This is a genomic window from Myroides fluvii, from assembly GCF_009792295.1.
Classification (GTDB): Bacteria; Bacteroidota; Bacteroidia; order Flavobacteriales; family Flavobacteriaceae; genus Flavobacterium; species Flavobacterium fluvii_A.
The window spans coordinates 57093-114763 of sequence record NZ_CP039934.1 but is presented as its reverse complement, the minus strand read 5'-3'; the positions used below and the strand labels follow the sequence as shown (position 1 = coordinate 114763).

At 37.8% G+C, this 57671-nt stretch carries 55 protein-coding genes and 4 tRNA genes (2 of these 59 cut by a window edge); 29 read left to right on the top strand and 30 right to left on the bottom strand.

The annotated features are described in order from the left end of the window. Window positions 1–750 carry the 5' portion of a glycosyltransferase gene (locus FBR08_RS00595; RefSeq protein WP_233266171.1) on the bottom strand. The gene continues 342 nt to the left of window position 1, outside the view, so only the first 750 of its 1092 coding nucleotides appear in the window; its start codon is at window positions 748–750; the stop codon falls past the left edge of the window. Between the two features lie 41 nt (window positions 751–791). On the opposite strand from FBR08_RS00595, the gene FBR08_RS00590 reads away from it, so the two are divergent. Beyond that, entirely contained in the window at window positions 792–1943 is a 1152-nt protein-coding gene (locus tag FBR08_RS00590; RefSeq protein ID WP_158960558.1) for a glycosyltransferase, read from the top strand. Continuing rightward, complete coding sequence (locus FBR08_RS00585) at window positions 1925–3016, top strand: glycosyltransferase (RefSeq protein WP_158960555.1); 1092 nt, start codon at window positions 1925–1927, stop codon at window positions 3014–3016. The genes FBR08_RS00590 and FBR08_RS00585 overlap by 19 nt, the downstream gene beginning before the upstream one ends. Here FBR08_RS00585 and FBR08_RS00580 read toward each other — a convergent pair. The 3 genes from FBR08_RS00580 to fahA form a co-directional block, all read right to left on the bottom strand. Further along, window positions 2970–3854, bottom strand: a complete 885-nt coding sequence (locus FBR08_RS00580) for a glycosyltransferase (protein ID WP_158960552.1) — start codon at window positions 3852–3854, stop codon at window positions 2970–2972. The two genes, FBR08_RS00585 and FBR08_RS00580, sit on opposite strands and share 47 nt — an antisense overlap. A 6-nt stretch (window positions 3855–3860) precedes the next feature. Next, the gene (locus tag FBR08_RS00575) at window positions 3861–4544 is read right to left on the bottom strand and encodes a cell division ATP-binding protein FtsE (protein ID WP_158960549.1); all 684 of its coding nucleotides are present in this window, start codon (window positions 4542–4544) and stop codon (window positions 3861–3863) included. Window positions 4545–4837: 293 nt separating this feature from the next. Then, window positions 4838–6124, bottom strand: a complete 1287-nt coding sequence (fahA, locus tag FBR08_RS00570) for a fumarylacetoacetase (protein WP_158960546.1) — start codon at window positions 6122–6124, stop codon at window positions 4838–4840. Window positions 6125–6236: 112 nt separating this feature from the next. On the opposite strand from fahA, the gene glyA reads away from it, so the two are divergent. Further along, window positions 6237–7511 carry a serine hydroxymethyltransferase gene (gene glyA, locus FBR08_RS00565; RefSeq protein ID WP_158960543.1) on the top strand — a complete coding sequence of 425 codons (1275 nt, stop codon included), beginning with the start codon at window positions 6237–6239 and terminating at the stop codon, window positions 7509–7511. Between the two features lie 95 nt (window positions 7512–7606). Here the strand turns inward: glyA and FBR08_RS00560 are convergent, their stop codons facing one another. From FBR08_RS00560 to FBR08_RS00520, 9 genes are all read right to left on the bottom strand, one after another. Next, a complete protein-coding gene (locus tag FBR08_RS00560; protein ID WP_158960540.1) occupies window positions 7607–7795 on the bottom strand; it encodes a hypothetical protein in 189 nt (62 codons plus the stop codon). Window positions 7796–7798: 3 nt separating this feature from the next. Beyond that, on the bottom strand, window positions 7799–8539 hold the full coding sequence (locus tag FBR08_RS00555; RefSeq protein ID WP_158960537.1) for an acyl-[acyl-carrier-protein] thioesterase: 741 nt from the start codon (window positions 8537–8539) through the stop codon (window positions 7799–7801). Window positions 8540–8545: 6 nt separating this feature from the next. Beyond that, on the bottom strand, window positions 8546–9466 hold the full coding sequence (miaA, locus tag FBR08_RS00550) for a tRNA (adenosine(37)-N6)-dimethylallyltransferase MiaA (protein WP_158960534.1): 921 nt from the start codon (window positions 9464–9466) through the stop codon (window positions 8546–8548). Further along, window positions 9450–10304 carry an ion transporter gene (locus FBR08_RS00545; RefSeq protein ID WP_158960531.1) on the bottom strand — a complete coding sequence of 285 codons (855 nt, stop codon included), beginning with the start codon at window positions 10302–10304 and terminating at the stop codon, window positions 9450–9452. The genes miaA and FBR08_RS00545 overlap by 17 nt, the downstream gene beginning before the upstream one ends. 11 nt (window positions 10305–10315) lie before the next feature. Then, window positions 10316–11665, bottom strand: a complete 1350-nt coding sequence (locus FBR08_RS00540) for an exonuclease domain-containing protein (protein WP_158960528.1) — start codon at window positions 11663–11665, stop codon at window positions 10316–10318. Window positions 11666–11672: 7 nt separating this feature from the next. Then, window positions 11673–12356: a YggS family pyridoxal phosphate-dependent enzyme gene (locus FBR08_RS00535; protein ID WP_158964111.1), complete on the bottom strand. Its 684-nt coding sequence runs from the start codon at window positions 12354–12356 to the stop codon at window positions 11673–11675. A gap of 12 nt (window positions 12357–12368) precedes the next feature. Next, the gene (locus FBR08_RS00530) at window positions 12369–13586 is read right to left on the bottom strand and encodes a DUF1015 domain-containing protein (protein ID WP_158960525.1); all 1218 of its coding nucleotides are present in this window, start codon (window positions 13584–13586) and stop codon (window positions 12369–12371) included. A gap of 86 nt (window positions 13587–13672) precedes the next feature. Next, window positions 13673–14560, bottom strand: a complete 888-nt coding sequence (locus FBR08_RS00525; RefSeq protein WP_158960522.1) for a 3-hydroxyacyl-CoA dehydrogenase family protein — start codon at window positions 14558–14560, stop codon at window positions 13673–13675. A gap of 33 nt (window positions 14561–14593) precedes the next feature. Further along, window positions 14594–15559: a Gfo/Idh/MocA family protein gene (locus tag FBR08_RS00520; RefSeq protein ID WP_158960519.1), complete on the bottom strand. Its 966-nt coding sequence runs from the start codon at window positions 15557–15559 to the stop codon at window positions 14594–14596. Between the two features lie 146 nt (window positions 15560–15705). Between FBR08_RS00520 and FBR08_RS00515 the strand changes: the two genes are divergently transcribed. Further along, window positions 15706–16347, top strand: coding sequence for a protein-L-isoaspartate(D-aspartate) O-methyltransferase (locus FBR08_RS00515; RefSeq protein WP_158964109.1), 642 nt, complete (start codon window positions 15706–15708; stop codon window positions 16345–16347). A 76-nt stretch (window positions 16348–16423) separates the two neighbouring features. On the opposite strand, the gene FBR08_RS00510 is transcribed toward FBR08_RS00515, so the two are convergent. Continuing rightward, window positions 16424–16858 (bottom strand): hypothetical protein, encoded by a 435-nt coding sequence (locus FBR08_RS00510; RefSeq protein WP_158960516.1) that lies wholly within the window; start codon window positions 16856–16858, stop codon window positions 16424–16426. A gap of 125 nt (window positions 16859–16983) precedes the next feature. Here FBR08_RS00510 and FBR08_RS00505 point away from each other — a divergent pair, with 125 nt between their 5' ends. After that, entirely contained in the window at window positions 16984–17175 is a 192-nt protein-coding gene (locus FBR08_RS00505; protein WP_199268615.1) for a hypothetical protein, read from the top strand. 330 nt (window positions 17176–17505) lie between these two features. Here FBR08_RS00505 and FBR08_RS00500 read toward each other — a convergent pair whose 3' ends face one another. The 4 genes from FBR08_RS00500 to FBR08_RS00485 form a co-directional block, all read right to left on the bottom strand. Beyond that, window positions 17506–18771, bottom strand: coding sequence for an outer membrane protein assembly factor BamB family protein (locus tag FBR08_RS00500; RefSeq protein ID WP_158960513.1), 1266 nt, complete (start codon window positions 18769–18771; stop codon window positions 17506–17508). 76 nt (window positions 18772–18847) lie between these two features. Beyond that, entirely contained in the window at window positions 18848–19300 is a 453-nt protein-coding gene (gene smpB, locus FBR08_RS00495; RefSeq protein WP_158960510.1) for an SsrA-binding protein SmpB, read from the bottom strand. 138 nt (window positions 19301–19438) lie between these two features. Then, entirely contained in the window at window positions 19439–20014 is a 576-nt protein-coding gene (locus FBR08_RS00490) for a porin family protein (RefSeq protein WP_158960507.1), read from the bottom strand. Window positions 20015–20146: 132 nt separating this feature from the next. Beyond that, a complete protein-coding gene (locus tag FBR08_RS00485; protein WP_158960504.1) occupies window positions 20147–20947 on the bottom strand; it encodes an AraC family transcriptional regulator in 801 nt (266 codons plus the stop codon). 69 nt (window positions 20948–21016) lie between these two features. On the opposite strand from FBR08_RS00485, the gene FBR08_RS00480 reads away from it, so the two are divergent. The 3 genes from FBR08_RS00480 (at window position 21017) to hmpA (ending at window position 24546) form a co-directional block, all read left to right on the top strand. Beyond that, window positions 21017–22165 carry an Atu1372/SO_1960 family protein gene (locus tag FBR08_RS00480; RefSeq protein ID WP_158960501.1) on the top strand — a complete coding sequence of 383 codons (1149 nt, stop codon included), beginning with the start codon at window positions 21017–21019 and terminating at the stop codon, window positions 22163–22165. 593 nt (window positions 22166–22758) lie between these two features. After that, window positions 22759–23196 (top strand): RrF2 family transcriptional regulator, encoded by a 438-nt coding sequence (locus tag FBR08_RS00475; RefSeq protein WP_158960498.1) that lies wholly within the window; start codon window positions 22759–22761, stop codon window positions 23194–23196. Window positions 23197–23346: 150 nt separating this feature from the next. Next, window positions 23347–24546, top strand: coding sequence for an NO-inducible flavohemoprotein (gene hmpA, locus FBR08_RS00470; RefSeq protein WP_158960495.1), 1200 nt, complete (start codon window positions 23347–23349; stop codon window positions 24544–24546). A 49-nt stretch (window positions 24547–24595) separates the two neighbouring features. Here hmpA and FBR08_RS00465 read toward each other — a convergent pair whose 3' ends face one another. After that, window positions 24596–25018 (bottom strand): PH domain-containing protein, encoded by a 423-nt coding sequence (locus FBR08_RS00465; protein WP_158960492.1) that lies wholly within the window; start codon window positions 25016–25018, stop codon window positions 24596–24598. 206 nt (window positions 25019–25224) lie between these two features. On the opposite strand from FBR08_RS00465, the gene FBR08_RS00460 reads away from it, so the two are divergent. The 4 genes from FBR08_RS00460 (at window position 25225) to FBR08_RS00445 (ending at window position 29159) form a co-directional block, all read left to right on the top strand. Beyond that, entirely contained in the window at window positions 25225–26505 is a 1281-nt protein-coding gene (locus FBR08_RS00460; RefSeq protein WP_158960489.1) for a serine hydroxymethyltransferase, read from the top strand. Between the two features lie 271 nt (window positions 26506–26776). Then, window positions 26777–27925 carry a DegT/DnrJ/EryC1/StrS family aminotransferase gene (locus FBR08_RS00455; protein WP_158960486.1) on the top strand — a complete coding sequence of 383 codons (1149 nt, stop codon included), beginning with the start codon at window positions 26777–26779 and terminating at the stop codon, window positions 27923–27925. 19 nt (window positions 27926–27944) lie between these two features. Continuing rightward, on the top strand, window positions 27945–28811 hold the full coding sequence (gene pdxY, locus FBR08_RS00450) for a pyridoxal kinase (RefSeq protein ID WP_233266170.1): 867 nt from the start codon (window positions 27945–27947) through the stop codon (window positions 28809–28811). A 278-nt stretch (window positions 28812–29089) separates the two neighbouring features. Further along, window positions 29090–29159 (top strand) — tRNA-OTHER (locus tag FBR08_RS00445). Window positions 29160–29223: 64 nt separating this feature from the next. On the opposite strand, the gene FBR08_RS00440 is transcribed toward FBR08_RS00445, so the two are convergent. From FBR08_RS00440 to FBR08_RS00430, 3 genes are all read right to left on the bottom strand, one after another. After that, window positions 29224–29304: transfer RNA gene (locus tag FBR08_RS00440), tRNA-Tyr, on the bottom strand. 42 nt (window positions 29305–29346) lie between these two features. Beyond that, window positions 29347–29427: transfer RNA gene (locus FBR08_RS00435), tRNA-Tyr, on the bottom strand. 50 nt (window positions 29428–29477) lie between these two features. Continuing rightward, window positions 29478–29558: transfer RNA gene (locus tag FBR08_RS00430), tRNA-Tyr, on the bottom strand. A gap of 356 nt (window positions 29559–29914) precedes the next feature. Between FBR08_RS00430 and FBR08_RS16810 the strand changes: the two genes are divergently transcribed. Beyond that, entirely contained in the window at window positions 29915–30166 is a 252-nt protein-coding gene (locus FBR08_RS16810) for a GrpB family protein (protein WP_233266169.1), read from the top strand. 139 nt (window positions 30167–30305) lie between these two features. Beyond that, on the top strand, window positions 30306–31148 hold the full coding sequence (locus FBR08_RS00420) for a GNAT family N-acetyltransferase (RefSeq protein WP_158960483.1): 843 nt from the start codon (window positions 30306–30308) through the stop codon (window positions 31146–31148). A gap of 26 nt (window positions 31149–31174) precedes the next feature. On the opposite strand, the gene FBR08_RS00415 is transcribed toward FBR08_RS00420, so the two are convergent. Both FBR08_RS00415 and FBR08_RS00410 read right to left on the bottom strand, forming a co-directional pair. Beyond that, a complete protein-coding gene (locus tag FBR08_RS00415; RefSeq protein WP_158960480.1) occupies window positions 31175–31732 on the bottom strand; it encodes a GNAT family N-acetyltransferase in 558 nt (185 codons plus the stop codon). 632 nt (window positions 31733–32364) lie between these two features. Next, window positions 32365–33156: a carbon-nitrogen hydrolase family protein gene (locus tag FBR08_RS00410; protein WP_158960476.1), complete on the bottom strand. Its 792-nt coding sequence runs from the start codon at window positions 33154–33156 to the stop codon at window positions 32365–32367. Window positions 33157–33476: 320 nt separating this feature from the next. Here FBR08_RS00410 and FBR08_RS00405 point away from each other — a divergent pair, with 320 nt between their 5' ends. Beyond that, window positions 33477–34133, top strand: a complete 657-nt coding sequence (locus FBR08_RS00405) for a DNA-binding response regulator (RefSeq protein ID WP_158960474.1) — start codon at window positions 33477–33479, stop codon at window positions 34131–34133. Between the two features lie 251 nt (window positions 34134–34384). Here the strand turns inward: FBR08_RS00405 and FBR08_RS00400 are convergent, their stop codons facing one another. Further along, the gene (locus tag FBR08_RS00400) at window positions 34385–36277 is read right to left on the bottom strand and encodes a tetratricopeptide repeat-containing sensor histidine kinase (RefSeq protein WP_233266168.1); all 1893 of its coding nucleotides are present in this window, start codon (window positions 36275–36277) and stop codon (window positions 34385–34387) included. A gap of 187 nt (window positions 36278–36464) precedes the next feature. Then, a complete protein-coding gene (locus tag FBR08_RS00395) occupies window positions 36465–36776 on the bottom strand; it encodes a hypothetical protein (protein WP_158960468.1) in 312 nt (103 codons plus the stop codon). Between the two features lie 192 nt (window positions 36777–36968). Between FBR08_RS00395 and FBR08_RS00390 the strand changes: the two genes are divergently transcribed. The 3 genes from FBR08_RS00390 to FBR08_RS00380 all read left to right on the top strand — a co-directional run bounded on the left by FBR08_RS00390 (window position 36969) and on the right by FBR08_RS00380 (window position 38615). Continuing rightward, on the top strand, window positions 36969–37613 hold the full coding sequence (locus FBR08_RS00390; RefSeq protein WP_158960465.1) for a response regulator: 645 nt from the start codon (window positions 36969–36971) through the stop codon (window positions 37611–37613). Between the two features lie 80 nt (window positions 37614–37693). Continuing rightward, window positions 37694–38023 carry a DMT family transporter gene (locus FBR08_RS00385; RefSeq protein ID WP_158960462.1) on the top strand — a complete coding sequence of 110 codons (330 nt, stop codon included), beginning with the start codon at window positions 37694–37696 and terminating at the stop codon, window positions 38021–38023. A 97-nt stretch (window positions 38024–38120) separates the two neighbouring features. Continuing rightward, window positions 38121–38615: an META domain-containing protein gene (locus FBR08_RS00380; RefSeq protein WP_233266167.1), complete on the top strand. Its 495-nt coding sequence runs from the start codon at window positions 38121–38123 to the stop codon at window positions 38613–38615. A gap of 72 nt (window positions 38616–38687) precedes the next feature. Here the strand turns inward: FBR08_RS00380 and FBR08_RS00375 are convergent, their stop codons facing one another. Further along, on the bottom strand, window positions 38688–40148 hold the full coding sequence (locus FBR08_RS00375) for a TonB-dependent receptor (RefSeq protein WP_158960457.1): 1461 nt from the start codon (window positions 40146–40148) through the stop codon (window positions 38688–38690). An 83-nt stretch (window positions 40149–40231) separates the two neighbouring features. On the opposite strand from FBR08_RS00375, the gene FBR08_RS00370 reads away from it, so the two are divergent. The 3 genes from FBR08_RS00370 to FBR08_RS00360 are packed head-to-tail and all read left to right on the top strand — an operon-like array spanning window position 40232 to window position 42043. Then, window positions 40232–40999: an MBL fold metallo-hydrolase gene (locus tag FBR08_RS00370; RefSeq protein WP_158960453.1), complete on the top strand. Its 768-nt coding sequence runs from the start codon at window positions 40232–40234 to the stop codon at window positions 40997–40999. A gap of 2 nt (window positions 41000–41001) precedes the next feature. Further along, complete coding sequence (locus FBR08_RS00365) at window positions 41002–41496, top strand: hydrolase (protein WP_158960450.1); 495 nt, start codon at window positions 41002–41004, stop codon at window positions 41494–41496. Between the two features lie 10 nt (window positions 41497–41506). After that, window positions 41507–42043 (top strand): hypothetical protein, encoded by a 537-nt coding sequence (locus FBR08_RS00360; protein ID WP_158960447.1) that lies wholly within the window; start codon window positions 41507–41509, stop codon window positions 42041–42043. A gap of 213 nt (window positions 42044–42256) precedes the next feature. Here the strand turns inward: FBR08_RS00360 and FBR08_RS00355 are convergent, their stop codons facing one another. Beyond that, window positions 42257–43042, bottom strand: coding sequence for an enhanced serine sensitivity protein SseB (locus tag FBR08_RS00355; RefSeq protein WP_233266166.1), 786 nt, complete (start codon window positions 43040–43042; stop codon window positions 42257–42259). 162 nt (window positions 43043–43204) lie between these two features. Between FBR08_RS00355 and FBR08_RS00350 the strand changes: the two genes are divergently transcribed. After that, a complete protein-coding gene (locus tag FBR08_RS00350) occupies window positions 43205–44071 on the top strand; it encodes a hydroxymethylglutaryl-CoA lyase (protein ID WP_158960444.1) in 867 nt (288 codons plus the stop codon). Window positions 44072–44129: 58 nt separating this feature from the next. Continuing rightward, window positions 44130–45602 (top strand): IMP dehydrogenase, encoded by a 1473-nt coding sequence (gene guaB / locus FBR08_RS00345; protein ID WP_158960441.1) that lies wholly within the window; start codon window positions 44130–44132, stop codon window positions 45600–45602. Window positions 45603–45758: 156 nt separating this feature from the next. Here the strand turns inward: guaB and FBR08_RS00340 are convergent, their stop codons facing one another. Next, window positions 45759–46340: a hypothetical protein gene (locus tag FBR08_RS00340; protein WP_233266165.1), complete on the bottom strand. Its 582-nt coding sequence runs from the start codon at window positions 46338–46340 to the stop codon at window positions 45759–45761. Window positions 46341–46450: 110 nt separating this feature from the next. On the opposite strand from FBR08_RS00340, the gene FBR08_RS00335 reads away from it, so the two are divergent. From FBR08_RS00335 to FBR08_RS00325, 3 genes are all read left to right on the top strand, one after another. Then, complete coding sequence (locus FBR08_RS00335; protein ID WP_158960439.1) at window positions 46451–47299, top strand: alpha/beta hydrolase family protein; 849 nt, start codon at window positions 46451–46453, stop codon at window positions 47297–47299. 163 nt (window positions 47300–47462) lie between these two features. Further along, entirely contained in the window at window positions 47463–48266 is an 804-nt protein-coding gene (locus FBR08_RS00330) for a DNA alkylation repair protein (RefSeq protein WP_158960436.1), read from the top strand. Window positions 48267–48405: 139 nt separating this feature from the next. Then, a complete protein-coding gene (locus FBR08_RS00325) occupies window positions 48406–49533 on the top strand; it encodes an FAD-dependent monooxygenase (protein WP_158960433.1) in 1128 nt (375 codons plus the stop codon). 34 nt (window positions 49534–49567) lie between these two features. On the opposite strand, the gene FBR08_RS00320 is transcribed toward FBR08_RS00325, so the two are convergent. Then, entirely contained in the window at window positions 49568–50020 is a 453-nt protein-coding gene (locus FBR08_RS00320) for a hypothetical protein (protein WP_158960431.1), read from the bottom strand. Window positions 50021–50885: 865 nt separating this feature from the next. On the opposite strand from FBR08_RS00320, the gene FBR08_RS00315 reads away from it, so the two are divergent. The 3 genes from FBR08_RS00315 to FBR08_RS00305 form a co-directional block, all read left to right on the top strand. Further along, the gene (locus FBR08_RS00315; RefSeq protein ID WP_158960428.1) at window positions 50886–51761 is read left to right on the top strand and encodes a helix-turn-helix domain-containing protein; all 876 of its coding nucleotides are present in this window, start codon (window positions 50886–50888) and stop codon (window positions 51759–51761) included. A 420-nt stretch (window positions 51762–52181) separates the two neighbouring features. Then, window positions 52182–52838: a response regulator transcription factor gene (locus FBR08_RS00310; RefSeq protein WP_158960425.1), complete on the top strand. Its 657-nt coding sequence runs from the start codon at window positions 52182–52184 to the stop codon at window positions 52836–52838. A gap of 456 nt (window positions 52839–53294) precedes the next feature. Beyond that, window positions 53295–57671, top strand: partial view of an MBG domain-containing protein gene (locus FBR08_RS00305; protein WP_158960422.1) — the 5' portion only. It continues 3660 nt past the right edge of the window; only the first 4377 of its 8037 coding nucleotides appear in the window; it begins with the start codon at window positions 53295–53297; its stop codon lies beyond the right edge, outside the window.

Below are 57671 nucleotides of genomic sequence, written 5' to 3'. Positions count from 1 at the left end.
GGAAACCCTCTCTTTTAAATTAAGTGCTTCTACTCGTTGTTCTAAACCAATTTTTTGAGCACCATCTCCTAGAATAACCAAGTGAATGTCTTGTTTAGGCAATCGACTTTGCGCATAGCTTTCAATCAGGCGATCGAATTGTTTGATATCCGTATCCATTCTACCACAGGCTACAACATAGCGTTTCCCTTGAAAAGGATTGGCTTCATGCATTTGCTGGTGAATGTCTTCCACAGCAATGGGATTGTATAAGGTTTGCACTTGAGGATAGTGATAGGTCGCTTTAACCTGTTCTGCAATGGCTTGACTGACGCAGATAATCGAATGGGCTTTGCGATAGATGCGCTTGCCCCAAAAGGAACTAGAGGTAAAGTACCAGGGTAAATGAGCACTGTGTACTGTAGGAATATAGGTCGTGTCAAAAATGAAGTGCTGCAACAATACTTCAGTAAAAGGCTTGCTTCTCGTTCTAAAGTCGAGAATATAATCAAAGGAATTACCTTGGATATACTGCTGAAATAATCGGAAGCGTTTCAATTTATTCCCAAGCGAAAAATGAGCGGATTTTACCACACCAAGGTTGTATAGAACACCCCCATAGGGATAAGTAATACTATCTAAGTTGATGATGTTGTGTACGTCAAAGTCCAGCTGTTCAAAGTATAAAGATAGCGTACTGTGGATGCGTTCTGCACCTCCGTGAGCAAGGGTGTCCCCCAATAGTGCTATTTTTATTTTCTTTTGAGACATAAAAAGATAAACGTACATTTGAGCAAATCACGGCTAAGATAATGAGAATACTTTTAATAGGAGATTATAGTGGATTACATTCTGCCTTAAAAAAGGGACTGATTCAACAAGAAAAGGTTGAAGAGGTTGTCTTGCTTGGTGATGGGGATAAATTCAAGGATTTTCAGGTTGATTTATCTATTCGTCCCTCTTGGACAACTGGTCGATGGACAACAGTGATTCGCAAAGCCATCCACAAAGTTTTTGGATGGGATATAGCCGAGTTAGAAATTGGATGGCGAGCGCAACAGCATCTAAAAAAAATGAAAGACTTTGATGCGGTACAACTGATTAACGACCGGCCTATTCAAACCTTACCCATTTGGGAAAGGCGAATTTTAAAACGCGTTTTTGCACAAAATAAAAAAGTATTTCTCCTCTCTTGTGGAATAGACGTTTTTGGATTACAGTACTTGATGACTCATCCAGAAGAATTGTCTTTGCTTCAACCTTTACTTCAAAATCCCAACTTGAAGCCCTATTATGCCTACGTAGATGTTTATCAGAAAAGAGGAGTAATGCGAACGCAAAAAATGATTGTTACACATTGTTCAGGGATTATTGCTAGTGACATGGATTACGTGAATCCCAATCAATCTCATGCTAAGTATAAGGGATTGATTCCGCATCCTGTTGTGTTAGAGGAAAACCACGCACAGGAGTTTGCTCCCTTCGATCGGGTGTGTATTTTTTTGGGAATCAATCGCGGTAATTACCACCAAAAGGGAATGGGCTATTTTGAAGAAGCCCTACAGCAAATTCAAGCCAAGTATGGCAATCAAATTAATTTGATTGTAGCCGAACAAATGCCGTACGATACTTATAAAAAGGCACGAGCAGAGGCCCATATCGTCTTGGATCAGGTTTTGTCTAAAGATCAAGGATACAATGCTTTAGAGGCTATGGCAAGGGGGCAGGTAGTCTTTACAGGTGCTTCTGAGGAGTTTTTGGAGTACTATAATCTTCAGGAAGATGAAGTGTGTATTTCGGCAAAACCAGATATCGCTTATTTAGTTGCTAAATTGAGTTGGTTGATTGACCATCCATCCAAGATAAATGAAATAGGACAACGCGCAGGTGTATTTGTGCAAGATGTTCACGATTGTAGAAAAATTGCGAATCAGTATATAAAAAGATGGGAAATAAGAGAATAAAGCTATTGTATATCACCACCTCTAGTACAGGAGGGGGAGGTGTAGCGCGTATCCTCAGCCAAAAAACGGATGCCTTTGTTCAAATGGGATTTCAAGTGCAAATTATCAGTACGAATGACACCCAAAAACAACCCTTTTATTCCTTTCATCCTCAGATTCAATGGCAATTTTATACGGCACCTATTCGCACGATTAGTCAGGTAAAACGCTATTATTCTTTTGTGCAACAGCAGGGAATCGAGGTATTTAACCCCGATGTTATTTTTGTTTTGGACAACGGCATAAAAGGGTATTTTGCCTCTTATTTTTTGAAGACAGAAATCCCAATCTACTTTGAAGTACACGGTTCGCGTAATTTTTTATTATCTCCAATTTTATCCAAATGGAAGCGCCATCTTGTGAATCATCTAACAAGATGGTTGAGTAAACGCTTTACAGGGTTGATTGTACTCAATGAAAGTTCAAAGAAAGATTGGGCACATGCGAATATAAAGGTAATACCCAATTGGATAGCACTCAATCAAAACATTCAGCCTACAAATAAATTAAGTAAACAGGCAATTGCTATTGGTCGATTGGTACCTGAAAAAAATTATGAGACACTGTTGGCTATTTGGAAGCAAGTCGCAGTCGTACACCCTGATTGGTATTTGGTGATTTGCGGAACAGGAACACCTTCTTATGTTGCTCAGCTACAGTCAATAGCAGTAGACTCCGTGATTTGGAAAGGAGAAGTGGAAGATGTCAATCGCGAAATACAAGCCAGTGCTTTTATGCTACACACTTCCAATATGGAGGGTATGCCAATGGCTTTTTTAGAAGCAATGGCCCATGAAGTTCCCGTTGTTGCCTTTGATGTAGATTACGGCCCATCAGATTTAATTGACGACGGAGTGAATGGCTATTTGATTCCCCCAGCAAACCCACAGCAAATGGTAGAGCGTTGTTTAAGCCTGATGACACAACCTGAATTATGCAAACAATTAGGTGCTCAAGCCAGAAAAGATATGCAAGAATACGATAAATCTAAGGTGTTACAGCAGTGGATTTACTTTTTCGAATCGCTACCTTAGCTTTGTGAAATTCAAGTAATTTGAAAAGTTTAAACACAGGCATAGACGGATTTTTACCCAGGAGATTGCGTTGAATAGGGCGCTTCAAAAGCCAATTAATACCATATAAAAGAGGAGATATACGAGCTTTTTCTAGTTGGCTATACACTCGACTCAATTGTACTTCTGCTGTTTTGATCTTGCCTTGTTCAACTAATTGGGCTAAGCCCCAACAAGCTTGTGTACTGCGATTCAAATAGGTTTGATTGCTTTCGGTGCTGTGGTGAATCACGGGATTATTCAGGCGGGTAACGTCAATTCCTCTCTTTTGTAAAGCGAAGAAAAATAGGGTATCCTCATAACCATATTCGGTAATTTCCTCATCGAACTGAAGTTGCAATTCCCGCTGATTAAAAAAGAGATTACAGCACGAATGCAGGTGTTTGTGTTGTTCTATTTCAGAACCATAAACGAAGCGCAAGGAACGCTTAGTTGAAGCAGTAGAAAGAGGGTAAGTAAACCCACCCTGAAAAAAATAGCCCTTGTTTCGTTGCTCGAGGTACTGCTGAATAAAGGTAGTAGAGACAGGCATAACATCCGCATCTAGGAGTAAGACCCACGGGTATTGTGCCGTTTTCAGCAAGCGATTACGAGTATAAGCAACGTGTTGATTTACAGGATTTGAAAACCAACGTAAATAAGGAAAAGCTTCGAGTTGCTCTGGATGATATACCTGAGTGGAGGCATCGTCACAAACCAATAATTCAAAAGGAATGTTCAAAGAAAATGCTTCTCGATGTAATTGCTCTACTAAAGGTAGAATATTGTAATTATAAACAGGTATAACAATAGATAACATGCGTGATTATGAGGTGCGGTGAATCACTTCAAACAGTGAACCATCGTCGCATTTTAAGGTCTTTGCTGGATATTTCAACAGTAGAGCATAATCATGCGTGACCATGATAATCGTACGGCCATTTTTATTGATTTCTAGCAATAGCTCCATTACTTCTGAGCTGGTTTGAGGGTCTAAGTTTCCTGTAGGCTCATCCGCTAAAATCAAATCAGGATCATTTAATAGAGCACGGGCGATAGCAATACGCTGTTGTTCTCCACCCGAAAGTTGGTGTGGCATTTTCTTCAAATGAGACAACATACCCACGCGCTCCAATACTTCTTGAATGCGTCTGTCAATGGCTTCTTGTTCTCCCCATCCAGTGGCTCTTAAAGCAAATTGTAAATTGCCGTACACATCGCGGTCAGGTAGTAATTTAAAATCCTGAAACACAATGCCTAACGAACGACGTAAGTAAGGAATATCCTTTTCTTTTAACTGTTTTAAATCATAGTCAACAATGGTACCTTCCCCCTCAGTTAAAGCTAAATCCGCATAGAGCATTTTCATGAAACTACTTTTTCCTGCTCCTGTTTTACCAATAATATAAAGGAATTCACCTTTGTTCACCTCTAAGTTTACATTAGATAAAACTTGGTGTTTGTTTTGGTAAATATTTACCCCCGTTAAAGATAAAATTACTTGTGACATAGCTCTTGTACGAATTAGAAAGTAAAAGTACAAAAAAGACCTGATTTATGGAAGCAGATTGACGGGTTTTACAAAAGAGTTTTTTTATAAGTGAGATTGCTTTTTTGTTTGTTGTTTGTTGTGGGAAGGCGATGAGGAGAGGAGATTTGCTTTTTCGCTTTTTCGTAAGTTGCTTTTTCGATAGATTATCGATTAAAGAATATGTATTCTTAAATCAGAAAATTTAACCGTTAACTGTCAACCGTCAACGGTTAACTAAAAAAGGATTTCTCGCTAGAGAAATCCTTTTTTACTTATTTCATTGTTGCTGTATCCGGTAGTAGCATACTTCTTACTTCTCCGAAGCCGATGCGAATGTCGTCGTTTTGACAATATCCTTTCATGGTAATCGTATCGTAATCTTCGATGAAGGTACGTGTAGTGCCCTCTTCTAAGGTTAATGGATTTGTCCCCGCCCACGTTAGTTCTAATAAAGAACCAAAGCTATTTGGGGTTGGACCCGAGATTGTTCCCGATCCCATTAAATCTCCCGCGTTTATTTTACAACCATTGATGGTGTGATGGGCCAATTGTTGACTCATTGTCCAGTATAAATACTTGAAGTTGGATTCGCAAATCAAGGTATCTTTTCCGTTTTCTGGTTGTAGGTATACTTCTAAGTTGATATCAAAGGTTTTATCTCCTGTTTGTTGTAAATACGGTAGAGGTGTAGGGTCTTGTTTAGGACTAGCCACTCTAAAAGGCTCTAGTGCATCTAGGGTAATCACCCAAGGAGAGATAGACGTAGCGAAGTTTTTAGATAGGAAGGGACCTAGTGGAACATATTCCCATGTTTGAATATCGCGAGCACTCCAGTCGTTTAATAAAACCATACCAAAGATGTGATCTTCTGCTTCATCAACGGGAATACTCTCACCAAATAGGTTGGCATCCGTTGTAATAAAGGCAGTCTCTAATTCAAAGTCAATGCGCTTTGAAGGTCCAAATACGGGTTGAGATTCTCCTTTTGGCAAGGTTTGCCCCATGGGGCGCTTGACGTTGATGCCAGATGGAATAACCGTCGAACTTCTACCGTGATAGCCGACCGGAATGTGAAGCCAATTGGGCAATAAAGCATTGGCCGGATCTCGGAACATTTTACCCACGTTAGTAGCGTGTTCTTTACTCGAGTAAAAATCGGTATAATCACCAATATAGACCGGTAATTGCATTTCTACTTCCTCTATTTTAAAGATAACCGCTTCTCGGTGTTTAGCGTTGTTTTGTAAGGTTGGATCTGCTTTGTCGAAAATATCAGCGATTCTATTTCGAACTGCACGCCATGTTTTCTTTCCGCTAGAGATAAAATCATTGAGATTATCCTGTAAAAAGACATCATCCGTCAATTCGATTCCCTTTAAATACCCTAACATTTGTAAAGCACTTAAATCGATGGCATAATCGCCAATACGAGTTCCAATTGTTACAATATCATCTTTCGTAATAAAAACCCCAAAAGGAATATTTTGGATAGGGAAGTCCGATTGTGTTTGAACTTCTAACCAGGATTCTCTTTTCGGATCATTTGCCGTAATCATCATATTTATTGCTTAATTAATTGAATGAATAGTTTAATCAAATATATAATTATAGGGCAAATTAACAAACGAATTTTGTACATTTGAGGTCAATTTAACGAAATATACAATTCAGATGAGAAGAGATACAGAAATTTTCGACTTAATCGTAGAAGAAGGGGATAGACAAGTACACGGTCTTGAGCTAATTGCCTCTGAAAACTTTGTAAGTGAACAAACGATGGAAGCAGCCGGATCTTGTTTAACGAATAAATACGCAGAAGGTTATCCAAACAAGCGCTACTATGGAGGATGTGAAGTAGTAGACGTAGTAGAGCAAATTGCTATTGACCGCGCAAAAGCTCTTTTTGGTGCTGAATACGTGAATGTTCAACCTCACTCTGGATCACAAGCGAATACAGCTGTTTTGTCTGCTTGTTTAAAACCAGGTGATAAAATCTTAGGATTTGATTTATCGCATGGTGGACACTTAACCCATGGATCACCAGTGAACTTCTCTGGAAAATTGTACAATCCAGTATTTTACGGAGTAGAGCAAGAAACAGGATTATTAAATTACGATAAAATCGCAGAAATAGCGAAAAAAGAAATGCCACAGTTAATTATTGCTGGTGCTTCTGCTTATTCTCGTGATATGGACTTCAAACGCTTTAGAGAAATTGCGGATAGCGTAGGAGCTTTATTGATGGCTGACATTGCTCACCCAGCGGGATTAATCGCTAAAGGATTGATGAATGACCCAGTGCCTCATTGTCATATCATTACGACAACGACACACAAAACATTGCGTGGACCACGTGGAGGAATGATCATGATTGGAAAAGATTTCCCTAACCCTTTCGGTTTAACAACACCAAAAGGAGAAGTACGCATGATGTCTGCTTTGTTGGATAGCGCTGTATTCCCTGGAAACCAAGGGGGACCATTGATGCACATCATCGCTGCTAAAGCAGTAGCTTTTGGTGAAGCATTAACGGATGAGTTCTTTACTTATATGTTACAAGTACAGAAAAATGCAAAAGCAATGGCAGATGCATTCGTGAAAAGAGGATATAACATCATCTCGGGAGGAACAGATAACCACATGATGCTGATCGACTTGAGAAACAAAAATATTTCAGGAAAAGACGCAGAACAAGCGTTAGTAAAAGCTGAAATTACAGTAAATAAAAACATGGTGCCATTTGATGACAAATCGCCATTCGTAACTTCAGGTATTCGCATTGGAACACCCGCAATTACTACTAGAGGATTGAAAGAAGCAGATATGGAAACAATCGTTGCTTTAATCGATAGAGTAATTATGGATCACACCAACGAAGACGTAATCGAAGAAGTAGCAGATCAAGTAAACGAAATGATGGCGGAACGCCCGATGTTTGTTTGGTAAACAGTAATCAGTTAACAGTAATCAGTTAACAGTTAACGGAAGATTTTCTGAATAAGATAATTACATCAAGGATAAAAAAAAGGATAAACTAAAGTTTATCCTTTTTTTGTTATCGGTTGTTTGTTGTTTGTTGTTTGTTGTTTGTTGATTGTTGTTTGTTGATTGTTGTTTGTTGTTGGTTGATTGTTGTTGGTTGATTGTTGTTGGTTGATTGTTGTTGGTTGATTGTTGTTTGTTGATTGTTGTTGGTTGATTGTTGACGTTCGTTGATCTTTACAATACACAATCTATTCCACTTCCATCAAGCAGTAGAAATGAACCACATTCTCTACACAAATTTGGTAGTGTAGTTGTTGATTTTCTTGTAAGAATTGAACCTCACAGGTGTCATTGATACGGGTTTCTTTTAAGAAATGCATGTCAATTACTTGTATTTTATCCACAGCTTGTTGGCAGGCAAAGGCAGCATCAATACACCATTCAAGGTATTTGATATTCGTTACGTGTTTCACCATATCCAAATCCGAGAGCTTCACGCGGAGTTGGTCAATTGTATGATAGGCACCTTTGTGTAGTTTCGCAAACGCTGCTTGAGTTACTTTTTTATCTGTGTATTTAATAAAGTGTTCGTGTGGTAGTGCAATGAGCTCAGGTCTACGGCGTTCTGTATTGATGATTACCCATAGAGAAGAAGCAATTGCAATGAGTTGCTCCCCAAGGTAAACTTCGAAATTTCGGATAGAGCGTACACCATCCAAGCGTTCAATCCAAGTGCTAATGGTAATCTTATCCTGCCATTTTGGAAGTTCTGCTTTTTTTTCGATTCGAAATTTACTGAGTACCCACGCTTGGTTGTGTTCTTTTAAATCCCAAAAACTAATTCCGCCAAGTACCGAGTGATCTGCCGAAACGCTTTGAATGAGTTTACATAAATCCACCCATTTCAGATGTCCAGAAGGAGAGCATGCAAAGAAGTCAATTTCATAGGACTGTTGGTGAATAGAGGTGAATTGGTCAGAAATGGGCATAATTGATTAGTTTAGTTGCTGGGTAATATCGGTAATAATGCGTTCTGGATCGGTTTGATACCCATACCAAGTAGCATTTGGTGTTCGTTTGAACCAAGTAATTTGTCTCTTGGCAAAACGACGCGTATTCTTTTTAATTTCTTCTACAGCTTCTTCGAGTGTTCCATTGCCATTTAAATAATGGAAGAGCTCGCGATAGCCTACTGTTTGTAAGGCATTTAATGTTTGATGGGGAATCAAGGCCTTCACTTCTTCTACTAGGCCCGCTTCCAGCATAAGGTCTACGCGTTTGTTGATGCGCTCGTACATAATCTCACGGGGTGCTTCTAATCCAATAACGATAGGAACAAAGTTGCGCTTGACCTTTTTCTTTGCTAAAAAACTAGAATAGGGTTGTCCTGTGCCGATCGATACCTCCAACGCGCGAGTGACACGTTGAGGGTTGTCTAGCGCCACTTTTTTATAGTGTACCGGGTCTAGTTCTCTTAATTTCTCTTGAAGGTAAGGCAAGCCTTTTTCTTCTAACGCTTGGTTGAGTTCTTCGCGTATGCGAGGATCAATATCCGGAAACTCATCCAATCCTTCTAAGATGGCATTGACGTATAAACCGGATCCACCAACCATCACTTGAACCTTATTTTGTTGAAATAAGCGGTCTAAATGCGCCATGGCATCGCGTTCAAAATCCCCAACCGAATAGGAATCCTCAATACTGATATGTTGAATAAAGTGATGTGGCACTGCTGCTAGTTCCTCTTTGGAAGGCACTGCAGTACCCAGCGTCATTTCTTTAAAGAACTGACGGCTATCACAGGATAGAATTTCACATTGAAAATGTTGAGCTAATTGAATAGCTAGAGCCGTTTTTCCGATGGCGGTTGGGCCAATAACGACGAGTAAATAATGGGTATTATCGGGTAAAGACATCTCCTAATTTTTGGCCGCAATTATAACAATAATTTGCGTCATCATCATAAATTGTTGTTGTACAAGAAGAACACGTTCTTCTTCGTCTAGCGTCAATGCTCTTATTGCGCTTTAAACTGGTAAATTCAGCGGTTACAATTCCAGTCGGAACGGCAATAATACCGTATCCCATAATCATAATAAACGAAGCAATCATCTGTCCGATAGTCGTCTGGGGTGCAATATCTCCATATCCCACTGTGGTTAGGGTTACAATACACCAATAGATACTTCTCGGAATACTCGTAAAACCATTGTCTTTTCCTTCAATTACATACATTAAAGCGCCTAATAAAATAGAAACCACGACAATAAAGTAGATAAAAACAATGATTTTTGTTCGACTGGCTTTGATGGCGAGTTTTAAGTTTGACTCTTGTCCAATATAAGGGACGAGATTTAAAATACCAAATAAGCGCAGTAAACGCAGGGCTCGAACGACAGATAAAACACCTAAATCCGAAACGAAGAACGACAAATACATCGGCATAATCGAGATTAAATCGACAATACCATAAAAGCTAAAAATATACTTTAGCGGTTGTTTGTTGCAGATAATCCGCAAGATGTATTCAATCGTAAAGAAAATAGTAATCACCCATTCTAATACTTTCAATAGGGTGTGATGCTTCATGTCGTAGCTTTCAATCGACTCCAACATAACCAAAATCACACTCAATAGAATCACGGCTAGTAAAACTAAATCGAATAGTTTACCCGCAAAAGTATTAGAACCATAGATGATGATATAAATCTTCTGTTTCAGAATATCCCACTTATTTTTTAGTCTGCGTCTCAACGTATATACTTTTAATAATGGATTAATTTATAACCAGCTTTCTTATTCAAATAATTGAGTATAATATTTCTGTTGTTGCGGTGAAAAGTAATAGGCGTAAGGTTTGCTGCAATTCTAGCAGGGTCGTTGATTTGATAATTCAAATCGTAAAAACAATAGCCTAATAATTTACCGCTTTCTATGACAACGGCACTTCTTTCGTTGATAGTACGTCCTTTATCGAGAATCAATACATTGCCTTCATCTAGGTCGTAATTTTGTAATAGATTAAGTAATAGTGTATTATATTCTTTGAAAGCAATATCAAATGTAGTACAAAAAGTTTCTTCTGTAACTTTTTTTGATTTTTTTTCATGGAGTACTTCTACATAAAAAGGAGGTTCAAAATCCGCTGTAATTTTATCTACGAATTTTCTTCCCTCTGCCAAAGAGGTAAAAGCCATGTGATTTTTCTTGCGGCCATCGGTTTTTTCTAAACTAAAATAAAAATACCCTTGTAGGTTTGTTTTAATATAGAGGGAGTAGGGGAAGATTCCCTTTTTGGTCACCCTGTTGTATTTAGGCTTATTTAAAAGAACCTCTTCTGCTTCTTTTAAAATAGCAATTAATTCAGTTCCCGTTTTCTCAAAAGTAACCGTATAGGTTTCCTTTTGTACCTTTTTGAATAGCACCGAATTATTGGTAAAGTGCTGCATGATTTTCTTCTTGATGTTGCGACTTTTACCAATGTAAATAATCACGCCTTCTTCGTTGTGAATATAATAAATACCCACAGAAGTAGGGAGGTTATCTGTAATGTCAAAAAACTTGGGATTAAGTCCTGTTTTAATATCAGACTTAATCATACTTGTTAGAATTGTTTTTTCGGTGTCTTTGGATAAGAGTAATTGAAAGAGTTTTAGGGTTGCGAGTGCATCACCATAAGCACGGTGTCGATCAGCCAAGGGAATGCCCAAGTTACGCACTAATTTTCCCAAGCTATACGACGGCATTTCAGGTAATAGTTTTTGAGCGAGCTCAACCGTACACAGGGTGTCTTTTTTAAAATCATAGCCCAAACGACTAAACTCATTGCGCAATACGCGATAATCAAAAGCAGCGTTATGAGCAACAAGTACACAATCTTCTGTCATTTCGATAATGCGTTTAGCTAATTCGTGAAATTTAGGTGCTAGGCGTAGCATAGCGCTATTGATCCCCGTTAGTTTGACAACGAAGGGTTGTATTTCTTTTTCGGGATTTACTAAGCTAATGAGTTGGTCAACGATTTGATGACCATCAAATTTATAAATGGCAATCTCGGTTATCCCTTCTTCATTAAACTGACCACCTGTGGTCTCTATATCTAAAACTGCGTACAATACTATACTATTTGTTTAATTCGTAATTGCGTTCTCCAAAAATTGTACTTCCTATTCTAATCATTGTACTTCCGCATCCAATGGCAATTTGATAGTCATTACTCATTCCCATGGATAAGGTATCACAAGCTACATTAGGCAAGTGATTATAGGTTTGTACCTTTTCAAAAATAAGTTGTAAGGTAGAAAATTCTTGTTTAATTTGATCTTGATTTTCTGTGAATGTAGCCATTCCCATTAAACCTTGGATCTTAATGTTGTTTAGGGCTTTGAATTCCGCACTGTCCAAAAGCTCGAATAGTTCTTCTTCACTTAGGCCAAACTTTGTTTCTTCATCGGCAATAAACAGTTGTAATAAACAAGGAATAACGCGGTTATTGCGCTTGGCTTGTTTATCAATTTCCGTCAACAAGCGCAAGCTGTCAACCGCGTGAATTAGAGCGACGAACGGCGCCATATCCTTCACTTTGTTGCGTTGTACATGTCCAATCATATGCCAGGCTATATCTTTCGGTAGCGCGTCATATTTGTGCGTCATTTCTTGTATTTTATTCTCACCGAAAACTCTTTGTCCTGCTTCATATGCTTCTAAAATAGCCGTATTGGGCTTGGTTTTAGAAACAGCTACTAGCTGAACCTGTTCCGGTAAATCAGCTTTAATTCGTTTTAGATTCTCAGCAATCCTTGACATCATATTCTGTATTTAAATTTCGTAGGTTAATAGGCCATTCATAAATTTAGGTTCTATGTAGGTGCTCTTTGGCGGCATAATCAAATCATGGTCCGCTACTAATTTAATCTCCTGTACATTGGTTGGATATAACATAAAACCAACCTCATATTCTCCATCATCCACTAATTCTTTAATGGCTACGATGGATTCATTCCCAGGAACGTAATCAATTCGAGCATCATTTCTCAAATCATCTAACCCTAAGATAGGGTTTAAAACAGCATCGTATAAGATTTGTGCATCCAGTTGCATTAAAATATCGTCTGTTTTTATTTTATCCTTGAGTTTAAGGGAGTAAAAATCCCCATCCAAGTACATGCCAAATTCCATCTTTTTGGAGGGTTTCCACAATTGTTGTTGCTTGTTTTTTACGTTGAATTTCTCACTTAATAAAGCTAAAAACTCCTCTTTTGTATGGTTGTTTAAATCGTGGATAATGCGATTAAACTCGTAAATTTTAATGTTGTTCTCTGCAATTAAAAAGGTCATAACCGTATTGCTGTGTGAATGCGGTTCAAATCCATTTTCTCTTTTGAGTAGAGCGGCTGACGCAAAGCGATGGTGTCCGTCTGCAATGTACATTTCTGGAATGTTGTCAAATTCTTGACAAATCCAATCAATACAGGCTTGATCATCGACTTTCCAAATGGTATGTCGCTCTTTGGTCACTGTTGTAAAATCGTAAATTGGTCGATTTTCTTTGTATTGGGCAATCCAAGTATTAATGTTTTCTCTATCGGGGTACATCATCAATACCGGTTCTGTATTAAATCGACTGTGATAGAGGTATTCTTTGAAGAGATTAACGCGATATTCTAGCGTGTCTTCGTGTCTTTTGATAATGTTATTTTCATAGTCTTCGATACAAGTTCCTGCAACAATACCTGTAAATTTCCAGCTTTTAGTTTCTATTTGATAGAGGTACAAAACGGGTTTATCTTCCTTTGTTAAGATTCCTTCCCTTTTAAAATCGTTAAATTTAGCAGCTACCATTTTAAAGCGCTTGTCACTGGTAACCTTTTGAGGGTTGACATAAGCGGGGTTTAAAACGTGTAGAAATGAAAAGGGATTGTAATCTAAAAGATAGGCTAATTCCACGGCATTGTAATCTTCGAAAGATCGACAAGTGACCAGATTAGCTTTATCTCGTGTAGGGCGTATGCCCTGAAAAGGAATTATTTTTGCCATTCTTTGCTATAGGGTATCAAAAATAAGACAATCGACAATGGATATCGATTGTCTTGGTATGATTGTTTGTTTTGTTTTTCTTTGAATTAAGCAAACATTTTTGCTACTTTCTCTGCTTTTTTGCTTGCTGAATAATCGTAAAATCCTTCGCCTGATTTTACGCCTAATTTACCAGCCATTACCATATTTACCAATAAGGGACATGGGGCATATTTAGGATTTTTGAAACCGTCATACATCACGTTTAAGATAGACAAACAAACATCTAAACCGATGAAGTCAGCCAATTGTAAAGGACCCATTGGATGAGCCATTCCCAATTTCATTACCGTGTCAATTTCTTCAACACCAGCAACACCATTGTATAGCGTTTCAATTGCTTCATTAATCATGGGCATTAAGATGCGGTTTGCTACGAAACCAGGATAATCGTTTACTTCTGTAGGAACTTTATCCAATTTTAATGACAATTCCATGATGGCTTTCGTTACTTCATCTGTTGTATTGTATCCTCTGATGATTTCCACTAATTTCATGATGGGCACTGGGTTCATAAAGTGCATGCCAATTACGCGTTCTGGATTTTTTACTACGGAAGCAATTTGCGTAATAGAAATTGAAGATGTGTTTGAGGCTAAAATAACGTCCTCGCTACAAACAGCACTTAATTCTCTGAAGATGTTTAATTTTAAATTTACATTTTCAGTAGCTGCTTCGATAACTAAGTCAGCGTTTACAACACCGTCCTTAATTTCGGTATACGTAATAATATTTTCGATGGTTGCTTTTTTGTCCGCTTCTGTAATAGAACCTTTCGCAACCATTCGGTCTAAATTTTTGCTAATCGTATTCATCCCTCTTTCAATCGCTTGTTCAGAGATATCGATTAAAAGTACTTTAAAGCCTTTTTGAGCGAAAGTATGAGCAATTCCATTCCCCATTGTTCCTGCGCCAATTACAGCAATATTTTTCATAAGATAGTTTATATTAACGAGTTAATGTTTGTTTTAGTTTTTAAATGCATCAATGATTTGGTAGGCCAAGCGCAAGGCTTTTGTACCATCTTCTAACGTTACGATTGGTCTTGTGTTGTTTACAATGGCATCGTGAAACGTTTCCAGTTCATCTAAGATAGCATTATTTGGTAAAACTGTTGGATTGTCATAGTAAATTTGTTTGTTCAATCCTTCGGCATTTTGTAAAATAAGATCAAAATCTCCAGGTGTTTCAGGAGCGTCTTTCATTTTTACCACCTCACAAGTTTTTTCTAAATAGTCCACAGAGATATAGGCATCGCGTTGGAAAAAGCGTGATTTGCGCATGTTTTTCATCGAGATTCTACTTGCTGTAACGTTGGCAACACATCCGTTTTCAAATTCAATACGCGCGTTGGCGATGTCTGGTGATTCGCTTAAGACAGATACCCCACTAGCACTAACGTGCTTCACAGGGGAATGTACCACACTTAGGATGGCGTCTAAATCGTGAATCATTAAATCCAAAACAACAGGAACATCGGTACCTCTAGGATTGAATTCCGCCAAACGATGGGTTTCAATAAACATCGGGTTTTCAATTTTTGAACGAACCGCAACGAAGGCTGGATTAAAACGCTCCACATGTCCCACTTGCCCCAATACGTTGTATTGCTTAGCTAAGTCGATAATCGCTTCTGCTTCTTCAACGGTAGTAGTAATGGGTTTTTCTAAAAAAACGTGTTTTCCCGCTTCAATGGCTTTTTTTGCACAGTCAAAATGGGAGAGTGTAGGAGTCACAATATCGATGACATCAACTGCTTGAATCAATTCGTCAATGCTATCAAATTTGGTGTAACCAAACTCTTGTGCTACTTTGTTTGCATTTTCTGCAAAAGGGTCATAAAAACCTACTAATTCGTATTTTTCTGATTGGTTCAGCAAACGCAAGTGAATTTTTCCTAAATGCCCAGCTCCCAATACGCCAATTTTAAGCATAAAAAATTATTTTGAACAAAAATAAAACTTATTTATGGAATGGGTAAAATTTCGGCTTTAAATCTTTTACATTACTTCTTTGTCTCCAGGTTAAAAGGTGTTTTTTATGAAAATATTGGTTACTTTTGTCTAAATTATTAATTATAGTGAAGGATTCTACGAAGCATCAGGGATTGCGCAATCAGTTGGTTGAAGCATTGAAGGAAAAAGGCATTGAAAATCAGGCCGTACTTCAAGCAATTAGACGTATTCCTAGACATTTATTTATAGATTCGAGTTTCGAAAATTTTGCCTATCAAAATACGGCTTTCCCCATTGGAGCGGGACAAACGATATCACATCCGTATACGGTTGCTTTTCAATCGCAATTACTGCAAGTAAAACCGGAAGACAAAATATTGGAAATTGGAACGGGTAGTGGATACCAAACGGCTGTTTTGGTTGCCATGGGAGCGCGTGTTTACAGCATTGAACGCCAGTTGGAATTGTATAAGAAAACGTCTTTACTATTGCCGAAATTAGGTATTCGAGCCAAGCTCTTGACCTTTGGAGATGGCTATAAAGGGTTGCCTAATTACGCCCCATTTGATTCGATTATTGTAACTGCAGGTGCGCCTTTTATTCCCCAGGCATTGATGGGACAACTAAAGATAGGAGGACGGCTGATTATTCCCGTTGGAGAAGAACAACAAACCATGATAGAGCTTATTCGCTTAAATGAAACTCAATTCGAAAAACACGAACACGGCGATTTTCGATTTGTACCGATGTTAGAAAATAAAAATTAAAATATAAACCAGTAAAAAAGCATCCCGAGGGATGCTTTTTGTTTGGAAAAAAGGGACTTGTTTAGTTGTTGTTTATTTAAATTGAAAGCGTATTATAATTCTTTTCCTTTAATTGAAACATATACTTGTGTGCATTTGGCGTACCAATGAAATAGCGCGGTAAATCTTTTAGTTGTACACCGTAAACCTGAAGAGCAAATTCACATACGACTAATTTTATCCCAACTTTGTTTGCTGCGTCTAAGGTTGAGCGCAATTCTTTGTCATTCAATTCTTGTACCATTTGTCCCATGATGACAATTTCAAAAGCAACCGCTGGATTGTCTTTCTTCATTTCTGAAGCCGTCATAATAGAAGCGCGTAAATTCTTAGTTGATTGAACTAAAATGGCATATTTATCTCCCGTTGTTGTTTGTAAAACAGATTCGTTTACAGCATGCGTAAGGTTTGTCGCATTGACCAAGGTTGTGGTTCCTACTAGCACGGCAAATGCCCATAGCATTTTTTTCATAATGATCGATTTAAGTATTAATGTAAAGCAAAACTAGGTGTTGTAAGTTAAACCTACAGTAACAATTGTTACCGAGTACAAAAATAATTAACCCTATTTTTGAGGGTAATCTAAAGTAAATGAACATGAACCTGAAAAAAATCACGACGTATTTTAAACCCTGGACACCGATGCGCTATATTCGATTGGGACTCGCTCTTTTGTTGCTTTTTCAAACAATCGATTCACGCGTTTGGGTATTGGGAATCCCCGCAGCCTATCTGTTGATTCAAGCCGTTTTTAATTTTGGGTGTAAGAATGATTCTTGTGTTAGGTGAGGCTGTTTGTTAGGTGAAGTTGTGAGGTTTGCTCTTTGTGAAGTTGTAAATGCTCTACAACGTACAAATCGTAACGTAGTGAAAATCGTAACGTAGTGAAAATCGTAACGTAGTGAAGATTCATCGAACACTAAAACAAATATAAAATAGGTGAGATATATTCATCGAATACGAAAATAAAATCGAAGCGTAGATTCATCGAATACCAATATAAAATATTAACCTAATGAGATAAACCTCACAAAAAAACCAACCCCTACAAAGGATTGGTTTTGCTTATCATGAGTGTTTTCTGCAACAAACAACCATCAACCATCAACCATCAACAAACTATCGTACCAACAGAATATAATTTTCACTCGGATCGGATTGGATAGATCCTCGGATATACACTAATTCTTCTTTACTCGTTTTGAGGTTGAGTTTAATTAACCCCACTTCACAATAGAAGAAAGCGGTGTTTTCATCTTGTATTTGAATATTGGAAATCGGATCATGCTGCAAGTCGATTTCCTTTTCTATTTTTCCATTTTTGGGATTGACAACAAAGAAGGTGCTCTTATTGTTGTAGGCATATAGCTTGTTGTTGAACTCTTCCAATTGTTTAAGTTCAAAGCGAGATTCACTGTGTTCTTTTCGTGGCACTTCCGTTTGCCAGATTGTTTCTCCCGTTTCGGGGTTCAATGCATAGAAATTATGCGAAGTAGCGATATATAATTGCTTGTTTGTATAAATCATCTTATGTCCAACGGATCCTTCGGATAGTTCTTTTTCCCATAGGATATCTAGTTTTTCAGGGTCTAAGGCAAAGAGATCTCTAGATAAATCAGCGATAAAAACACGCTTTCCATCCGTTACTGCTCTAGAATACATGCCCGTTTTAAACCCGCGGATGTATAAAGCCTGTCCTGTTTCTGCATCAAAACTGTAGACATAAGGCGCATTCGGAACAAATAGTTTACCACTGCTATACAAAACAGGCATGTGGTTGTAGGGATATTCCAATTGATAGTTCCAAATGTGGCGTCCTGTTTTCTTATTTAAGGCATAGATATTTTTGTTTTCGTGTTGGGTAACCAAGTATAGTTTATCGTCGTGAATTACAGGAATTTGATTGATGAACATTTTGTTAAGTGCACCATTTTTCAAACCAATTTTTACCTCCCAAAATTTCTCGCCTGTTTTGTGATTTAAAGCGTATAATTCGCCATTGTGAAAAGGAACGTATAACACACCCTCTTCCAACGTCATTTTGTTTCGCGCGTAGGTTACAGTAGAATCGCTCGCTGCAAAGGTCCAATTGACCTGTTTTGTTTCCAGGTTGAAAGATTTTAACGTTCCGTCATAATCATAAAGGATAATAGCCTTTTTATCCAAGGGTACTTTTTCATATTCGCGATAGTGATCGTTGAGCACGAAGTCATATTCCGTGCCAATCTGATTGTTGGAGTACTGATTGGTTTGACTATGAGGAGCCATCATCGGTGCAACAGGCTCTCCATCTCCAGTTTTAGGGTAGTTGTCTGATTCTCTGTTTTGTCCCATCGCCACAGCAGTTAGCAAAACAGCTAGAGCGCATAGTAGATTCTTTTTCATTTTTTAAGTTGTAATTTTCGGTTGTAGTTATAAAAAAAGCATCCAAGGAGGATGCTTCTAGGAGTAAATTACAGCCTTAGTGCGCTTTCTTTAAGCGATCTAAGGCTATTTTATTGTCTCGATCTTTTATTGTTTCTCGTTTGTCGTAGTTTTTCTTTCCTTTACACAAGGCGATATCTATTTTAGCCAATCCTTTTTCATTGATGAATAAACGCAGAGGGATAATAGTTAACCCTTTGTTCTGAACACTTTTGTGTAAGCTCTTCAATTCTTTTTTATTCAACAACAATTTGCGTTCTGTTTTGGCTTTATGGTTGAAGTGACTACTATTAGCATATTCTTCAATGTGTGAGTTAATCACAAAAAGCTCTAGATTCTGAAATTCACAGAAACTCTCTGCGATACTAGCTTTACCTAATCGCAACGATTTAATTTCTGTACCCGTAAGTACAATTCCAGCGGTATATTTATCTAAGATTTCGAATTCGAACTTAGCTCTTTTATTTAGAATGTTGATGTTCTTTTGCATAGCACAAAAATAATAAAAATTTAAAGGAAAACTAGCTTTGAACTTTTAAACTGTTTACAAGCTGTTCTGAAATAAATAAGACAACAAAAAAGGCTATTACAAAAAGTAATAGCCTCAATGTATATAAGGGAAGTGGGATTATAGAAATTTATATCCAACTGCAATGAACCACGTATTCGGTTTTGAAGAGAAGTTTTTACTTACGTTATTTAATCCTCCATCATAAGAAACATCAAACGTGAATTTTAAAACATCTACACCAGCACCTACGCGGTATCCAATGTTTGATTTGTCAAATTCATTAAAAGCATTGTCAACCGAACCTTTTGATAAGTCGTTTAAAACAACCGTGTATACACCACCACCAAAAACTCTTACGTTGTACAACGGGCTTTTAAGTAATTTGTATCCATATACTACGGGAACTTCGATGTTTTTCATTTTTGTCTTATCACTGCTAAGCTCAGATTCAAACTTAATGTTCTTTTCAGAATACATTAAATCTGCCTGAATATACGAACGATTTAAGTTGATACGCGCCATTGCACCTACACCAAAACCAGAAGCCGTTTTGCTGCTGAATTCTTTTGGATTACTCGAAAAGTTTGTGAAGTTAGCGCCTGCTTTAATCCCTACATTAATAGGTGATTGAGCATAAGTATTAAAAGCAAATGACGTTAGTAAAATGCTAAAAAGTAGGCCTAATTTTTTCATATACTGTTTTTTAATTTAAGGGCTAAATTAAGTAAAAAGAATGGGTATGCGTATATAAAGTTAAAAAAAATATAAAAAAATTCGCAAATAGTCGAGAGCGCATAAAAAAAAGTGAGGCATTGAAAGTTGGAATTACTTCGTCTTTTTGATCTTCTTTTTCATAATATTGTGATAGGATGATGTAAAGGCAGTGAGGCTATTATAGCCTACAAGATGTGCAATTTCACTTAAGGTGTATCGTTGGGTGTCATGAAGTTCGATGCTTTTTAGTATGCGAATGAGCTGGGTGTATTTCTGTATGTTTATTCCCGTTTCGCGCTTAAAAAGGCGCTGCAAACTTCGTGTAGATAGTTGAGCAATAGCAGCTAAATCATCAGTTTTAAAGTTGAGGTGAACATGCGTATGGATATAATCACATACGGTTAATAAACGAGGATTGGAAGGAACAGGGATGTGTAAGTTTTCATTTTCTAGGCAGAACTCAGGTAAATTTCGCACAATCGCCTGAATAAAAAGAACCTGTTCTGGTTTTTCGTCCATTACTTGATTCCATTTATTTGCATATAAAAGCATTTCTTTTAATACAGGTGGAGCTGGAAAAACGTGTACTTGTTGAAAGAAATCATCCTGAGGGACTTGTTTAAAAAGCGCCACGCGCAAGTGAACTGTTTGTGATTCCGAACTAATGCGGTGTTCGGTATGAGAAGGAATCCAAATTACGTGATGTTGAGGAACCAAGTACGTTTTGTTGTTTAAGTGAAAGTATTGATATCCCTGTTCTACATAGGTCAATTGATAACGCTGATGTGAATGGGTGTAATGGTCGTGTTTCCAGTCTTGTACATACCAGAAATAGGCATCAATAGACAAATCATCAAAAAATTCCCCTTGGCTTTTTTCAAGTAACCCACATTTAGGTGTGTCGTTTTGCATCTAATTTTTGGCAAAGTTAATAAAAAAAGCAAACGTACTTTTGCCTACAACAAAACTTAAATTATAAAGATGAAACAATTATCCCGTTTATTTTTGGTCTTACTTGTGTTGGGGAGTACCAAAAATATAGCACAAGAAACAAATACATCCATTTTAGTATTGATTGATTCGGATCAAGGCGGAACGTATACTTTAGCGAAAGAAATGGCTCAAGGCATAGAGCGCTGGCCAGGTGCAAAGGCAACCATCAAAAAAGTAAAAGAGAATAATCACGCAAGTTTGCAATCCATTCCTGTTGTACAAGTAGAGGAGTTGCAAAATTACGATGGAATAGCCTTTGGCTCTCCCGTTTACTTTGGCAATATCAGTACGGGAATGAGTGCTTTTTTTGCACAAACAATTGACCTATGGACAACACGTGCCTTGGAAGAAATGCCTGCAACTGTTTTTATGTCGGGGGGAAGTGGTGCTGCAAATGAATTGGCCTTACAGTCTTTTTGGAATACCTTGGCGGTTCATGGAATGGTATTAGTTCCCAATGGAATTCAAGGGTTCGATGCGATTGATAAAACTAAAACCACAGGAAATTCTGTATTGGGAGTTACAAGTCCCATGTCTATTAATAAAGGAGATCGTCCTACTGCAGATGAACGAAAGTTAGCTCAGAATCAAGGGGAGAAATTAGCTCGCGTAGCGACTGCTTTGCGAGGCAATAAAAAAGCAAAACCCGCAGTTAAGACGGTTGATAATCACGTAGAGGTAGATGTTAATCAACGCTTAAAGGATAAAAACATAGTGCTACCTAGTTTGCCAAAACCCGTTGGAAATTACGAATTATACGTGCAAACAGGGAATTTGGTATTCATTAATCAAGTAGCCTTAAAAGACGGGAAGATATTTAATCCAGGTAAATTAGGCGTTGATGTCAACGAAGAACAGGTCAAAGAAGCTACTAAAGCAACGATGCTCAATGTATTGGCTATTTTACAAGACGCAGTAGGAGGAGATTTAAACAAAGTGAAACGCTGTGTACAATTAATCGGAGCTTTTAATACTACTGATACGTATACACAACACGCAGTTTTGATGAATCCCGCTTCCGATTTAGTGGTGGAAGTATTGGGTGAGAAGGGAAAACACACCCGAAATACTGGGGGAGCTAGCTCTTTGCCTTTGGGATCTAGTGTTTCTATTCAGGCGGTGTTTGAGGTGGAATAGCTTTTTTGGAGAGAAGAGAGAAGAGAGAGGAAAAGAGTGAATTTTCGATGAAGAGAAGTGCCTTCTTTTGAAAAACTTCCGCTCTGAGCTGGTATAGAAAGAAGAAAGAAGAGAGAAGAAAGAAGAAATCGTAACGTAGTGAAAATCGTAACGTAGTGAAGATTCATCGAACACTAAAACAAATATAAAATAGGTGAGATAAAGAAGAAAAGAGTGAATTTTCGATGAAGAGAAGTGCCTTCTTTTGAAAAACTTTCGCTCTGAGCTGGTATAGAGAGAAGAGAGAAGAAAGGAGAGAGAAGAAAGGAGAGAGAAGAAAGGAGAGAGAAGAGAGAAGAGAAATCGTAACGTAGTGAAAATCGTAACGTAGTGAAGATTCATCGAACACTAAAACAAATATAAAATAGGTGAGATAAAGAAGAAAAGAGTGGATTTTCGATGAATAGAAGTGCCTTCTTTTAATCGAAAACTTCCGCTCTGAGCTTATAAAGAGAGGAGCGGATACCTGTTATATCCAATTGATGCTACAATAAATAGAATGCGAAGGAATTGTCATACCTTTGTGTAATTATAAATAGACTAGAAAAGAAGCTATGGGTATTTTTTCAAAAACTTGTGAATACGCGTTAAGAGCTGTTTTGTACATAGCCAAGCGAAGTGAGCAAGGCTATAAATCAGGAATAAAAGAGATTGCACAAGAAATTAATTCTCCCGAACACTTTTTAGCAAAAATTCTCCAAAAACTAAGTCGAGAAGGCCTTATTCAATCCGCTAAAGGACCCAATGGCGGTTTTTATCTTGAGGTGGAAGACTTTCATCGACCGTTAGCTGAAATAGTGGAGGCAATTGAAGGAAAAGAACTTTTTGTGGGCTGTGCCATGGGCTTGAGCTATTGCTCAGAAACAAATCCATGTCCGTTGCATCACGATTTTAAGCAAATTAGAGATAATTTGGCCCAGGTGCTGAAAACTACGACCATTGGTCAATTCAACCTAGGTTTGATCGAAGGACAATTCACCCTAAATAAATAAAACAAAATAAACATAAAATAAGTCAAGGTTTTATTTGAATAAAAGATATAAAAGTCTTTTATTTGCAAGCAAGCGGATGATTTCTGCTTGTCGTATGAGTAAATAAAAGATAAAAAGCTCTTTTTATCTGAATAATTAAAGAAATAAACCATGACATCAAAACAAAAAGAACTAGTACAAGCTACAGTTCCTATTTTACGCGAACACGGCCTGGTACTAACCAAACATTTTTACCAACGCATGTTTCAACACAATCCGGAGTTACAACATGTTTTTAATCGAGGAAATCAACAAAATGACAAACAACAAACGGCACTAGCGATGGCTGTGTTGGCCTATGCAGAACACATTGAAGATCCGAGTGTTTTATTTCCAGTCGTTGACTCCATCGGGCATAAACATACGAGTTTGGATATACGAGCGGAACATTACACCATTGTAGGAAAGCATCTTATTGCTTCAATTCAAGAGGTATTGGGCGAGTTGGCTACCACAGATTTACTAGAAGCTTGGGCAATCGCTTATCAAGAATTAGCAGATTTAATGAGCGGTCACGAGCAAAATATCTACAATCAAAAAGTAAGTGAAAAAGGAGGATGGACGGGTTGGAGACCTTTTATAGTAAAGGAGAAAGTAGTAGAATCGAGTGAAATCACTTCTTTTTATCTTTATCCAGCGGATCAGGGGCCTATTGCTGATTTCACACCAGGGCAATACCTGAGTTTGCGTATGTTTTTACCTGAGTTGAATCTCTTACAGCCTAGACAATATAGTATTTCATGTGCACCTAATGGGGAGTACTATCGCATTTCTGTAAAGAGAGAAAGTGGAAGTCAACACCCAGACGGTTTGATTAGCAATCGCCTCCATCAAGTCGTACAAGTAGGAGATCTTGTCGACCTTTCCTCTCCATCGGGCGTGTTTGTTTTGCAAGATAGCCCGAAGAAAACAAAAGTGTTTATCAGCGGGGGAATTGGACAAACACCGCTATTGTCGATGTTAGAATCACTGGTGCAACAGGAGGAAACACCTACTATTAAATGGGTGCACGGGTGTAGAAATTTAGACGTCCACGCCTTTAAGCAACAGCTGTCAGCAGTAGAAGAGAAAACAAGGAATCTGACTCAACACATTTTTTATGATACTGTAGAGGTTCCAGCAACAAATACGTATGCAGGATGGGTTGAATTGGCCCAGATTGAAGCGGATATTGTATCGCACGAAGCGGAATACTATATCTGTGGCCCTCGTGGGTTCATAGCGAAGCACTATCAGTATTTAGTAGATCGACAGATTGATAAAGGATCTATTTTCTTTGAAGAATTTGGACCTGCTTCCTTGCAGTTGTAAAGCGAATAAACACAAGAATCCCTTTGACTTTATAGGTTAAAGGGATTTTTTATTTTTTTCTCTCAATATAAATCAAATCAGGATGTATCTTTTGTAAGGTAGTTATAAAGTCTTTTTTGTCTTTAGGTGAAAGTAAAATACTATCATAAGTATTAAAGTGAACTTCCAATCGGTCCATTGATAAAGCAGGTGCACTTAGCAGACTGTTTGATTCTTCTATTTTTCGAATGCTACTGATGGCTAGGGTTTGATTTACTATAAAACTACTTCTAATACGCAGTGTTTGCGCTACAGTGTCAATTTCATAATAGGTGCGTATATACAAATCGCCTATAAAAAAAGCGGTCAAAAGAAGCACAAGGCTAATAATCCATTCGGGTGAGAAAAAAGCCGCTACAAGGCATCCTATTCCTGTCGCACCAAGGCATACAGCCAAAAGGAGAGCTATTTTACTTCTGTATTTTATTTTCATAGGGACTAAAAAGAAGGAATAAGCCCAAATGTAAGTCAATTTTAACAAAGTAGGAAGGCTATTTTCAGTGTATTATCTGGACTACCATTAATTCTAAAACTGAGTTGTCTTAATACCCCATCTAAGGTCTACTTTTGTGCTCGAATAAAGTAAAAACCTTTGTTGAGGTTTGACAAATAGTTTAACTACAATTTAATTCAACGAGCATGAACAACTACAACAACAAACTTTTATTTGAATTGATTCAAAGAGAAGAAACAAGACAACGTGAATCATTAGAGCTAATTGCGTCAGAAAATTTTGTCAGCAATGAGGTACTAAGGGCTAATGGTTCTATTTTAACGAATAAATATGCAGAAGGCTATCCGAGCAGGAGGTATTATGGCGGTTGCGAATATGTAGATTTAGTGGAGAATATGGCTATTGAAAGTATCAAAGCTATTTTTGGCGCTACCTATGCCAACGTCCAACCCCATTCGGGATCTCAAGCCAATTTTGCTGTTTTAGCCGCTTGTTTAAATCCAGGGGATAAGATTTTGGGGTTTGATTTGACGCATGGGGGACATTTAACCCATGGATCAGCAGTTAATTTTTCAGGAAAATTGTATCAACCTGTTTTTTATGGCGTTGAGCGAGAAACGGGATATTTAAATTACGATGCTATCCAGGCGATTGCCCTGCAAGAAAAACCCAAAATGATTATTGCGGGTGCCAGTGCGTATTCAAGAGAGATTGACTACAAGCGATTTAGAGCTATTGCCGATAGCGTGCAAGCAATTCTATTAGCGGATATGGCACATCCAGCAGGATTAATTGCCAAAGGGTTGTTGAGTGACCCTGTGGCTCATTGTCATATCGTTACGACAACGACGCATAAAACGCTTCGAGGACCTCGTGGTGGCATTATTTTGATGGGAAAAGATTTTGAAAATCCATTGCAAGTTAAGAATGCAAAAGGTGAAATTAGAAGGATGTCATCCCTTCTAGATTCTTCTGTATTTCCTGGTAATCAAGGAGGCCCTTTGATGCATACCATTGCAGCGAAAGCAGTTGCTTTTAATGAGATTTTAACGGATAATTTCACCACCTATGCACAGCAAATTCAAAAGAATAGCCGTGCAATGGCGGATGCATTTTTAGAAAAAGGGTATGCGCTGGCATCGGGTGGAACAGATAATCATTTGATGCTGGTTGACTTGAGCAGCAAAGGCATTACAGGTAAAGAAGCTGAACTTGTATTAGAACAGGCGGGAATTACCCTGAATAAGAACATGATTCCCTACGATCAAGCATCATCCGCTGTCACTTCTGGAATTCGAGTAGGTACACCTGCCATTACAACTCGAGGCTTGGTGCAAAAAGACATGTACACCATTGTTGAATTCATTCACGAAGTATTAAAAAATAAAGATAACGCGTTAAAACACCGTCAAATAAAAGAGGAGGTTCGTCGCATGATGCAAGAGTACCCCATGTTTGCACAATAGACTCCTTCTTTTTAAAAGCGAAATTAATCTGATTTGGTATGTAATGTGCCTCGCGACAAGTGTTGCGAGGTTTTTTTATGAAAAAAGAATACGCAGGTTTGAAAGGGATAATTAGATCATCTGGACTATAAGAAAGTTTAAAACTGGCGTAGAATACTGATCCAAATAGCTCTTATTTTTGTGCGTATAAACGAAACAAAACCAAAAGATAGTTCAGTTATAAGGCTGACAATCCTGGACAATTAATACAAACGTATATACAACCTTCAATATGAATACAATACAAATGGTTGACCTTAAAAGGCAGTACCAAAACATTCAAACGGAGATCGATGCAGCTATCAAAGATGTAATAGAGCGTGCCGCATTTATCAATGGTCCTGTTGTTAAGGAGTTTACAGATAAATTAGCGTCTTATACCAAAGCAAAACACGTCATTCCCTGTGGTAATGGTACAGATGCCTTGCAAATTGCTTTAATGGCTTTGGATTTACAACCAGGAGATGAGGTGATCACGCCTTCATTTACGTTTATCGCTACCGTGGAGGTCGTTGCCTTGCTGGGATTAACTCCCGTATTTGTTGATGTTGACCCGGATACATTTACTGTGAATCTTGAAAGTTTACAACAAGCTATTACGCCAAAAACAAAAGTGATTATTCCCGTGCATTTGTATGGGCAGTGTTCCAATATGGAGCCAATTATGGAGTTAGCTCAAGCAAATAATATTGCAGTGATTGAAGATAATGCGCAAAGTATAGGGGGGCATTATGTAGGGCAGCATGGCATTCATAAAACAGGAACCATGGGAACGATAAGTAGTATCTCTTTCTTTCCTTCTAAAAATCTAGGTGCTTATGGTGATGGGGGAGTAATTATGACAAATTCGGATGAACTAGCAGCAAAAATGATAAAAATTTGCAATCACGGTTCCGAGAAGCGTTACTATCACGAAATAGTAGGCGTAAATAGTCGTTTAGATAGTATGCAAGCAGCAATTTTGAATGTAAAATTGAAGTATTTGGATCAATATTGTGATAAAAGAAGAGCAGTAGCAGCGTATTATAACCGTATCTTGGCCAATCATGTCAATATAATCACCCCGTTTGAGCCACCGTATAGTCATCATGTATATCACCAATATACGTTGATCCTTGAGGGAGTAGATCGAGACTTAGTGCATCAAGGTTTGGCTCAAAGAGGAGTGCCGAGTATGATCTATTATCCCGTTCCTTGTCACCAACAAGAAATGTTTCAAAATTTACAAGATCGAACGTATCATCTACCGCATACAGAATATTTGGTTTCAAGGGTACTTTCGTTGCCCATTCACACTGAATTAACCGAGGAAGAAATGGCGTTTATTGCGATTCAACTGTTAGAGGTTATAGAGGAAGTAAAACAAAAATCGTACATTTAATTGGTTCAAAATTAGCCGTATGGGCTATTTAAATCATCCTATTGAAATGGAAATAAAGAATAAAAAGACGATCGTTATCCACAGTAAAGTTGCCTATGGCTATGTAGGGAGTAATACCACTTCGTTGGTGTTGCAATTAGCAGGACATGATGTGATTTCAGTTCCTACGGTAGTGTTGTCTAATCGATATGGTCTGCCGACAGTAGGAGGGGGACTCCTGCCTCGTGATTTGTTTCAAGCCGTATTGGATGGTATTTTGGCCTTAGAAATATTAGATGAGGTTTCCACCATTGTAACAGGATATATTGGCTCGGCAGAATTGGTGGAAATAACAGCTCAATTCATTTCAACAATAAAAGCGCATCATCCTGACATTGTCTATGTATGTGATCCCGTGATGGGAGATCAACCTCAGGGACTCTATGTAAAAGAGGAAGTACCGCAGGCGTTACTTACACATTTAATTCCGCTCGCAGATGTATTGACGCCTAATCAATTTGAGATGGAAACCATTTTAAAGCAGAAGATTACAACCTATGAGGAACTAAAAACAAGCATACAACAACATCCTGTGTTGCATTCAAAAGATATTTTGGTCACAGGTTGTCGATTTACAACAGTAAACGACCAATCTTTGCATATTATCGTAAAACAACAAGCGCAATATGAGTTAATTGCTATTGATTATGTACCTGTTGATCCACCAGGTACAGGTGAGCTGTTTGCTGCTTTGGTATTGGTTTTAAAGTATGGAAAATACGAGGACTATAAAGACTGTGCGAAGCAAGCAAGTCAGTTAATTCAACGTGTATTGCGTCGTATCCTAAAAGAAGGAAGAAGTGAATTTGATTTAAGTGATATATTGGCCGTGCAGTCAGAAATGTAGCGATGCAGGGCTATGCATCCGTATAGTATAAAAATAAACAAGAGGATAATTGCCATTCGCCCGTACAGCTTTGGAAATCAATAAAATATTTTGTATATTGAATGGTGAACGGTTAACGGTTAACGGTTCACGGTTAACAGTTCACGGTTAACAGTTCACGGTTAACAGTAAACTGTAAACTGTACACTGTAAACTGTACACTGTAAACTGTACACTGTACACTGTAAACTGTACACTGTAAACTGTAAACTGTACACTGTAAACTGTAAACGAAACCAGGTTCCGTGGCCGATTGGGAGGCCTGATTACGCAATAATCAGTAGATTGGTTCGAATCCAGTCGGAACCTCAAGATGGTTAACTGTAAACAAAAAAAGCCTTTCAATGAAAATTGAAAGGCTTTTTTTTCGGTGTGGGGAGAGCAGGATTCGAACCTGCGAAGGTTACCCAACGGATTTACAGTCCGTCCTCGTTGGCCGCTTGAGTATCTCCCCCTCCTTATATTGTTATAACTAAAATAGCATATGTATGTTTTGTGGGGAGAGCAGGATTCGAACCTGCGAAGGTTACCCAACGGATTTACAGTCCGTCCTCGTTGGCCGCTTGAGTATCTCCCCTTCCGGTATTTTTTATTTTAGTATAACAATAATGTATAAGATCGTTTATGTGGGGAGAGCAGGATTCGAACCTGCGAAGGTTACCCAACGGATTTACAGTCCGTCCTCGTTGGCCGCTTGAGTATCTCCCCTTCAGCGTATGCCTCAGTTCTGTAGTAGAACGGTGCAAAGATAGCGCTGTTTTATTAATCTGCAAGTGAATTGACTCTTTTTTTTACGAGCACTTGCTTCTATAAGCATTAACTATTTGGTTATAAAAAACTAAGCCTTTATTTTTTTTTGTAATCTTTTTTTATAAAAAAAGAAATCACGTTAAAAACGAGTCTTTTAAGACCTTTTTCAACAGAGTGAAGCAGGAATAGATTCGAGTTTGAAAATGAAGAAAAGCAATGTAAAAAAGGTGATAAGAACTGCGTTTGTCATTTTGTGTATTTACCCCGCTTATAGATTAAACACAAATGGAAACAAATTGTATCCACTTTTTTTGATGTTTTATCTATTTTTGCTAGGAACACAACTAGATGAAAGGAATGATCTAAATAGTAGATCTACGATAGGGCCTTTTGAAAATGAATATCCTCAAGGAAAAGAACAATTTGAAACCATAAAAAGTGGATTAGCCCTTTGTTTGCAAGAGTTCAATCCTTTGATTGGGCATATGGGCAGTACTGCTGTGAAAGGTTGGGCAGCAAAACTGAATCTCAATATCAAGGTAGGGATCCACAACGAAGGTGAATGAGGGCAAGCACTAAAAGAACAGCTGCTACTGTAACAGGGGAAATCGGAGAATGACTATAATGAGGGAAAGGGTCAATTGGTCAAAAGAGAGGAGCAAAATGCTTTGTGTTGGTATAAAGAAAATAAAGAAAAATGTCGTTATGAGAATAATAGAATTAAGTCAAGTAGATAAAAAGGAAATTGTCCAAGTGTTAAATGCATCCTTTGCGGACTATATTATTCCTTTACAGTTGAATGTAGAGCAGTTGGAAATGAAAATTACAGCAGAAAATATTCAACTCAATCTTTCTGTAGGTGTTTTAGATCAAGGTAAATTAGTTGGATTTATGCTCCATGCACTAAATCCAGTTGATGGCAAATTAACGGCTTACAACGCAGCTACTGGTGTGATTCCCTCGCATCGTGGACAAGGATTAGTGGCTAAGATGTATGATTGGTTATTGGAACAACTAGCGCCTTTACAAGTAGAACAATTGGTATTGGAAGTAATCGAAGGAAATAATTCCGCTATTCGCGCTTACGAAAAGATGGGATACCACAAAGCGAGAAAATTAATTTGCTTTGAAGGAGAAACAGTAGTAACAAACCAACAAGATACCGTTGACATCAAAGAATTAGCGGACTATAATTGGCCAGTATTTACGCAGTTTTGGGCTATACAACCCGCTTGGCAAAATGCGATTGCAGCTTTAGAGAATAGCAAGAGTCGCTGTCGTATTTTGGGTGCCTATAAAGCAGAGCAACTAGTTGGTTATCTCATTTTTAATCCAACGTCAAAACGCGTGTTGCAATTAGCTGTAGATGCAAATCAGAGAAGACAAGGAATCGCAACCCAACTCATTCAAGCTATGCAACAAATAACGGCCTCCAAGGCCTTGTATGTGTACAATATTGATGATGCGTCAGTAGAATTAGCTGCCTTTTTTAGTCAATTGAAATTAACAAGCGATTTAGCTCAATTCGAAATGAAAAGAACTAGGTAATATATAGCGAGGTGAATTTGTAGGGGTTAGTTGGGTTGATACTCTCTTTGTAAAAGAGAAAAAATTTCAGCATCTACAAATTCTTCTTTTTCATAAAAGTAATCGCGTAAAACACCCTCGGATTGCAATCCTACTTTTTCGAGTAATTTGCGAGAGGAACGATTAGTTGGATGGATGAATGCTTCAATGCGATGTAATTCAAAGGCCTCAAAACCAAAGGGAATAATTGCTTGTATCGCTTCCGTCATTATGCCTTTTTGCCAAAAATCGGGGTGTAGTTCATAACCAATTTCTGCGCGTGCATTTTCGTTTGAGAAGTTGTGAAACCCACAAGTGCCAATCAATCGATCAGGTCTTTCTTGTAGGGTAATGGCCCAACGAATTGCGTTGTCTTCCTGATAGCGCTCTTGCCAAGCCAAGAGTAATTCATGTGCCTCTTGAATGGATTCAAAGGTCGGTAAATCGTAAAATTCCGTAACCTCGTCTCTAGAAAAATAATCAAATAAAGCAGGAGCATCTGTAAAATGAAGGGCTCTCAATATTAATCGATCCGTTTGTAAGGTTGGGAATTCTTTGAAAAACATGAAATGAATGGAATTAAATTTAAAAAAGTAAAAGTAAGAAATAAAAAGGAAGAGGCACACAGGAGCTACTTTTTCTGCTAGAGTAGAAGATTATTGGTTGAGTCAACGAAGGAACAAGCTTGCTGGTTTTGAATCTCAAGATTTTTGTTTGTCCTCCAAAATAATTATCTTCAAGGTCAATTAAACAATACAAAGGCCAATCTGAAAGTTTAAAATCGAAAGTCTATTTCCGGAAAATATTTTTACTAAACCTAGGTAACCCCTTGTGGTTATTGAGATTCGTCTTATGAGTCATTACATCTTCATTATGTTTTTGTTTTATCTTGGTTTTGTGTTTGTTCGGTAAAAAGCCCTAAAACCAAGCAAACCCAAAGCAAACACCGAATAAACCCAAAGGGAACTGTAAACTTTCTTTTATTTTTCGGATAAACGTAGGGGGGAATGGCAATTCGCTCAATAACGTGAAATTTTGTTTCAAATGACAATCATACGCATCAAAAAGCACTTCATAAACAAAAAATAAAACAGCCTAAGGTTAAAAAGCGTTTTACAATGCGCCAAATCTTAAATGAAATAAGAAAAGCGGATTGTATGTAAAAAGTAAGAAGGTGATTTTTTGGGACACCCTCTTTCTATAGATTAATGGTGTATTTGTTGTGTTCCGATTGAAAGTCTTTTGTAATTAAACGGCCAAAATCGGGATGGTTTACCTCATTAAGGTCTATGTCAATCAAAGTTAAGCTTTCTGTATTTGTAGCTTTAGCAATCACTTTGCCATCGGGATTTGCAATTTGACTTTCGCCTCGATAAGATTCTAGTTCACCTTCAAAATATTCTTCGCCAATGCGATTACAACTGATGTAAAAACATTGGTTTTCCAATGCTCGAATGGGAATGATAGTTGGGGTAACTGGACCACCAAAACAAGAAGAGTGGCAAATGACCTCTACTTCTTGTCGTTTGAGCATAGCCGTGTGTTGCGCAAACCAACAATCAAAGCAAATAGTCAGCCCAATTTTCGCTTGTGAACTTTGATAGACAATAGCAGTATCACCAGGATGAAAAATGCGCTTTTCATAATCGGGTAAGTGAATTTTTCGATAGGAGGCAACTAAACCTTCTGCGCAGACTAAAATAGAGGTGTTGTATAAAATACCACCTTCAATTTCCGGTATCGTGCCTGATATCATGCCATTGCCCGTTTCTGCCAATAGACGCGCGAGAAATTGAACCGTTGTGCTGTTGTTCAAATCTTCAACAAAAGGCAAAATTTCCTCTTTGGTATCCATGGCATAACCTGTGGTAAAAAATTCAGGTAAAACCAGTAAATCAAAGGTTTCATTTTTAACTTTAGTCGCGATATAATCTAAATTCGCTTGAATATCTCGCCAAATAACGGCATATTGAAAAAAACCTACTCTCATACACAGGTGTATTGTTGAAACAATTTATTTTAATCAAAGGTAAACAAGATAAAAAATAAAGCCTATTATTTGGTTTTATTTGTCCGGATTGGTTGTCTTGATTGATGGTTCGAAGGACGATAACAGGAATGGATACTTTTAGGATAGTTTGTGAAAATGTTGGTATACTAGGGGGTAAAATTGCAAAAAAATCAAATTATTTTTTGTTTGAACACTACATTTTGAGAATATTTTATTATCAATCCAAGGGGAGATGGTGGTTAGTGTAAAAAAATGTTTAATTTTGATTTAAAATTTTCTTATCCAAAATTATCAATAGTATGAATTTATATAACCCTGTATTTCTAGTAATTGATGATCATCCTATGATTTTGACTAGTTATATACGTTTGCTTCGAGAAAATTTTTTAGAAAGTACTTTCTACGCTAGTGAATCTATTCCAAAAGCATTGGAGTATATAGATGAATTACCGAATATTGACATGTTAATTATCGATTATAATTTAGCGAAAAACTTCGATATCCACTTGCGTATCTCCGATGGACAAAAATTAGCCTTGTATGCGCAAAGTAAATTTCCAAAAGCGAAAATCATCATGATTACAGGACACGAAGAGGCTTTGTTGATTTACAGTATCCACAAAAAAGTAAGACCTGATGGCTTGTTGATGAAGGCTGATGTAACAGATGAGTTGTTGATAGAAACGATTCGCCAATGCATGATTGGGCAAGTTGTTTATAGTCAAGGAGTAAAGAATGTGTTGAGTTTATTGGCAAAACGTCAGTTGATGCAGCAAGAACAATATATAGAAATTTTGATGCTACTGGACAAAGGATACAAGGTGCAAGAGATTTGTGAAATCGTATTCAAGAGTCAAAGTACAGTTCAGCGTATGCTAACGACGATGAAAAAGGAGTTCGAAGTAAATGATTTATCTGAGCTTCTCAAACAAGTGAAGTTACAAGGTTTCATCTAATTTTAAGAAATGGAAACGCTTTTTTTATTAAAAATGAATACTCAACTTTCATTTTTGTTAAAAAAAGAGGGGGAAGCTTTGAATAGAGCTGCCTTATACCTACTTTAGTTCGTGATAAAATCATACAGCGCATTTGTTAGGGGCTTTGGAGTGTATATAAATACACGCAAAGTAAACAAATGAAAGAAAAATGAATGAGTATCTATTGATTAATTTAGGTGAATAGGGATTGGTTGTGGGGACACCAATCCCTATTTTGCTTTTGAGAGGATTACCTCTAATATTGTTCCTTTTTTTGAGGAAGAATTAATCGTTAGAATAGCATTCATTTGATTTACGCGGTATTGAATGTTTTTCAAACCAATGCCTTTTTTTACTTCGCTAACTTTAAAACCAATGCCGTTATCCTGAATTTTAATATGGTAATTGGCTGTAGACTCAACAATAGAAATAATGGCTCTAGTTGCTTGTGCGTGTTTAATGATATTTTGAATCGATTCTTGAATAATGCGGTAAATATTCATCTTTGTTTCGTAATCAAAGGTGCTCCAATCGAAGTTGCGTGCAATTAACAAGGTAAACGCATGCTGTTCAGAGGAATTCTTCTCTACGAGATGCTCTAGAACAGGAGTAAAGCTACCTAAGTTCAGACTTTGGTCTTGCAAGTTGTGTGAAATTCGGCGAATCTGCTGTTGAGCTTCTTCTATTTCAGAAGCAATGACTAGGCGATGTTCGGGTTTACAATCGTTAGATAACATTAAGCGAATGTTAAACAAGGTATTAATGATGCCATCGTGTAGCTCCGTACTAATGCGCGTTCTTTCATCGAGCAGGGTTTTTTTGGCAATTTCTTCTTGTTGTAAAATTAATTTGTAAATTAATTCACGATCGTTTTGTTGGTGTTGTTTGAACAAAAGGCGCTTTTGAATCATTTTTTGCTTGAATACAATGTAAATTAAAACCGATAAAAGCACCCCAAAAAGCGAAAGAATACTAAATAAGGTAAGGCGCTGGGACAGCAATTCATTTCTTGCTTCTAGCTGAGCTGTTTCAAATTCAATACGGGCAAATTTAGTCCTGTTTTCAATTTGTAACGTCTTTAAACTATCGTTGATCTCATAGTAACGTTGGGCATATGCTTTTGCATTTTGGTGATCGTATAAGCTGAGGTACCTCAAATTGGTTAAGGCGGTGTTACGCGCTTTGAGTTGTTCGGAGTTTTTAAACCCCTTTTTCCAATAGGCGATAGCTTGTACAGTGTCTTTCTTTGCTAAATACAGTTCTCCAAAACGACTATAACTCGAAATGAGTCCTTGAGGATTATGAAGACTGTCTCGTATTGAAAAAGCCTCAAAAACCAATTGTTCTGCCTTGGTTAACTGGTTGGTTTTAATGTAGGTAAAGGCCAGGTTGTTGAGTAGCATGGCATGGTAATTAGAGTGCTTTAAACTAGTGTTTAAAAGAGTTAGGCCTTCTAAAAATGTTTTTTCTGCCTTGTCGTATTCTCTCAGACTATTATACAAATAGCCAATATTATTGTAAATTCCTAGTTTTGAATACGTATTGTTTTCTTTTGTGTTTAAAGAGTTAATCAGTTCTAACGCCTTCTGGTTATAGAGGATAGCCTCTTCTTTTTGAGAGTTTTGATCTAAAATTCCAGCAACAGTAGAATAGGCTTCGATGAGTAGTTTTTTATCGTTGTAGTGACTCAAGTTCTTAAGTGCATTAAAAGCTTCTACTTCCGCCTGATTAAACAACCCTTCTTCAAATAAAATGATGGCCATTGATTTGCGCATCATACCGATGTGCAAGGTATCCTTTTGAACTTGGTAAAATTTTACAGCATACGAATAGGAGGCATACGCACTGTCTAACTTGACAACATCTTCGTAGTAGTCTCCTAAATAGTAGTAAGACTTGGCTATGTGAGCGGTGTCTTTATCTTTCTTGGCTAAGTCTAATACGTGTTTGCTAATGCGTAGATATAAATCAATATGTTTGATGTTATAGGCTGTATTGGCCGTTTCAAATAGCAGCTCTCGATGTAGAGGGGTATTGTTGGTTTGAGCTAAATGCTCAAAGATAGAGTCTAAAACATGCTGTTTTTCATAGGTTGGTAGGCTGTCTTCTTCTATGGTTGCCAATCGAGTCGAAATGTCCGAATGTTGTTGCGTAAAAGGGCGATCAGTGCAACTGATGAAAAATAAAAAAAGCAAAATATAACAAAATCTGTATCGCATAGGAAGAAGGAAATGAATACAAATAAACTAAAAAAAAAACAATCCCCATGCTGTTTGGACAGAAAGGGGATTGTTTGCGTTCGTATTTGATTTACTTTCTCTTGTCTTTTAAAATTGCGATATCGCCATTTTCTTGTGCACTAGAAGAACTGTTGATGATCTTTCTTTTGTCTTTTAGAATTGCAATATCACCATTGTCCGCTGATTTACTTGTGTTTTCTGGTGGAGTAGGAATACTGTCTGTTGGACTAAGCATAGCACTAGAATCGGAACTATTCATTTTATTGAAGCTCGTATTCTGTTGTTTGTTACCTGTTGCTTCTGTTGGCATATTGTCTGTTGAACATGAAGCAAAGGCCAATAAAGCTAAAATTGATACGGAGGTAAGGATTGTTTTTTTCATATGTTTTAAAATAATATTTATTTTTTGATATTTAAAATAAAAAAGGGTTAAATTGAATGTATATTTAATGTTTTTAAATCATTAAAATTCTTTTTTGGGATAAAATCCAAAAATTGTTTAACAAACATATTTATATTTTACGTTCGATAAGTACAGTAAAAGTATACAATATGTTAAAATTAGAAAAGTATTTTGAGTTTTACTTTATTGATTATTGATGATCATCAAATGATTGTCGATTGGTATACAAACGTCTTGCGGCAAGTTTTTCAGGAGGCTACCCTTTTGAGCGCTACTTCTATTACAGAGGGAATTGCTCATGTTGATCATTGTACCACATTAGATTTGGTGTTGGTCGATTATAATTTGGGAAAGGCAGATACAGGAAAAAATATTGCCAATGGGGTTGAATTGGTCAATTATATCAAGCAAAAATTTTCTAAAGTACAAACTATTTTAGTTACAGGACATGAGGGATCACTTATCTTGTATAGCATTCACAAGAAGATTGTACCTCAAGGGTTATTGCTGAAAACGGATGTCACGGAAGAGTTGCTGAAGCAAGCAGTTCAAGCGGTTCAAAAAGGGGAGCGGTTCTATAGTTTTCACGCCAATGAGGCTTTGAAAGAAATTTACAAGAAAGAGGCACTACTACAAGAGCAAAATGTGCAAATTTTACTACTGCTAGAAAGGGGATTTAAGATTAAAGAAATTAGCGAAGTATTATTTTTGAGTGAGAGCGCTGTAAATAAGCGAATTGCCGGATTGAAGCAGGTGTTTGATGTAGTGGATAATGGAGGATTGGTAAAAAAAGTCAAAGAAGAAGGGTTTGTCTAATAGCAATCTTTTGCAATAAATTCTTATCATAGGATAAAAAAAAATAAAATTTATAATTCGACTTTCGCAAAAAAAATAGAATGAACTGGATTATCTTAATTATTGGAGGTTTTTTTGAGGTTGGATTTACGTATTGTTTAGGAAAGGCAAACGAAAGTAAAGGAACTGAATCGCTTTGGTGGTATGGAGGCTTTTTATTTGCTCTTGTAATGAGTATGGCTTTGTTAATGAAAGCAACGCAAACACTACCTTTGGGAACTGCTTATGCCGTATGGACGGGAATTGGAGCAGTGGGAACGGTATTAGTTGGAATATTGGTTTTTAAAGATCCTGCAACATTTTGGCGTATTTTCTTTATTGCTACTTTGATAGGATCAATTATCGGTTTAAAAGTAGTATCGACAACATAGGGAATTAATAGCTTTTTGTATTATTTTTGTATTTAATTCTGATTTTGTATGTATCTTTGATAGATAAATACCAATGAAATATTTAAAAATTGCAAAAATGAAAAGAATGAAAGTTTTAACAGCAGCTTTGATGGTCTTGGCCTTAACTGCTTGTAACGAGAAAAAGAGTACAGAAAAAGCACCTGATGCAGCAGAAACACCTGTAGTAGAAACCGCGGTGACAACCAAAATGAACTTAGTTGGAAGTTGGGAGTTAATCGCAATTCACACAGAAGAAACAGCAGGTAAAAGTCTAGAAGAATTATTTCCTGGAAAAAAACCAACCTTGAACTTTGAAGGAGACTCGAGCGTTCACGGTACGGATGGTTGTAATACTATTACAGGGGAGTATGAAAGAAAAGACCAAAACGGAATTTCAATTGGCGATAAACTAGCTGCAACGAGAATGTTTTGCGAAGGTGTAGCTGATGCAGCTTTTACAAAAGGACTGACAGAAGTTGCAAATTATGAAATAACTGAAAGTGCTTTACTTTTCAAAAATGGAGATAAAGTAGTAATGGAGTTTAAGCAAATTACTCCCGTTATTGATTAAGTAGTACAAGAACAAAGAGAAGAAATAAAAAAAGCGACGCTATTTGGCGTCGCTTTTTCGTTTGTATGTGTGTTAACTGAGAACTTCTTGTTTGGTATAACCGAAGAGTTGTTTTTCTTTGATCATACTCGCAATTCCCGCTGGTAGTTTGTCCTCCCAGCCTGGTTCATTGCACTGTAAGGCGCGAAGCACATCCCTTGAAAAGATAGCTAAGTTTTTCGGATCATAATCAGTAATGTCTACGATTTGATTGTTCTTCTTGAAGAATTTATACAGCTCTTTGATGTGTAAATCAACTTTTAGATTGGTTGAATCCAAAATATTCCCTCCTTCATCATGCATTGGATACAAGTAAATCCTCATTTGATTGCGGAACAATTTACCCAAAGCTTCTAGCATGCCCCCCGTTAAGTTGGCGTAGTATTTCTCTTCAAAAATATTGAGCAAACTACTAACTCCCATAGAAAGGGCGATTTTTTCTGAGGTATACTTAGAGAAATAAGCGGTTAACTTATAGTATTCCTGGAAGTTGGAAATCATCACCGTTTGTCCTAAAGAGCAAAGTAAATCTGCGCGATGTAAGAAGTCGTTTTCATCTAGGTTTCCTTCCATTAAGAGATTTGAAAGTGTAATCTCAAAAATAACAGTTGTATCTTGACGTTCTAATTTATTTTCAGCGATAAAAGACTCTAAGCCCTTTTTATACATGTCCATGTTTACTAAGGTAACGGGCCTAAAACTTCCGCGCAAGGCAAGGATGTTTTTGCGGTATAATTCATTGGCTGCCAGTCGACTTTGTCCATCAGGGCCAAACATAACCGCCTCGGTCATCCCGTTCTTAACCAACAACAAGCTCATCAAGCGGTTGTCGATATGGGCAAACAAATGCCCAGTAAGGCTGATGCTGTCTATTTCAATTTGATCGCGATCTAAGTGGTCGTACAAGCAACTAATTAATTTTTTGGGATCATGGTGTTGATAATAAGCACCATAAATAAGGTTAACCCCTAATATTCCCAAGGTTTCTTGTTGTAACTTCGAATCGGTTTCTTTAAATTGAATGTGTAAAACAATTTTACTGTAGGCTTCTTCGGGAGCGGTTTGGAAAATAATACCAACCCATCCATGTCCTTTGTTCTTTTTGGCGTAATCGATGGTTGCTACCGTGTTGGCATAGCTAAAAAAAGTTTTGGTTGGATTCTCTGCACGTGGAATGCGATCTTCAATCTTTTTTGTTTCATAATCCAACATTTTATTCAATCTGCTCTCTGTTACATAGCGTCCATCGTCTTCCACGCTATAGATCGCATCGCTAAATGATTTATCATAAGCAGACATCGCTTTTGCAATAGTTCGCGAAGAACCTCCTGCTCTAAAAAAATGACGCACTGTTTCTTGACCTGCACCTATTTCGGCAAATGTTCCATAAATGTTGTGGTTCATATTGATGCGGAGGGCCTTGTCAGAAATAGCAGGTTGTTGCTCTATAATTCTGTCTCCTTCTAATACTAAATCTTCTGCAAAATATTCCATCTGTAAGCTTTTGAAACAAAGTAACAAATTCTATACAACAAAAAAAAAGATAAAGCGTACTTTTGTATAAAAAGCAATAGGTTTTGGAAATACGATTTTTAGGAACAGGAACTTCTCAGGGAGTGCCGGTGATAGCAATTGATCACCCAGTGGGACAAAGTTTGGATAAGCGCGATTATCGCTTGCGCACTTCCGCATTGATTACTTGGGATGACGTTACGCTGTTGATTGATTGTGGCCCAGATTTTAGACATCAAATGTTACAAGCAAAATGCCAACAGCTTGATGCTATTCTCTTTACTCATGAACACGCGGATCACATTGCGGGTTTAGATGAAATTCGCCCATTGACCTTTTTGCATGGTCCCATGCCTATTTACGCCTCAGAAAGGGTGATGAACGCTTTAGAAAGGCGCTATGAGTATATTTTTACCACAGAAAATCGCTACCCCGGTGCCCCAAGTGTACAGGAACACATCGTCGAACCCGATCAAGTATTTTACGTCAAAGGAAAACCAATTATTCCCTTGTCCATCCAGCATGGAGATTTGCCCATTTTTGGCTTCCGATTCGATACCCTGGTTTATATCACAGATGCCAAATTTATTGCCGAAAGGGAGGTGGAAAAAATAAAAGGATGTAATATTCTAGTGATTAATGCCCTGCGCATCAAAGAACATCCTACGCATTTTAACCTAGATGAAGCCCTCGCTTTTATTGAAAAAATCAATCCCCGTCATGCATACCTAATTCATATTTCTCAAGATTTGGGTTTTTGTGCAGAAGTGGAAAAGATATTGCCAAAAAATGTATCTTTGGCCTACGATGAACAACAAATAAAATTACCATAAGCATGAGACATAAAGTCTTTTTTTACCTTTTCGTTTTTTCAATACTCATCATCGCGCTTTTGTATAATACCAATCGCAATATGATGAAATCTGAAGAAAAGAAAATTGAAATAGCCCACAAACGCATTGAGATTGTTCGAGATTCTCTGAAGCTAGTATCAAAAGAATTAAGTGATGCTAAGTATTTCTCTTTGGGATATAACGACGATGCACAAGAGTATTTTAACTACAAAACACTGGATCAAGATGTCGATAAAATTCGAGAGGAAATCCTAGCGTTGAATCACCTAGAAACAGGAAATCCCCTGGTTCCGTATGGAGCAATGAATGACCAAAAATGCGTGATCAATAAAGTCCAATTTATTAATCACAGATGGATTATTGCGGATTTTTATGCTGGAGCTATTCACGGTGAAGTATTGATAAAGTATTTTTACAATCCAGATCAACCTACTAATTTTACTACAATAGAAACTGTTTTGTATTCAACCCAATAAAGAAATCAAGATGAGACAAATTGGACTAGTACTAAGTGTATTTTTATCTATTAGTTTAGTTTCTTGTGATTTTATTCTCAAGGATAAAAATGCTACTTCAGAACAAGATAAGGTAGTAACTACAGATGGGGGTACTACGGTTGTCGGTGAAGAGGATGGTTTTGGATGCGCCTATACTGCTGGTTATCGCTATAGCTATCTCCTGGCAGATTGTATTCGCGTATTTGAACAAGGATTTCGATTAAACCCAATTGAAGAGGAGGGTGTTTTAGAAAATAACCTAGAAAATAACGAGGTGAGTTGTTTTGTTCTGCTTGCTAAGAGTGGAGAAGAAGCTGAGATTTTCTTGCCACAGCAGGAGAAAAGTATCGTATTAGCAGGAGATAAAACAAAATCAATCTACTCTAAAGAAGGATGGCAACTAAGTATAGAAAAGGGCATGGTGTTGAAATACAAAGATGAAATCAAATTCACAGCAGCAAAGACAATTGACTTACAATTGATACACCCGGATCAAGTGATCGAAGGAGCTGAAGAGCTTTTCTAATCGATGAGCGAAAGAAGAGAGGTGCGTTTGTAAAAGACGCGTCTATCAGTCAAAATACAAGAAAAAACGGAAGCAAGAGTCTCTTGCTTCCGTTTTTTTTATAAGGTCATTGAACGCTGGAGATGGAAAACAACGCGGCTGATGCCATCATGCACAATGGCGTGAATGTCGTTGTCAAGCACTTGGTGTCAATGCTGCTTCTTAGGTTTTCACTTACTTGGTGTAAAAAGGATGCTCTTGGGTGTAAAAATAATCGCTGAAATTCCCGTTTTTTTCAAGGCGAATAATGTCAATGTATTCTTCTTTTTTTAGATGAGGTTTGCATAAATTAGAAATTACATCGGCAATTTCTTTAAACTCAGCCCCACTTTTAGTGTCACATTCAACGGCAAAAATATAGTGCGCTTTTTGGTCTATTTGCGCATTGAAAATCCAACCCAGATAGGCAGAGGAAATCGAGGGAATAGACGAAAAAGTCGTTTTTAAATCCGCCAGTAATGCAGTGGGTTCAGTTTCTGGTTTTCCGATAAGTACTTGCATGTGAATGTGAGCAACATCGTCTTGGATGACATTGAAAATAGATCCATTGAGCATGTCTGCTACTTCGTTGGGAACAAGTTCTTTATATACTTTCGAAAACGGATTTACAAGAATGGTATGCCCCATAGCTAGTTCCAAAAATGCGCGTCCATTGACTTGCATATAGCTCATTTCCTCTTGAATTATCCCCTGGTCATAGATGTGTTTAGGATCGGTAAAAACAGGAATTTGTTGATTTTCAAACGTGATAATTGGCGCATTTGCATTAAAACTATTGGCTTCATTGTTGTCGTTATAGCCTTTTTTTACTAGAACGTAAATATCTCTTTTTAGAAATTTCTCATAAAAAACAGCGCGATATTCTTTGGTTGTTCCCGCTTTCTCTATAAGATCTGCTAAAGATAAGTTTTTGTTTATCGAAGTTTTCGTTGATTGAGTCATAGTTTTTGTTTTGTCCATCAAACTTACAATTTATTCCACTGTGTTTATTTAAAATATTCTTAAAGATTCTAGCGGGTTTAGGTCATCATAAGTGGAGGCAGAAGGGGCATTAGGAGGCGTTATTTTAATTCTTGCATTTGGTTTTGAGAATTTAGGGCTTTCTTTTATCTTTGGAGCACTATGAAGCCAACAGTAAAAATTATAGAATGCCCACGCGATGCAATGCAAGGCATTAAGATGTTTATACCGACAGAAAAGAAAGTGCAATATATACAAGCGCTATTGCGCGTTGGATTTGATACCCTTGATTTCGGTAGTTTTGTGTCTGCAAAAGCGATTCCTCAAATGGTTGATACAACGGAAGTCTTGGCTCAGTTAGATTTGAGTAAGACGCAAAGTAAGTTGTTGGCTATTGTGGCCAATACAAGAGGAGCAGAAGAAGCCGCACAGCACAAAGAAATACAGTATTTGGGTTTTCCATTTTCTATTTCTGAAAACTTTCAGATGCGCAATACCCATAAGACCATTGCGGAGTCGTTGATCACGTTACAAGAAATATTAGAAATAGCGAATAAGTCCAATAAAGAAGTGGTTGCCTATCTCTCCATGGGATTTGGAAACCCCTATGGCGATCCGTGGAATGTGGATATCGTTGGGGCATGGACGGAGCGATTGACAAAGATGGGGGTGAGCATTCTTTCCTTGTCAGATACCGTGGGAAGTTCAACACCAGAAGTCATTGATTATTTGTATAGTAATTTAATTCCTGCTTATCCCACAATTGAATTCGGTGCGCATTTACACACAACGCCAGACTCGTGGTTTGAAAAGATCGATGCGGCCTACAAAGCGGGTTGTTTGCGTTATGATGGAGCAATAAAAGGATATGGAGGGTGTCCTATGGCAAAAGATGATCTAACAGGAAATATGCCAACAGAAAAAATGTTGAGCTATTTTACTGCTAATAAGATAGATACCAATTTAAGTGCCATGTCTTTTGAAAGCGCCTACAACGAAGCGTTAAAAGTTTTTAATTTTTATCACTAGGATTTTTTTTGCTGAATAAAAAAAACTAAATTTGCGTGCAATTCAACTACAATTGCACATGAAAGCACACACGACAAAAATCATCGGTCAAGGATTAACTTACGATGATGTTCTTTTAGTTCCAAATTATTCGGAAGTATTACCACGTGAGGTAAGTTTAAAAACAAATTTTTCAAGAAATATTACGCTAAATGTTCCTATTGTATCTGCGGCGATGGATACCGTAACGGAAAGCGAAATGGCTATTGCTATTGCTCGTGAAGGAGGAATTGGAGTAATCCATAAAAATATGACGATTGAAGAGCAAGCGAAAGAAGTTCGAAAAGTAAAAAGAGCAGAATCGGGTATGATTATCGATCCGGTTACTTTACCTTTAACAGCTACCGTAGGCGATGCAAAGAAAGCCATGGCGGAGTATAGCATTGGAGGTATTCCTGTTGTGGACGAGAACGGCGTTTTAAAAGGAATTATTACCAATAGAGATATGCGTTTTGAGAAAGAAAATGCAAAACCTATTACGGAAGTAATGACCAAAGAAAACTTAGTTACTGCAGCAGAAGGAACTACTTTAGAACAAGCAGAAGGTATTCTACAAGAAAATAAAATTGAAAAATTACCGGTAGTTAATGCGAATTTCAAATTAGTAGGACTAATTACATTCAGAGACATTACTAAGTTAACCTTGAAGCCTAACGCAAATAAAGATCAATTTGGTCGTTTACGCGTAGCAGCAGCTTTAGGTGTTACACATGATACAGTGGAACGTGCAACGGCTTTAGTAAAAGCAGGTGTTGATGCGTTGATTATCGATACAGCTCACGGACATACACAAGGGGTTGTTGGGGTATTGAAAGAAGTGAAAGCAGCATTTCCAGAAATCGATGTGGTTGTGGGTAATATTGCAACACCAGAAGCTGCACTATACTTAGTAGAAGCAGGTGCTGATGCGGTGAAAGTAGGAATTGGACCTGGTTCAATCTGTACCACACGCGTTGTAGCAGGTGTTGGATTTCCTCAATTCTCAGCCATTATGGAAGTTGCAGCTGCATTAAAAGGAACGGGAGTTCCTGTAATTGGAGATGGTGGTTTGCGTTATACTGGAGATATTCCAAAAGCAATTGGCGCTGGTGCTGACTGTGTGATGTTGGGATCGATGTTAGCAGGAACAAAAGAATCACCAGGTGAAACAATTATCTTTGAAGGAAGAAAGTTCAAAGCATACCGCGGAATGGGATCTGTTGCTGCCATGAAACAAGGGTCAAAAGATCGTTACTTCCAAGATGTAGAGGATGATGTGAAAAAATTAGTTCCAGAAGGAATTGAAGGTCGCGTTCCTTACAAAGGAGAATTGAATGAAAGTATGTTACAATTTATCGGAGGATTACGCGCTGGTATGGGATACTGTGGTGCAAAAGACATTCCTACGTTACAAGAAGTAGCGCGTTTTGTTCAGTTGACTGCTTCAGGTATTGGAGAAAGCCACCCACATAATATTACGATTACTAAATCAGCTCCTAACTATTCAAGATAGGTAGGATAACTTATAAATAAAAAGCTATAACCTTATCGTTATGGCTTTTTTGTGTGCAATAGAAAAACGCCTCCACATGTATTGGAGGCGTTTTTTATTTTGTGAGGTTTGTTTTTTGTGAAGTTGTAAGAGTTAGTCACCGCCTCCCCATTTACTTTACTTCGTATCTTCCTGCAATAGTTTTTGCATCAATTCTTGTTGTTGTTGCATGCTTTCTTGCATCGCTTTCATCATCTCCATTATGTTGCTTTCACCAAAATCAAAATCGTCTTCTTTTGCATCTGAAAAGAAATCACCTGCTGGGTTTGATTTAGTATTACTTGTAGTAGAGGATGTGGGATGCGCTATTTCTAAATACTTATATCCGTCTGCATTTTCGTGAATTTTAACTGCAAAGGGACGAATGCCCTGTGAATTGTATTCGCTCTTCTTTTGAGAAGAACCGCGCTCATCCTTAAATTGGGTTGTCAACCCGATGATTTCATTTTTTGCATTGCGCTTAATGGCTGAAAATTTTAAATGAGCTATTTTTTCCGCATTGATTTCCTTTTGAATCAAGTCCAAATCGCTAGCTGTAGTTTCTTTTGTTATTTCGTAAGCAAAAGTTTTATTTTTTATTGTAACTTGTTCGTTCTCTTGAGCCAGAACCGTTGAGGGCAGGGAAAATAAACTCAAGCTAAGCACAGAAAAGGACAAAATTTGTTTCCAAATGGAACGACTAAGGTTTACTGGTTTCATAAGCTGCTATAATTTGTTAATTAAATTGGTTTGTCCGAGCTAAATTAAAAGATTAATGTTTAAGGTTGCTTTAAAAAATAAGCTATCCTTGTTAAAAATACTCAAAAATTATGACGCAATTACACCACAAAACAACCGTTATTCCCACTGATACTACGGCTGCTATATTAGCGGATTGCTATCAAAATACAAGCCAAGAAAAATCACCGTTGATTATTTTTTGCCATGGGTATAAAGGTTTTAAAGATTGGGGCGCTTGGGATTTGGCGATGCAAACGATGGCGAAAGCAGGTTTTGCGGTCGTGAAATTTAATTTTTCTCATAATGGAACTACCGTTGATCATCCAACGGAATTTACAGATTTAGACGCTTTTGGCAGAAATACCTATACACAAGAGCAACGTGATTTGACAACTGTTATTGATTATTACAGCAGTCAACCTTTTGTAGATGAAACCAAAATATTCTTAATTGGACACAGTAGAGGAGGCGGAGCGGTAATCTTGCAGACGTATTATAATGACAAAGTAACAGGAGCAATCTCCTGGGCCGGTGTTGCCGATTTTAAAAAGCGATTTCCACAGCGCGATAACTTTGAACAATGGAAAAAAGAAGGCGTTTTTTATAGTATGAATGGACGTACCAAGCAACAAATGCCCCATTATTTTACGTTTTGGACAGATTTTGAAGCCAATGAACAAGCGTTGACGATTCAATATGCAGCTCAAAATCTCAGGAAACCCGTTTTAATTATTAATGGTACAGCAGACCAAGCGGTAAGTGTAAAAGAGGCAGAACTCTTGCACCTTTGGATCAAAGAATCTGATTTGTTTATCGTTGAGGGAGCGGATCACGTCTTTGGAGCAAGACACCCTCAGGAGGGAAATCACCTACCCAATGACTTGGCCCTTGTTGTACAAGAAACAATCGCTTTTATTCAGCGAAATATACTACTATAACAAGCCTAGCTTTTGCAGGAAACAAGGAGAATGGATGTCGTATTGATTTTATAGCGATATTTTAGCCTTTATCAACACAAAAAGCATAGGGATAAATTTGTGCGGTATTGTCAGAAAGTGAAAAGATAGTAATCTTTGCCAGTATAATTGAAAGTACAAGCTAATGGAGCAGATAAAAAGAAAAGGATCTAAAACCATACAGGGAATTCCACCTGAAATTTTAGAGCAGTTGAATCAAGGAAAAATAGAAACGGCGAATTTAGTCGAGTGGTTGGCTATTGATCTGGTAAAAATATTGACTTTCGTATTGGATCAATGCAAGAGACCTCAGTATTTAGCCCCTACTTTAAAGGCGCTGGATGCAGTAAAGAAACCGACGATTACCTTGAAAAACGCTACAATAGGACAGACTTTATTGGCTGAAGCAATAAAAGCAGACGATAGGGAACTTTTTCAATTTTTGAGCCAACACCCAGCGGATATGCCGCGTTGTTGGGCGACGTATATGGTTGGAGGAAATGCAAATTGGAGCCCTAGTGAGCAGTTAAATGCAATTCAGGTATTTGCTGCGGATACCCATTTTGGCGTGCGTGAAACGGCTTGGATGGCCGTGCGTCCAACGATTATTGATAATCTTGCCCTTAGTTTGACGGTACTAGAACCTTGGACGTTGCACGTCGATGCGAATATTCGTCGTTTTGCAACGGAATCAACGCGTCCTAGAGGCGTTTGGTGCGCGCATATTGAAGCACTCAAAGCAACACCAGCCTTGGCTTTACCGCTGTTGGAAAATTTGCGCAATGACCCCGTTAAGTACGTTCAGGATAGTGTAGGCAATTGGTTGAATGACGCTAGTAAAACACAACCTGATTTTGTGCGAAACATAGCGGCTACTTGGCTAGAGGAAAGCGATACAAAAGCAACTGCTTATATTGTGAAAAAAGCATTGCGCACGCTAAACGGGTAGAGGAGGTTTGTACCCCATAAAGGGAAAAGCACACCAAAGAGTATCTTCAATCAGCGCGTAAATTGTACGTGGTTTAAGGGTAACCAGCTGTAAAAATCCCTTTATCTTTGAAGGGTAAAACAAAATTAGAAATGACAAGATGCAAGTAGCTATTATTGGTGCAGGAATTGGCGGATTAACCTTGGCAATCGCCCTAAAAAAAGCAGGTATTTCCTTTGTTGTTTATGAAGCAACGGCTCAAATTAAACCTGTAGGTGCGGGAATTGCCATTGCCAATAACGCCATGCAAGTCTATCGTCATTTGGGTATTTCCAGCCAACTGACTAATGCAGGGGTTCGCATTTCCACAGTGATGCTGACTGACATGCAATTACAGGTTTTGGACCAAACATCACTGGCCCGTTTTGAACAAAAATATCAATTGGCCAATATCGCTATTCACCGCAGTGTTTTACATCGCATTTTAGTAGAAGCTGTGGGAGAAGAACACCTGCGGTTGAATAAGCGTTTGCAGAATATTACAAGGGGAGATGACGGAAGGTATGAACTTCGTTTTACAGATGATACAGTGGCGCATCATGAGTTTGTATTTGGGGCAGATGGATTGCGCTCTCAAGTAAGGGAATTGCTGTTTGGCAATCACACCTTGCGCGATGCACATCAAGTGTGTTGGCGCGGGGTAGTCCCTTTTAAGATGCCTGCGGAGTATGAACATGTAGCGGTAGAAAGTTGGGGAAAGGGCAAGCGCTTGGGCTTTGTGAAATTAGCCGATGGTCAGCTGTATTGGTACTTCCTAATAGACGAAGATTTATACTGCGAACATACAACCCTAGCAAACTATTTGGAGGATTGTCCCACTTGGGTAAAGCAAATGATCTTACAAACGCCACCGCAACTTATTCACCGAGATAAATTATACGACCTTACACCTTTTGACACATGGCAGAAAGAAAAAGCCTGTTTGATAGGCGATGCTGCACACGCGACAACACCCAATTTGGGGCAAGGAGCTTGTCAGGCCATAGAAGATGTGTATGTAATCAGTAAACTACTCGAGCACTATTCACTAGAAGAAGCACTGCAACGATATCCGGCTATTCGAAAGAAAAAGGCACATGCTATTGTTCGAGATAGTTGGGCTTTGGGAAAAATAGCACAGTGGCGAAATCCCTTGCTTGTTGTCCTGCGCAATACCGCTTTTCGCCTTTTACCCCCTTGGATGAAAAAAAGACAAATGGAAAAGATGTTCGAATTAGATCGAGTTTAGTTGTACTTCAACGAAAATATAAAAAGTAACCTGTTTATTTCCAGTGTAAAAGATCGTCGATAGCACCTAAATCGCGATTGAAAAAACGAACGGAAATATTAAATTTAGGTTGACTGTCGTTAAATGATTGTTGTTCCGCTTGTTCTTGTGCGGTTAATTCTTGAAGATAATTCGGATGTTTGTCGATGCGTAAATTCTGGTGGTAAAAAACGACATAAGCAATAATCTCATACGCGGTATCCATCTGTTGAAAGAGAAAATCAGCATACTGTACAACAGAAGAATAGTCAGAAAAGTCGACAGTGAAATTAACCTGCTGTTTCGCAATTTTGATTCCTTCTTCTCCATAAATCGGCAAAAGATAAAGCAATTCCGGCATTGTATGTAAGACTGCCCAAGTGGGAACAGGATAAATAAAAGCGTTTCCATAATATTGATTGAGGTCAGCCTCAATAGTTTTCATGATATGAGTTGTCGTGTTCTCCATTTTTTATACGTACTAGTTTACGTTGGCAAGTTGCGAAAAGTACAAAAAAAAACCCTCACTACTTTTCGGGATATTTTTTCACAAAAAGGGGGATATCTACAGCCCCATTCTTTCGCTTGTGTATAGTTATGCACTTCATTTTTCGCGTTTCCTTTGTGGTTATCTCTCTTTTATATTCGTCAATCGATACCAGTATAAAAGAGCCCCCCTGTATATTTGTCTAAACAACATCGATGATGATGCTGTTTGTATTCATCCGTTGATCCGATGCTACCATTGACAGGAGGTGTAATACAAATAAAGCCACACAAGAGATAAGGAGTTAGTGGGGACTATCGCATTAAAGCAATTTAATGTAAGTTTTATCTTTTGAGTCTTAAGGACTAAGTGGCTTTATTCTTTTTGTGAAAAGACAAAACAACAAAACAACAAAATTAATTTTTTTAGAAAAATCCTACTGTAGGGTTTAAAATGAAGCAGAAAATCCCTTTTCAAAGCACTCTATTTCTGGAGTGCTTTTTGTTTGGAGTTGGTTTATTTTTTTATGAAAAGAACTATAAATACACGCTATTTTGGGGGCGTATTTTAAATCGCATAGGTATTTTTATTTATATAATTTTAGTTAAAATAATTAAAGTAAAAATAACCTTTTACCTTGTTGTTTATGGTTTTGATTAAAAAAAATAACTGTTTGTTTGTAAGTAGGTGTTATTTTTTCGATTTATTGCATTATTTTTATATTATGCGTGTATGTGTATTTTAAATTCGGGTTTATGTCCTGATTATAATGCCAATTTTATTTTGTTTTGTTTTTTCCAATTAAAGCCGAGATAGAAGGAGTTAACGAAGAAAGACACAAATAACTATGAAAATACCATTAGAGCCGGTTATCCATCGGCCCTCTAATAGACTTTATCTAAATTGTGAAAATTTGGATAGCGTTTTGGAGCTAAGACAAGATCTTATATTTGCTTTTCGCGAGCACAGTGTTTTTAGTATTTATTTGGTTACTGAAGGAGAAGGTTTTTTAGATGTTGATTTTAACTCCATAGAGATTTTGTCTAAAGAAGTTTTGATTCTCTTTAAAAATCAGGTTGTTGGATGGAAAGAACCAATAAAATACAAAGGAAAGATGCTGCTTTTTACCGATGATTTTTTTTGTATTGATGAAATGCATTTTCAATTTTTATACACTTCTATTTTATTCAAACAATTGGGAGGGAGTAAGCGTATTGACGTAAGTTATCATTTTGAAGAATTAGTTTTTTTGTTTGATATTATCAAAAAAGAATTGACGAAGCCCTATTATCCCAAACAGCGATACGTGCTCAATAATTACCTATTTAATGTGCTGATTTTTCTAGAACAATCGTTAAATCAAACAGAAATTGAGGAGAAGCTTACGGTTTCACATGAAAAATTACTAGTATCAAAATTTAAGGATTATGTGAATAAAAACTTGAATAAGCGCTATAGTGTAAAAATGTATGCGGAGGAATTAAATCTGGGGTTGAGAACCGTTGAGTATGCATTTCAGAAAATAGAAAAGACAACTCCTTATAAATGGATTAGCAATCGAATGGTTATGGAAATTATTCGCTATTTATTGTATAAAGATGCACCTGTAAATGTGATTTCTTATCAATTGGGTTTTAAGGAGTCCAATCACTTATCTACATTTTTTAAAAGACATACGGGATTAACTCCACTAGAGTATAAAAATAAATATTCCAAAGGCTAGCCAAGACAACTGTTTATTTCGTTGCTAGTTCCTGTTCTTTTTTCATTTTACTTCCTTGTGGTATTTTAAGCACCTTATTAGTCAAAGTACCTATTTAAAAGAAAAGGCAAACGCCTTGAAAACAGTCGTTTTTCAGCTTTATTTTACACCTAATCTACCGGATAAAAAACTTAGTTCTATAGCTAATTATGGAGGATTTTAGCTTAAGATAACATTCTATATTGCTAGAAACCAATCGGATATTGGCAGTATTCTTGTTGTGTTGATTAGGGAGTTCTAGTTTTGCATTCGAACCAATCACATTTTTTTTTCACGCTGTTTATTTCCAAAAAAACTAAGGTTCAGGCCAATCAAGTTAAGTAAGGGCATGAGCTATATGCAAAATAGTCTATTCGTGTAAACAATTAATAAGAGGTCATCATGATTCGAGTTGGCATAGTAGATAGTCATACACTTTTTAGAACGAGTTTTAGCTTGCTACTAGCAGAGCTAGATGAGGTAGAAGTTGTATTGCAATGTTCCAATGGAGTAACGTTGCTAGAAGCGCTAAAAAGCGTTCAGGTAGATATTGTATTTTTAGCTATCCAACTGACTAGTATGGATGGGTATCAAGTAGCGGGTCTAGTAGTAAAGCACCATCCATGGGTTAAAATTGTGGTACTGAGTCGCTCCTTCGATGTGTACAGCATCAAGCGCATGCTGCATTATAATGTCGCAGGCTATTTAACCAAGAACATGGCTTTTTCAAAACTTAAAAGGGCTATTCTTTGCGTGTATAAAGGAGGTGTGTATTACGATCGACGAATTCGCCAAGTAATAGAGCGAATAGAAGACCTGCAAACAAGTCCAGCAATTATTTTATCCCCAAGAGAAATCGAAATTATTCGATTGTACGCCATGCAATACAACGTCAAACAAATTGCAGATTTACTTCATCTGAGCACGCGTACGATTGAGAAATACAAAGAAAAACTGATGCAAAAAACAGGGGCTCGAAATTTTATTGGCGTTATTCTGTTTGCCTTGCGTTGGCATTATATCGAAGATAGTGAACTCAACCCGAGAAGACACGATTAAAGCCAAATTAGAAAACACAATCCCTTTGTGTTAGGCTTTATTTAATTGATACGCCTGGATTTTGTGTGCCTTGGCAAGAGGTAAATAGCCTATTTTAATTCAATTTTAACCCTAAAAGAGGTTGGGTAGAGGCGTTGTTCATCTGGTATTCGCGGTAAAGCTGTTTTTGTATTTTACTGAAATACAGTTGATTATTCTTTTTTTTGTAAGATGTCCCTCTTTTGTCCACCCTCTCTTTAGACTTTTTTATAAGGTAAAGAGCTATCTTCGGATGGTTTATATGTTAAAAAAAAGTAAATACGAGTAAAAAGGAGTGAAATGTCCTCCCCTTTTTATTCGTGTTTTTGTATTTAAAAGATTTTCAATCCTCCTTGTTAAAGAAGATAACGAATAGTTACTATGAATTTTATATTTGCTCTAAAATGCAAAAAGGGGACTCAATTAATCCTACTTTTTATGTTTACGGTTTATACCGCTCTATCAGGATGGGCGCAAACCACAACACCACCTTTTACCTTTACCCCAACAGCAAATGTGCTCTACGTCAAAAAAGGCGCAACAGGTAATGGTAGTTCTTGGAACAATGCCGTAGGCGAGCTAGCAGATGCTTTGCATTGGGCGCATGCACATAAAGCTGATTTTTCAGCAGCAGCACCTCTGCAAATATGGGTAGCTAAGGGAACGTATTATCCCTTGTACCACCCTGTTACTTTTGCCGCTTCAACAACAGATCGCGATGTCACCTTTTTTATGGTGGATCACGTGAACTTATATGGGAACTTTGCAGGGAATGAAACGAGTTTAGATCAACGCAATTTTGCAAACACGACCCATGAGACGATCTTGAGTGGTGATTTAGGTCTAGATGAGGATGTTTCAAACAATGCCTATCACGTGGTGGTAGCGGCTAATGAAAATGAAGTTGAATTTAAGCTGGATGGTTTCACCATCACCCAGGGCAATGCCAATGGTCAAAATTCGTTACAAATAAATAATAGAGCTGTTCATAGAAATTATGGAGGAGGGATTTATGCTTTTTCTTCTTCTTCTATCGTGTTGATGAATTCCAGGATAAGTAATAATAAGGCAGATAATGGAGGAGGGATTTCTGCTTTTTCTTTTTCTTCTTCTTTTTCTATCGTGTTGACGAATTCCAGGATAAGTAATAATAAGGCAAATAGAGGAGGAGGGATTTTTTCTTCTTCTTCTACTACTTCTTCTATTACGTTGACGAATTCCAGCCTAAGCGATAATAAGGCAGATAGGGATGGAGGAGGGATTTATGCTTCTTCTTCTTTTTCTCCTTATTCTTCTTCTTCTATTACGTTGACGAATTCCAGGATAAATGGTAATTATGCAAATGCTAGTGGAGGAGGGATTTATGCTTTTTCTAATACTTCTTCTTCTACGCTAACACTACTTAACGCTACTTTTGTAGGTAACAAGGGGCCGAATAGCATCTACTATAATAGTGGAGGTAATAACACACTAAAAGTACACAACAGCATTATATTCGACAATCAAGCAACCGATGGTACTCCACTTCGAGGAACTGATTGGCTAGGAGGGAAAAATCCAAGTAATATCCCAACAGGGAATAAGCTTGAGTACCAATACAGTTTAGTGCAAGGGCATACGGCTACTGGAAATAGCAACATAACAGATACCAATCAAGCAGTAACAGATCTCTTTGTCGATCCTACCCAAGGGGATTATCGCTTAAAATCCACTAGTCCGTTGATCAATCAAGGGAATAATGCGTTGTATAGAGACGCTAATCCCACTCTTACTACAGATCAAGATTTGGCAGGTAATCCGCGTTTATTTGACAATCGAATTGATATTGGAGCCTATGAATATCAGTCCTTTAGTTTTAGCCCAACAGCAAATGTGCTCTACGTCAAAAAAGGCGCAACCGGTAATGGTAGTTCTTGGAACAATGCCGTAGGGGAGTTAGCCGATGCTTTGCATTGGGCGCATGCACATAAAGCTGATTTTTCAGCAGCAGCACCTTTGCAAATATGGGTAGCCAAGGGAATATATTACCCCCTGTATCATCCGGTTACTTTTGCCGCTTCAACAACAGATCGCGATGTCACCTTTTTTATGGTGGATCACGTGGACGTATACGGAGGGTTTGCAGGGAATGAAACGAGTTTAGACGAACGCAATTTGGATACCACGGACAATGAGACCATCTTGAGTGGTGATTTAGGCCAAGACGATGATGTTTCAAACAATGCCTATCACGTGGTCGTAGCGGCTAGTGCAAATGAGGTTGAATTGAAGCTGAATGGTTTCACCATCACCCAGGGCAATGCCAATGGTTCAGGTTTGTTCCGAATAAATAATAGCGTTGTTTATAGAGATTATGGAGGTGGAATTTTTTCTTCTTCTTCTTCTTCTTCTTCTTCTACTTCTTCTATTGTGTTAACGAATTCCACAATAAGCGGTAATCATGCAGATACTAGAGGAGGAGGTATTTCTTTTTCTTCTTCTTATTATTCTATTACGTTAACGAATTCCACGATAAGTAATAATAAGGCAGCTAATGGAGGAGGGATTTATGCTTTTTCTTCTTCTTCTTCTTCTTCTTCTTCTTCTTCTATCGTGTTGACGAATTCCATGATAAGTAATAATAAGGCAGATCGGGATGGAGGCGGGATTTATTCTTCTTCTTCTTATTATTCTATTACGTTGGCGAATTCCACAATAAGTAATAATGAGGCAGTTAAAGGTGGAGGGATTTATGCTTTTTCTACTTCTACTACTTCTTCTTCTATTACGTTGACGAATTCCAGCCTAAGTGATAATTCAGGAGTAGTAGGAAGTGGTCTATATTTTTCGCCAGGAAGTTCTTCTACCTTAACGCTACTCAATGCTACCCTTGTAGGCAATAGAGGGCCAAATAGTATCTATTATAATTGGGGAAGTGCTAACACCCTAAAGGTACACAACAGTATTATATTCGACAATCAAGCAACAGATGGTGCCCTGCTTCGTGGTACTAGTTGGTTAGGGGGGGGGAATCAAAATAATATCCCAACAGGGAATAGACTTGAATACCAATACAGTTTAGTGCAAGGATATACAACGGCTGAAAATGGAAATATTGCGGATACCGGCCAGGCAGTTGCGGATCTCTTTGTCGATCCTACCCAAGGGGATTATCGCTTAAAATCCACTAGTCCGTTGATCAATCAAGGGGATAATGAGCTGTATAGAGGCGCTAATCTCAATCTTACTACAGATCAAGATTTGGCGGGGTATCCGCGTTTGATTGATTATCGAGTGGATATTGGAGCTTATGAAAATCAGTCCTTTAGTTTTAGCCCAACCGCAAATGTGCTCTACGTTAAAAAAGGCGCAACAGGTAACGGTAGTTCCTGGAACAATGCCGTAGGCGAGCTAGCGGATGCTTTGTATTGGGCGCAGGAACATAAAGCTGATTTTTCAGCAGCAGCACCTTTGCAAATATGGGTAGCTAAGGGAACGTATTACCCCAGCTATCATCCCGTTACTTTTGCCGTTTCAGCAACAGATCGTGATGTTACCTTTTTGATGGTGGATCACGTGGACTTATACGGGGGCTTTGCAGGAGATGAAACTAGTTTAGATCAACGCAATTTGACAAACACGACCCATGCAACGATCTTGAGTGGTGATTTAGGGCAAGATGATGATATTGCAAACAATGCCTATCACGTGGTTGTAGCGGCTAGTGAAAATAATACTAAACTTAAGCTGGATGGTTTCACCATCACCCGAGGAAATGCCAATGGTTTAGGTTTGTTATCAATAAATGATAGCATTGATTATAGAGTTGACGGAGGAGGGATTTATGCTTCTTCTTCTATTGCGTTGACGAATTCCACGATAAGTAATAATGAGGCAGCTAAAGGTGGAGGGATTTATTATACTCCTTCTTCTTCTTCTTCTTCTTCTATCGCATTGACAAATTCTACGATAAGTAATAATGAGGCAGCTAAAGGTGGAGGGATTTATGTTCTTTCTAATTCTCTTGCTATTACGTTGACGAATTCCAATATAAGCAGTAATCATGCAGGTGACAAAGGAGGAGGGATTTGTATTGTATCTTCTTCCTCTTCTATTGCGTTGACAAATTCCAGGATAAGTGGTAATCATGCAGATGGGAAGGGAAGTGGTATTTATTTAAACGCAGTTGATACGTCTACGCTAACCCTACTCAATGCTACTTTTATAGGTAACAAGGGGCCGTATAGCATCTACTATAATGGTGGAGGTAATAACACCCTAAAGGTACACAACAGTATTATATTCGGCAATCAAGCAACAGATGGCACTCCATTTCGTGGAACTGATTGGCTAGTAGGGACTAATCAAAACAATATCCCAACAGGGAATAAGCTCGAGTATAAACACAGTTTAGTGCAAGGGCATACAATTGCTGGAAATGGAAACATAATGGATACTGGCCAAGCAATAACAGATCTCTTTGTCGATCCTGCCCAAGGGGATTATCGTTTAAACCCCACTAGTCCGTTGATCAATCAAGGGGATAATGCGTTGTATAGAGACGCTAATCCCACTCTTACTACAGATCAAGATTTAGCAGGTAATCCGCGTTTAGTTGGGGAGAATATTGATATTGGAGCTTATGAGAGTCAATGTACGATTACCGCTACCGTACTTCCTCATTCGGTTTTGTGTTTTGGAGAAGCAACTGGATCCGCAACGGTGACTGTAACCGGAGGAACAGCACCGTACACTTACGCTTGGAATCAGGGCGTTGCATCAACAACGAATGAAGCAACCAATTTAGTTGCAGGTACTTATACGGTAACCATTACC

What these genes read in the sequence shown, in the direction of transcription:
- FBR08_RS00590 (WP_158960558.1), top strand. Translation starts at nt 792, where the DNA reads ATGAGAATACTTTTAATAGGAGATTATAGTGGATTACATTCTGCCTTA.
- FBR08_RS00585 (WP_158960555.1), top strand. Translation starts at nt 1,925, where the DNA reads ATGGGAAATAAGAGAATAAAGCTATTGTATATCACCACCTCTAGTACA.
- FBR08_RS00580 (WP_158960552.1), bottom strand. Translation starts at nt 3,854, where the DNA reads ATGTTATCTATTGTTATACCTGTTTATAATTACAATATTCTACCTTTA.
- FBR08_RS00575 (WP_158960549.1), bottom strand. Translation starts at nt 4,544, where the DNA reads ATGTCACAAGTAATTTTATCTTTAACGGGGGTAAATATTTACCAAAAC.
- fahA (WP_158960546.1), bottom strand. Translation starts at nt 6,124, where the DNA reads ATGATGATTACGGCAAATGATCCGAAAAGAGAATCCTGGTTAGAAGTT.
- glyA (WP_158960543.1), top strand. Translation starts at nt 6,237, where the DNA reads ATGAGAAGAGATACAGAAATTTTCGACTTAATCGTAGAAGAAGGGGAT.
- FBR08_RS00555 (WP_158960537.1), bottom strand. Translation starts at nt 8,539, where the DNA reads ATGCCCATTTCTGACCAATTCACCTCTATTCACCAACAGTCCTATGAA.
- miaA (WP_158960534.1), bottom strand. Translation starts at nt 9,466, where the DNA reads ATGTCTTTACCCGATAATACCCATTATTTACTCGTCGTTATTGGCCCA.
- FBR08_RS00535 (WP_158964111.1), bottom strand. Translation starts at nt 12,356, where the DNA reads ATGTCAAGGATTGCTGAGAATCTAAAACGAATTAAAGCTGATTTACCG.
- FBR08_RS00530 (WP_158960525.1), bottom strand. Translation starts at nt 13,586, where the DNA reads ATGGCAAAAATAATTCCTTTTCAGGGCATACGCCCTACACGAGATAAA.
- FBR08_RS00525 (WP_158960522.1), bottom strand. Translation starts at nt 14,560, where the DNA reads ATGAAAAATATTGCTGTAATTGGCGCAGGAACAATGGGGAATGGAATT.
- FBR08_RS00520 (WP_158960519.1), bottom strand. Translation starts at nt 15,559, where the DNA reads ATGCTTAAAATTGGCGTATTGGGAGCTGGGCATTTAGGAAAAATTCAC.
- FBR08_RS00510 (WP_158960516.1), bottom strand. Translation starts at nt 16,858, where the DNA reads ATGAAAAAAATGCTATGGGCATTTGCCGTGCTAGTAGGAACCACAACC.
- FBR08_RS00505 (WP_199268615.1), top strand. Translation starts at nt 16,984, where the DNA reads ATGAACCTGAAAAAAATCACGACGTATTTTAAACCCTGGACACCGATG.
- FBR08_RS00500 (WP_158960513.1), bottom strand. Translation starts at nt 18,771, where the DNA reads ATGAAAAAGAATCTACTATGCGCTCTAGCTGTTTTGCTAACTGCTGTG.
- smpB (WP_158960510.1), bottom strand. Translation starts at nt 19,300, where the DNA reads ATGCAAAAGAACATCAACATTCTAAATAAAAGAGCTAAGTTCGAATTC.
- FBR08_RS00490 (WP_158960507.1), bottom strand. Translation starts at nt 20,014, where the DNA reads ATGAAAAAATTAGGCCTACTTTTTAGCATTTTACTAACGTCATTTGCT.
- FBR08_RS00485 (WP_158960504.1), bottom strand. Translation starts at nt 20,947, where the DNA reads ATGCAAAACGACACACCTAAATGTGGGTTACTTGAAAAAAGCCAAGGG.
- FBR08_RS00480 (WP_158960501.1), top strand. Translation starts at nt 21,017, where the DNA reads ATGAAACAATTATCCCGTTTATTTTTGGTCTTACTTGTGTTGGGGAGT.
- FBR08_RS00475 (WP_158960498.1), top strand. Translation starts at nt 22,759, where the DNA reads ATGGGTATTTTTTCAAAAACTTGTGAATACGCGTTAAGAGCTGTTTTG.
- hmpA (WP_158960495.1), top strand. Translation starts at nt 23,347, where the DNA reads ATGACATCAAAACAAAAAGAACTAGTACAAGCTACAGTTCCTATTTTA.
- FBR08_RS00465 (WP_158960492.1), bottom strand. Translation starts at nt 25,018, where the DNA reads ATGAAAATAAAATACAGAAGTAAAATAGCTCTCCTTTTGGCTGTATGC.
- FBR08_RS00460 (WP_158960489.1), top strand. Translation starts at nt 25,225, where the DNA reads ATGAACAACTACAACAACAAACTTTTATTTGAATTGATTCAAAGAGAA.
- FBR08_RS00455 (WP_158960486.1), top strand. Translation starts at nt 26,777, where the DNA reads ATGAATACAATACAAATGGTTGACCTTAAAAGGCAGTACCAAAACATT.
- pdxY (WP_233266170.1), top strand. Translation starts at nt 27,945, where the DNA reads ATGGGCTATTTAAATCATCCTATTGAAATGGAAATAAAGAATAAAAAG.
- FBR08_RS16810 (WP_233266169.1), top strand. Translation starts at nt 29,915, where the DNA reads ATGTTTTATCTATTTTTGCTAGGAACACAACTAGATGAAAGGAATGAT.
- FBR08_RS00420 (WP_158960483.1), top strand. Translation starts at nt 30,306, where the DNA reads ATGAGAATAATAGAATTAAGTCAAGTAGATAAAAAGGAAATTGTCCAA.
- FBR08_RS00415 (WP_158960480.1), bottom strand. Translation starts at nt 31,732, where the DNA reads ATGTTTTTCAAAGAATTCCCAACCTTACAAACGGATCGATTAATATTG.
- FBR08_RS00410 (WP_158960476.1), bottom strand. Translation starts at nt 33,156, where the DNA reads ATGAGAGTAGGTTTTTTTCAATATGCCGTTATTTGGCGAGATATTCAA.
- FBR08_RS00405 (WP_158960474.1), top strand. Translation starts at nt 33,477, where the DNA reads ATGAATTTATATAACCCTGTATTTCTAGTAATTGATGATCATCCTATG.
- FBR08_RS00395 (WP_158960468.1), bottom strand. Translation starts at nt 36,776, where the DNA reads ATGAAAAAAACAATCCTTACCTCCGTATCAATTTTAGCTTTATTGGCC.
- FBR08_RS00385 (WP_158960462.1), top strand. Translation starts at nt 37,694, where the DNA reads ATGAACTGGATTATCTTAATTATTGGAGGTTTTTTTGAGGTTGGATTT.
- FBR08_RS00380 (WP_233266167.1), top strand. Translation starts at nt 38,121, where the DNA reads ATGAAAAGAATGAAAGTTTTAACAGCAGCTTTGATGGTCTTGGCCTTA.
- FBR08_RS00375 (WP_158960457.1), bottom strand. Translation starts at nt 40,148, where the DNA reads ATGGAATATTTTGCAGAAGATTTAGTATTAGAAGGAGACAGAATTATA.
- FBR08_RS00365 (WP_158960450.1), top strand. Translation starts at nt 41,002, where the DNA reads ATGAGACATAAAGTCTTTTTTTACCTTTTCGTTTTTTCAATACTCATC.
- FBR08_RS00360 (WP_158960447.1), top strand. Translation starts at nt 41,507, where the DNA reads ATGAGACAAATTGGACTAGTACTAAGTGTATTTTTATCTATTAGTTTA.
- FBR08_RS00355 (WP_233266166.1), bottom strand. Translation starts at nt 43,042, where the DNA reads ATGGACAAAACAAAAACTATGACTCAATCAACGAAAACTTCGATAAAC.
- FBR08_RS00350 (WP_158960444.1), top strand. Translation starts at nt 43,205, where the DNA reads ATGAAGCCAACAGTAAAAATTATAGAATGCCCACGCGATGCAATGCAA.
- guaB (WP_158960441.1), top strand. Translation starts at nt 44,130, where the DNA reads ATGAAAGCACACACGACAAAAATCATCGGTCAAGGATTAACTTACGAT.
- FBR08_RS00340 (WP_233266165.1), bottom strand. Translation starts at nt 46,340, where the DNA reads ATGAAACCAGTAAACCTTAGTCGTTCCATTTGGAAACAAATTTTGTCC.
- FBR08_RS00335 (WP_158960439.1), top strand. Translation starts at nt 46,451, where the DNA reads ATGACGCAATTACACCACAAAACAACCGTTATTCCCACTGATACTACG.
- FBR08_RS00330 (WP_158960436.1), top strand. Translation starts at nt 47,463, where the DNA reads ATGGAGCAGATAAAAAGAAAAGGATCTAAAACCATACAGGGAATTCCA.
- FBR08_RS00325 (WP_158960433.1), top strand. Translation starts at nt 48,406, where the DNA reads ATGCAAGTAGCTATTATTGGTGCAGGAATTGGCGGATTAACCTTGGCA.
- FBR08_RS00320 (WP_158960431.1), bottom strand. Translation starts at nt 50,020, where the DNA reads ATGGAGAACACGACAACTCATATCATGAAAACTATTGAGGCTGACCTC.
- FBR08_RS00315 (WP_158960428.1), top strand. Translation starts at nt 50,886, where the DNA reads ATGAAAATACCATTAGAGCCGGTTATCCATCGGCCCTCTAATAGACTT.
- FBR08_RS00310 (WP_158960425.1), top strand. Translation starts at nt 52,182, where the DNA reads ATGATTCGAGTTGGCATAGTAGATAGTCATACACTTTTTAGAACGAGT.